Origin of the sequence: Geodermatophilus sp. CPCC 205761 (genome assembly GCF_051383655.1) — a bacterium.
Lineage (GTDB): Bacteria > Actinomycetota > Actinomycetes > Mycobacteriales > Geodermatophilaceae > Geodermatophilus.
Map to the genome: position 1 here is coordinate 1 of NZ_JALPKQ010000037.1, position 56768 is coordinate 56768.

The window sequence follows — 56768 nt, forward strand, 5'->3', positions numbered from 1 at the left end:
CCGGCTCGACCTGGCCTGACCCATCACCGAGTCAGGCACTTACACAGGCCAGCTGACACACCCGCCGAGGGCCGGCTGGACTGGCCGCGGGCCCGGGCGATCGCCGGCGAGCTGGGCTGGAAGGCCCGCGCCACCGATCCGGCGATCATCGCTCAGGTGAAGGCGGCGGTGCTGCCCCGGGCCGGGCGGCTGTCGATCCGCCGGCTGATCGCGGCCGTGCAGGCCGAGCTGGCCGCGCGGGACGCCGGGGCCGCCGACCGGCGCCGCCGGGACGCCGCCCGCGGCGCGAACGTGACCGTCCGGCCGGTCGGGGACGGCATGTCCGAGCTGGTCGCCAAGCTGCCGCACGCCCTGGCCAGCGCCGGCCGGCGGCACCCTGACCATCGCGATCACCGACGCCGGTGGGGCGCTGCGGGCCACCACCACCCGCCGCGAGCTCGAGCGGATCGCCCGCCGCGGCTGCCCCACCCACGGCCACACCGGCTGCCGCTGTCCGGTGCTGGACCGGCCGCCACCGGTGGACCGCTACACCCCGTCGGACGCGCAACGCCGCTGGATCGAGACCCGGGACCGCACCTGCCGCCGCCACCCCGGCTGTGCCAACGCCGCCGGCTGGGCCGACCTGGACCACGTGATCCCGCACGCCCGCGGCGGGGCGACGTCGTGCGCGAACCTGAGCTGCCTGTGCCGCCGCCACCACCGGCTCAAGACCCACGCGCCGGGCTGGAGCTACGCGATCACCCCCGACGGGGTGCTGTCGGTGACCACCCCAGCGGGGTCACCCGCACCACCCGACCACCCGGCCATCGACCGGAACCGAATCCGTCCCTCACCGGCAGCCGGGTCCTGACCGAACCCCCACCCGAGCCACCGCCGGCACCCGACCCCGCCGACGACCCACCACCCTTCTGCCGCCGCGGGTCGTCCGGAAACGGCAGTACGTCCGAGCGCACAGGTAGAGGCCGGGGGAGGCGGGGTAGGGGCCGGACATGACGGTGATCGGGTTCCACAACTCGCACGAGCAGGTGCACCCCGGCGAACTCCTGCGGGCCGTGCAGCACGCCGAGCAGGTGGGCTTCACGGCCGCCATGTGCTCCGACCACCTCACGCCGTGGAACCCGCGGCAGGGCCACTCCGGCTTCGCGTGGTCCTGGCTCGGCGCGGCGCTCGCCACGACGGGCCTGCCGTTCGGCGCGGTCAACGCCCCCGGCCAGCGCTACCACCCGGTGATCGTCGCCCAGGCGATCGCCACCCTCGGCGCCATGTTCCCCGGCCGGTTCTGGGTCGCCCTGGGCAGCGGCGAGGCGATGAACGAGCACGTCACCGGAGACAAGTGGCCGCGCAAGGAGCAGCGTGACGCCCGGCTGCGGGAGTGCGTCGACGTCATCCGGGCGCTGCTGGCGGGGGAGGAGGTCAGCCACGACGGGCTGGTCACCGTCGACCGCGCCCGCGTCTACACCCTGCCGGAGCAGCAGCCCGCCCTCATCGCCCCGGCGGTGAGCGTGGCCACCGCGCGCAGGGGCGCGGACTGGGCCGACGGCCTGGTCACGATCAACCAGCCGCACGACAAGCTGCGCGAGATGATCGCCGCCTACCGGGACGCCGGCGGCCAGGGCAAGCTCGTCCTCCAGGTCCACGTCAGCTGGGACCCCGACCCGGACCGCGCGCTGGCGCAGGCCCACGACCAGTGGCGCAGCAACGTCTTCCCCCCACCGCTGTGCTGGGACCTCGACAGCCCTGCGGCCTTCGAGCAGGCCAGCGCGCACGTGACCCCCGAGGCCGTCACCGGCGCCGTCCGCGTCTCCGCCGACCTCGGCCAGCACGCCGCCTGGATCGCCGAGTACGTCGAGCTCGGCTTCGACGACGTCTACCTGCACCAGGTCGGTGGCGACCAGATCGCCTTCCTCGACGCCTTCGGCGAGAAGGTCCTGCCGCGGCTCGACGTCACCACGCCCGGTCCGGCCGTGGCCGTCGACCCGCCGGGTCCCGCCGGGCCGCGCCGCCCGGCGCAGGAACCGCAGCCCGCCGGCATCGCCTGACCGGGCGGGGACGCCGCCGCATCCACCGGGGACGGGTGCGGCGAAGAAGAGATCGACACGGGAGACGGGGGGCGGCATGGACGAGGTGGACGACGTGGTCCGGCGGGTCAACGCTGGCGAGCCGATGTCGGCGCCGGACCTGCGCCGGGCGGCCGAGCTGCTCAACCGCCACACGGGGTGCGGCCGGCCGGATCTCGCCGCGGCCCGCGTGCGCGTGGCCGTCCTGCTGGAGCGGCTCGGCGAGTGAGCGCGCCCCGCCCAGGTCGCGACGGCGTGGACGTCGCCGTGCGCATGGTCACCGCGGACGACGCCCCCGCGCTGGCGCGCCTGCTGGCCGCCAACCGCGAGCACCTCGCCCCGTGGGATCCCGAGCGCCCTGCCGACTACGCCACCGAGGAGTACCAGCGCGCCGAGGCCGTCACGGCCCTCGACCGGTACCGGGAGGGCGCCGTCCTGCCCGGGGTGGTCCTGCTCGACGGGGAACCGGTCGGCCGCGTCACGGTGAACAACATCGTCCGTGGGCCGTTCCTCTCCGGCGTCCTCGGCTACTGGGTGGCCCGGCACGTCACCGGCCGCGGCGTGGCGAGCGCGGCTGTGGCGGCGATGGTGCGGCACGCGTTCGGCGAGGGCGGGCTGCACCGCCTCGAGGCCGGCACCCTCGTGCACAACCACGCCTCGCAGGCCGTGCTCCGGCACAACGGCTTCCAGCGGATCGGCCTCGCACCGCGCTACCTGCGCATCGCCGGGCGCTGGCAGGACCACGTCCTCTTCCAACTGGTGAACGACGCGGAGGTCGCACCGGCGGGCGATCTGCGGTAGGGACGGGGCACCCCAGGGAGAGGACCCCGCCATGCGCATCACCGACACGAGCGACCTCTGGTGGAAGACCGCCGTCGTCTACTGCCTGGACGTCGAGACCTACCTGGACTGGAACGGCGACGGCTGCGGCGACTTCGAGGGCCTGGCGCAGCGCATCGACCACCTCGCCGACCTCGGCGTCACGTGTGTGTGGCTCATGCCCTTCTACCCGACCGCCGAGCGCGACGACGGGTACGACATCACCGACTTCTACGGCGTCGACCCCCGGCTGGGCACCCACGGCGACCTGGTGGAGGTCATCCGGACGGCGCGCGACCGCGGCATGCGGGTGATCGCCGACCTGGTCGTCAACCACACCTCGATCCAGCACCCGTGGTTCCAGCGGGCCCGGCAGAGCCGGGACGACCCGTTCCACGACTTCTACGTCTGGCGGGACGACGAGCCGCCGGACACCTCCGACCAGGTGGTCTTCCCCGACCAGGAGGACAGCACCTGGACCTACAACGAGGCGACGGAGGAGTGGTACCAGCACCGCTTCTACAAGGAGCAGCCCGACCTGAACGTCAGCGAGCCGCGGGTCCGCGACGAGGTCGCCAAGATCATGGGCTTCTGGCTGCAGCTCGGGCTGTCGGGGTTCCGCGTCGACGCCGTCCCCTTCTTCCTCGAGGTGGAGCCGGACGACGCCGACGCCCTCCCCGACCCGCACCAGTACCTGCGCGCCCTGCGGCAGTTGCTGGGCCGGCGCACCGGTGACGGCATCCTGCTCGGCGAGGTGAACCTGCCGCACGAGCAGCAGCTGGAGTTCTTCGGCGGACCGGACGGCGACGAGCTGACGATGCTGTTCGACTTCATCGGCATGCAGGCTCTCTACCTGTCCCTCGCGCGGGCCGACGCCGAGCCGCTGCGCACCGCCCTCACCGAGCGCCCCGCCGTCTCACCGGACAGCCAGTGGGCCACCTTCGTCCGCAACCACGACGAGCTCACCCTCGACAAGCTGTCGGAGGACGAGCGCAAGGAGGTGTTCGCCGCCTTCGGCCCCGAGGAACGGATGCAGGTCTACGGCCGGGGGCTGCGCCGCCGGCTGCCGCCGATGCTGGACGGCGACCCGCGGCGGGTGCGGATGGTCTACAGCCTGCTGTTCTCCCTGCCGGGGACGCCGGTGCTCTTCTACGGCGAGGAGATCGGCATGGGCGAGGACCTCGACGCCGAGGGCCGGCTCGCCGTCCGGACGCCGATGCAGTGGACCGCCGAGGCCAACGGCGGCTTCTCCACCGCCGACCCCGACCGGCTGCCCGGCCCGGTGGTCGACGGCGGGTTCGCCCCGGAGTTCGTCAACGTCGCCGCCCAGCGGCACGACCCGGACTCGCTGCTGTCGTTCATGAAGCTGCTGATCCGCCGCTACCGGGAGTCCCCGGAGCTGGGCTGGGGGACGTACACGGTCCTCGACCAGCCGCACGCCGAGGTCCTGGCCCACCTCTGCAGCTGGGACGACGGCGCCCTGGTCGCCGTCCACAACCTCGGACCCGAGCCGCGGCAGGTGCCGGTCACCCTGGACGACTGCGGAGCCGAGCACCTGCTCGTGGACCTGCTGCAGGCCGGCCAGGAGGCCGTGGGGGAGGACGGCGGGGTGGAGCTGGCCCTCGAGGGCTACGGGCACCGCTGGCTGCGGGTGGTGGCCCCGGGCAGCCGCAGGCTGGTCTGATCGAGCAGCCCCCGGGCGGAGCACTCCTCCACCCGGACCTCGGCCGCGCCGACGACGGCCAGCGCGGCCACCAGGCCGGGGGGCGGGTCCAGCGGGTGCAGCGCCAGCCCCGCGTCGTCGTGGCCGGCCCAGCGCAGCACCCGCGGCGGCGCCCAGGGCGGTGAGACGACCAGCTGGTCCAGCGGCGTCGCCAGGCCCTCGCCGGTCGCCTTGACCAGGGCCTCCTTCCGGGTCCAGTAGGTGGTGAACGCCTCCGGGCGGGCCCGCAGCGGCTGGCGGGCCAGCTCCGCCTGCTCCTCCGGGGCGAGCGCCTGCCCGGCGATGCAGGTCAGCTCGTCCTCGTCGTAGAGCCCGACCTCCTCGACGTCGATCCCGACGAGGCCGTCCCGGCACACCGCGACGGCGACGCAGCCCGAGGAGTGGGAGACCGAGAAGTGCAGCTCCGGCGCCTCCGGCAGCCAGGGCCGGCCGTGCTGCCCGCCGCACCGTGCGCAGGTGCGGTCGATCCACAGCGCCGTGGGCGCGGCGGCGGCGTGCGCGCCCAGGACGAGGCGGACCACCGCGGTGGCCACCGTCGACCGGCGGCGGTCCGCGGCGCGCCGCAGCCTCGACCGCCGCAACCGGTCAGCGGGCGTCAGCAGGTCGTCGTGCTCCGGGCGGGCTTCCTCGGCCCGGGCCCACCACACCTGGGCGACGCCGGGCGCCAGCGGCGGGACCATCGCGTCCACGGGTCGGCACCGGTCATCCGTAACGGCGGAGCTCGGAGAAGAACCCGTCGACGGTTCGCAGGGAACCGCTGCGCAGGACCTCGTCGTAGACGAACTTGCCGACGGCGAGGTCGAGCACGCCGAGACCGAACGGCGAGAAGACGACCGTCCGGTCGGCCGGCACCGGCACCCGGCCGTCCATCACGTCGGCGAGGGTGCCGGCGAGGAAGTCCCGGTTGCCGGTGAGCTGTTCGGCCAGGTGCGGGGAGGTCTCGGCCTTGAGGCAGTGTTCCACGTCGTCGACGACGTTGGTGGCCGTCAGCAGCACCTCCGGCGCCAGGTCGCGCAGCGAGACGTGCAGGACGACCGGGGCGTGGTCGAACCAGGACACGTCGGTGACGTGCGGGCGGGCCGCGACCGTCGCGAACACCACCAGGTCGCTGCCGCGGACCAGCTGCTCGGGGTCGTCGTACACGGTGACCCGGCCGGGCGTGCCGGCGCGGTCGAGGTAGCCGCGGAAGCCGGCCGCGCTCTCGGGCGAGGTGTCGTACACGCCGATCTCGTCGAAGGACCAGCCGGTGCCGGCGAGGAACGTGTGCACGAAGCGGGCGATCAGCCCGACCCCGAAGAACCCGATCCGGGCCGGCCGGACACGCCCCCGGCTGAGCCAGTCCGCCGCCGACGCCGCCGAGGCGGCGGTGCGCGTGGCGCTGATGACCGAGGCCTCCAGGCACGCGAACGGATATCCGGTGTCGTGGTCGTTGAGCACCAGGACGGCGGAGGCGCGGGGGATCCCGGCCGACACGTTCTCCGGGAAGCTGGAGATCCACTTGATCCCGTCGACGCGGATCTCCCCGCCGATCGAGGCGGGCAGCGCGATGATCCGGGCGCTCGGGCGGTCGGGGAACCGCAGGAAGTACGAGGGCGGGTTCACCGAGGCCCCGGCGGCGTGCAGCCGGTAGGTGGCCTCCACCAGCTCCACCAGCTCCTTCTCGCGGCCCTCCAGCGCGGAGCTGACCTGCGCTCCGGGCACGACGGCGAACGCCGGCACGGTGGCGTGCGGGACGGTGGTCATCGGGGTGCTCCCTCCTCCGTCGGGGACCAGCCGAGCAGGCGCACCGGGTCGGCCAGCGCGACGACCACCTCGCGGGGGCCCTCGAAGGGCTCGCGGCTGTGCGCCGTCCGGACGTTGTCGACCAGCAGCAGGTCACCGGCCTGCCACGGCTCGCGGACGGTGGCGGACTCGTACACCGCGTTGATCTCCGCGACGACGTCCTCGCCGATGGGCTCCCCGTCGCCGTAGCGGGTGGTGAACGGCAGCCCGTCCTCGCCGTAGACGTCGACGAGGTACTCGCGCACCTCGGGGGCGAGGGTCCACTCGTTGAGGAACGCGATCTGGTTGAACCAGCACCGCACGCCGGTCACCGGGTGGCGGACGACGCCTCGCCGCCGCTGCCGGGTGCGCAGCGAGCCGTCCGGCTGCCAGTCGGTCTCGATGGCGTGCGCGCGGCAGTAGGCCTCCACCGCCTCGCGCTCGTCGGTGCCGAAGGCCTCGGCCAGCGAGGCGCCGATCTCGTCGTTGTAGCTGCGGACCAGCAGCCAGCCCTCCCGCTCGACGCGCTCGACCAGCCCGGCCGGCAGCGCGGCCAGCACCGTGGGGGCGTCCGCCAGCGCGGTCGCACCCCCGGTCGTGGGCGCGGACAGGCAGGTGAACGCCAGCAGGCCGGGGACCTCGAGGGCGTAGCTGAGCTCGTGGTGCATGCACATGGGCTGGTTGGCCGGCCACGGCGTCGAGGAGTAGAGGCCGCCGGTGAGCGGCTGCCGGGGCGCGAAGGCCTCCAGCTCCACCTGCACGCGGTCGGTCAGCCGCGCCAGCACGGCGGCGGTGCCGTCGGCGTCGCCCAGGCCGAGGCCGCGGACGAGGACGGCGCCGCGCTCGACGACGACCGCGCGCAGCGCCTCGCGGTGCGCGGACGCCCAGCCCGAGGCGTTCCCGCCGGCCTCGGCCCGCAGCACCGCGACCGCCCCCTCGCGCAGGTCCAGGTCGAGCAGGGACAGGGTCGACATGGCGGTTCCTCCGGGTCGGGCTCAGGGGGTGGGCAGCAGCTCGGCGAGCTCGGCCAGGACCGGCACGCGGACGACGTCCTTCAGGGTCACGGCGCGGTCCAACGCGATCGCCAGCTTCACCGCCGACAGGGACGTGCCGCCGAGGTCGAAGAAGGAGTCGTGCCGGCCGATCCGGTCGATCGGCACGCCGAGCACCTGGGCCCAGGCCGCGGCCAGCCGCTGCTCGGCCGGGGTGCGCGGAGCCGCGGGCCCGGCCGGTTCGGCCAGCTCCGCCAGCTCCCCGGCCAGCGCGGTCAGCGCCTTGCGGTCGGTCTTGCCGTTCGGGGTCAGCGGCAGGCTCGTCCGCCAGTGCAGGACCGACGGCACCATGTACGCCGGCAGGGACCGCGCCAGGTGCTCGCCGAGCTGGTCGGCATCCAGCGGGCGGGGGCCCGTGCAGAACGCCACGAGCCGACGGGTCTGGCCGCCTCCGCCCGCGACGACCACGGCGCCGTCCCGGACCCCGGGCGCCCGCAGCAGCGCGTTCTCGATCTCGCCGATCTCGATGCGGAAGCCGGCGATCTTGACCTGGTTGTCCCGGCGGCCGAGGAACTCCAGCTTCCCGTCCGGGCGCCAGCGGCCGTGGTCCCCGCTGCGGTACAGCCACTGCCCCTCGCGCAGCGGGTCGGGCAGGAACGCCGCACGGGTGCGGTCGGGGTCGTTGACGTAGCCGCGGCCCACGCACACCCCGGCGAAGACGATCTCGCCCGGGGCGCCCAGCGGCACCGGGGAGAGGTGCTCGTCGACGATCCGCACCTGCACGTTGGCGATCGGGGGGCCCAGCGGTACGCGGTCGCCGTCGGGCGCCCGGTGCATGACCTCGTGGTTGGTGTCGTCGGAGGTCTCGGTGAGCCCGTAGGCGTTGACCAGGGCGATGCCGGGCGCGGTGGCGAACCAGCGCTGCGCCAGCTCCCGCTTGAGCGCCTCCCCGGTGACCGAGACGCAGCGCAGGTCGGGGAGCTCGCGCGGGTGCGCCTCCAGGTAGGCGAGCACGACCTCGAGGTAGGACGGCACGACCTGCAGCACCGAGACCCGACCCTCGACGACCGTGTCGACGAACCGCTCGACGTCGAGGACCACGTCCTGCGGCACCAGCAGGGTGCGGCCGCCGACGAGGAGCGCGGACACCAGCTGCCACAGCGAGATGTCGAAGCACTGCGGCGCGGTCTGGGCGACCACCTGCCCCTCGCCGATCCCGAGGTCGTCGATCTTGGCGAACAGGTGGTTGAGCATCCCGGCGTGCTCGCACATGGCGCCCTTGGGCTGCCCGGTGGAGCCGGAGGTGAAGTAGACGTAGGCCAGCTGGTCCGGTGCGACCGCGATCCCGAGGTCGGTGTCCGCGTGCCCCTCCGCGCAGGCCGCGTCGACCCGCACCGACCGCACGCCGGGCAGCGACGCCAGCGCCTCGTCGAGGGCGGCGGTGCTGCCGGCCTCGGTCAGCACCAGCTCGCACCCGGCGCGGGTGAGGGTGGTGGCGATGCGGTCGGCGGGGAAGTGCGGCTCGATCGGCAGGTAGGCGCCCCCGGCCTTGGCGACGGCGAGGACGGCGGCCATCCAGTCCAGGTCGCGTTCGGTCACGACCGCGACCACGCCCTCCCGGCGCAGGCCCCGGGCCAGCAGGGCCCGGCCCAGCTGGTTGGCCCGCGCGTTCAGCTCGCGGTAGGTCCACCGCCGGTCCCCGAGCACGGCGGCGACGGCGTCGGGAGCCGCGGCCGCCCGGGCCTCGACCAGCTCGTGCCAGCGCCGGTCGGGCAGCTCGCGGGCGGGGCCGGCCAGCTCGTCGAGCTGGACGTCGAGCTCCTCGGCCGACAGCAGGCTCTGCCGCCCGTGCTCGGCGTCCGGGTCGGCGGCCAGCAGCTCCAGTGCGGTGCGGTGGTACCCCGCGATCCGGGCCGCGCAGCCGGCGTCGAGCGCGTCGGTCCGGACCCGCAGCCGCAGACCGCCGTCCACCGCCACCTGCAGCACGGCGTCGTCGACGGCACCCGCACCGGTCGGGTCGAAGACCGCCTCCGACGACGGCCCGGCGGTGCCGAGTTCCGCGAGCAGCGCGTCGACGGGGAAGTCCGCGTGCGCCAGCAGCTCCGACTCGGCCCGGTGCGCGTCGCGGACCAGCGCCCGCCAGCTGCCGGGGCCGGCGGACAGCCGGCAGGGCAGGGTCCGGCCGCCCGCGACGTACCGGGTGACGACGTCGGCCTCGCCGGACAGCGCGGCGAGCACCTTCGCGTGCACCGCCAGCAGCACCGTGCGCACCGGGACGCCCAGTTCGCCGGCCCGCCGGGCGACCGCCGCCTGCAGGTCGCCGGGCAGCGTCGCCCGGATCTCGGCGGAGCCCGGTACCGGAGCCGCCGTCCACCGGGGGAGCGCCGTCGAGCCGCCCTCGAGGAGCACGTCCCGCCAGTACGCGCGGCCGGTCTCCGTCGACAGCGTCATCGGTGCCTGCCCCTCTGCGTCGGGACGGCGGACGGCGATCGGCGGGGAGCCCGGTGGCGGTGCCGCGGGACCTGGACCGGGACCTGGACCGGGATCGGGGCCTCGCCGTCGCGCGGGGTGGGGAGCGCGGGCGTCGGGGCCGCCGCGAGCGCCGGGCGAGCGGTCTCCGGTCCCAGCTCCACGGCCGGGTTCCCGCCCCAGCGCGCCTCCGGCGGGACCTCCTCGCCCTTCATCAGGAAGGAGTCGGCCACGAGCTCCGCGCCGTCGCCGACCGTGGCGCCGTAGTGGACCCACGCGGAGATCCCGACCGTGACGCCGGCGCCGACGGTGATGCGGCCGGACTTGAAGGCGCCGTCCTCCTGCGAGTGGCACTGCAGCCACGCCCCACCGTTGAGCGTGGCGTCGTCCCCGATGGTGACCAGCGTGCGCTCCGGGATGTCGCAGCCGTCGTCGTACACCCGCCGGCCGATCCGGACGCCGAGCAGGCGCCACATCGGGCCCTTCAGCGGCGTGCCGTTGAGGATCTTGGGGCTCATCAGCAGCTTCCAGTAGCGCTCGTGCCACCAGAAGTACGGGTCGTAGATCGAGCAGAACTGCGGGGTCAGCGGGCGGAACCGCAGGTTGACCCACTCGACGAGGGTGCCGAAGGAGAGGTTGAACGCGACCGTCGCCAGCGATGCGCCCGCGACCGCCGTGGTGGCGAAGTCGTGGTGGAGCTCGGTGGCGGACAGCCCGATGAGCGTGATGCCGGTGAACTGCAGCCACCCGACCAGCAGGAACACGCCGATGGTGCGCAGGTTGTACCGGTTCTTGGCGGCCAGGTGGCGGCTCAGGTCGTTCGTGATCGGGTCGAACTCCGCGTCCCGGTCGACCGTCCGTGGGATCTCGAAGGCGGGGGAGCCCAGCAGCCCGACGTCCTGCCGGACCGGTCCCTCGATCGGGATGAGGACCTTCGTGGCCAGCATGACGTTGTCGCCGGTCCGCGCCCGTGAGGGGTAGACGATCCCGTTGCCGAGGAAGCTGCGGGCCCCGATCGTCGCGCGGGAGACGCGGAACGACGTGCTGGAGTAGTCGGCGTTCATGACCGACAGCCCGTCGGCGACCATCGTCCCGCTGCCCACGGACACCAGGTACGGGGTCTCGTGCCGGACGCCGGTGCCGAAGTTGGAGCCGGTCTGCACGACCCGGCCGAGGTCGTAACCCAGGCCCCGCAGGTAGTGGACGATGTAGGAGCTGTCCCCGAAGAGGGTCCCGAACACCTTGACGTTGGTCAGCCGGGCGATCGTCCGGTGGATCGAGTAGTGGAAGCCGTACAGGGGGTAGACCTTGTCCGGCCGCATGACAACGTGCAGCAGGCGGGGCACCGTGACCACGAAGAGCAGGGCGAACACGATCCCGCCGAAGAACAGCGCGGTGGAGACCTCCAGCGTGGTGACGTAGAACGACACCTCCGCGAAGGCGTGCGGACCCGCCTCCAGCAGGGCCGCGATGTCGGGGAAGACGACGGTGAGCAGCGCCACGGCACCCAGGCTCAGCGGCAGGGTGACGAGGACGACGTTCAGCAGCGACACGACGGAGTACACGATCCGGCGCAGGGCGCCGCACCGGGCCGGCTCCACCAGCCGGTAGTCCACGTCGGTCCGCTGCGCCGGGGAACCGTGCCACCGCTCGCCGTCGGGCACCGCCTGCCCGCGGTGCAGGGAGGAGCGGTGGCCGAGCTGGGCGCCGTCGCCCACGCCGGTGTCGATGTCGAGCACCGCGGCGTCGCCGATGACGGCGCCGGCCCCGATGGTGACCGTGCCGGTCTCGATGACGCCGGCCTGGGCCCGGTAGCAGGTGAAGACCACGTCCCGGCGGATCACCGTGCCGGCGCCGACGGTCAGCAGGTCGGGGGCGGCGGGGATCTGCTTGCTCATGATCACGACCCCGGGCCCGATCCGTGCGCCGAGCGCCCGCAGGTAGAGGGCGTGCAGCGGGGAGCCGACGAAGAACAGGACCAGCGGGTTGGCCCGCACCAGCGTCTTGACCGTCCAGAAGCGGACGTAGGCCAGGCTCCAGATGCGGATCTGCTGGGGCCTGGTGCGGCCGACGAGCACCCACTTGGCGAGGATCGGCAGGAGGCACATGCCGAGGAAGGTGCCGCCGGCGACCACGACCGACCGCAGGTAGTCGTCGAGCAGGCCCCCGCCCTCGGAGATCCAGTCGAAGCCCACCATGACCACGTACGAGGTCAGGAACGTGTACCCGAGGAAGACCAGGACCTGCAGCGCCCCGCAGAGCAGGTACTCCGTCGTGGTCGCCCGGCGCGCGACCGGCGCCGCGGAGGGGAGCGGCGCCGCTGCGGCCGGGACCTCCGCCGGGGTCGTCGGGACGAGCGCGCCGGCCAGCTCGCGGATGGTGGGGTGCTGGTAGACGTCCTTGATCGAGACCGAGGGCAGCCCGGCGTGCTTGCGGACCCGCGCGCAGAACTGGGCCATCACCAGCGAGTCGGCGCCGAGGTCGTCGAAGAAGTGGCTGTCGGCGGTCACCGGTCCGCCGACGACCTCGGCCAGCACGTCGGCGAGGGCCTGCTGGGTGGGCGACGGCGCGGGGGCCAGCGCCGCGGCGAGCAGCGCGACGGTGGGGTGCTGGTAGACGTCCTTGATCGAGACCGGGGGCAGCTCGGGGTCCTTGCGGATCCGCGCGCAGAACTGGGCCATCACCAGCGAGTCGGCGCCCAGGTCGTCGAAGAACTGGCTGTCGGGGGGCACCGGCGCGCCCTCCAGCACCCCGGACAGCACCCCGGCCAGCCGGTCGGCGAGCGACCGGTCGGCGGCCACCGGCCCGGCGGGCTCCGGGACGGCGGGCGCGGCAGCCGGGGCGAGCGCCGCGGCGAGCCGCCCGACGGTCGGGTACTGGTAGACGTCCTTGATCGAGACCGACGGCAGATCGGCCCGCTTGCGCACGCGGGCGCAGAAGCGGGTCATCAGCATCGAGTCGGCACCGAGGTCGGCGAAGAAGTCGCCGTCCGGTGGCACGTGCTCGACCTCCAGCACCTCGGCCAGCACCTCGGCCAGCCGGTCGGCGAGCGGCGGCGCCGCCGCCGCGGGACGTGCCCCCTGCGCGGGGACGGACTCCGTCAGGTCGGCGGGCTCGACCGTTCTCCCCAGCACGTGGACTCCTCGGGCGCGGCGCAGGTCAGGGGATGAGGGAGCCGTTGACGGCACCGTGCGCCCGGTCGTCCTCGGGGGGCCGCGGCTGGGGGACGGCGCGAGCCGGCACGGCGCCGCCGCCGTCGGCCAGCACGTCCTCGCCGTAGAGGTCCCGCAGCCAGTTGGTCTGGTAGATCGTGTCGAGGTACCGCTCGCCGAGGTCGGGCCCGATGGCGACCGCGGTGAGGTGCTCCCCGCTGTGCTCCGACAGCCAGCGCAGCGCGCCGCTGACCACCGTCCCGGTCGAGCCGCCGAACAGGAATCCGCGCCGGGCGAGGCGGTGGCAGGCCCGGATGGCGTCGGCCTCCTCGACCCACACCACGTCGTCGACGTAGGAGCGGTCGAGCAGTGGCGGGTGGACGCTCATGCCCAGGCCCGGGATCATCCGCCGGGCGGGCGGAGCGCCGAAGGAGACCGATCCCACGGCGTCGACCGCGACCACGCGGACGGGCCGGCGCCACTCGGCGAAGAACCGCGCGCAGCCCATCAGGGTGCCGGTCGTGCCGGCCCCCACGAAGAGGACGTCGAGCATCGGGAACTGCCGCGTGATGGCCGGTGCGGTCGTGCGGAAGTGCGCCTGCCAGTTGCCGTCGTTCGTGTACTGGTTCAGCCACACGTACCGGGAGTCCGAGTCGCACAGGGCGCGGACGTAGTCCAGCCGGGCGCCGAGGAAGCCGCCGACCGGGTGCGGCTCGGTGATCACGTGCACCTCGCTGCCCAGCGCCTCCATCAGCAGCCGGGTCGGCAGGTTGCACCGCTGGTCTGTGACGCACAGGAACCGGTAGCCCTTGCTGGCCGCGATCATGCTCAGCGCCACGCCCAGGTTCCCGGACGAGGACTCGACGAGGATCGAGTCGGGGCACAGCAGGCCGTTCCGCTCGGCGGCCTCGACCATCTCGGTCGCGGCCTTGACCTTGATCGACCCGGCGAAGTTGAAGCCCTCGCACTTCAGGAACAGCGACTGGTCGAAGATCGGCTGGAGATCGACGTACAGATCGTCCTCGTTGAAGTCCTGCGGAACGGAGATCACGGTCACGACGGTCTCCTCGTCTCGGAGGCGGGTACGTGGCGCCGTTCTCGATTCCCCCACGTACCGGAACGGCTCCGTTGCCGCTCGCCTCGCGCCGGTCCTGCCGGCGGGAGCAGCGTCCAATACGGGTGGGAATGGTCTCCATAGGACCTTCGGGCTAGTACCGCTGGTACCGGCCGTGTCGGCCGGGGCCGGTGGTCGACACGGCGACGTGTCGACACGTCCCGGGGCCCTCCCGGGCCGCGTCGGCAGCGCCGCATAGCGTGGGCCCGATGACCGAGGCCCCGCGCACCCCGAACCCGTCGACCGCCGAGCTGCCCGCCGTCCCCGCCGGGGCCACGGCGGCGCAGCCCGCGCCCGCCCAGCCCGCACCCGAGCAGCCCGCGCCCGCTCAGCCCGGGCCCGCACAGCCCGGGCCCGCGGCCACCGGGCCCATCCCCGTCGCCACCCCGCCGGCGCCGGCCCCCGACCGGCCGGCGCCGGCGGGTGACCGTGCGGAGCCGACCTCCGCCCCCCAGCCCACCGTCCCGGTGCCGCCGCGACCACGGGTGGGCCCGCGCCGGCCGGGCCCGCTGACCCGGATGGGGCCGTGGGCGCCGGCGTTCGGCGCGGTGCTGGGCCTGGTCGCCGGGCTGGTCAGCGTCTTCCTGCTGGCCGGGGTGGCCGAGGCGTTCGCCGAGCGGCTGGCGCTGGTCTTCCTCACCGTCGGCCTGGCCATGCTGGGCGCGGCCGGTGCCCTGCTCGCCGACGAGGTCCGGCTGGTCCGCCGGGGCGCCCGCGAGGCGGGCATCCGCCCGGCGTGGGTCGAGGCGACGGCCAACCTGATCAACGGCCTGACGCCGGCCCGGCTGCTCCTGCTGGCCGCCTCCTTCGTCCTCTTCCTCGCCGCCTTCGTCAGCTGACCGGCCGCCGCCGCGCCGCACCGCGGCTCAGGCGTAGGCCTGCACCGCCAGGGTCGCGGCCAGCCCGAGGCCGGCGACGGCGATCAGCCGGCGCAGGGCCGTCTGCGGAGCCCGGCGGACCACCCGCGGGCCGAGCCGGCCGCCGACGAACAGGCCGATGGCCAGCGGGATCGCCGCCGACCACGCGACCGGCGCGAGGACGATGAAGCCGACCGCCGCCACGGCGTTGGCCATGCCGAGCAGCACGTTCTTCAGCGCGTTCCCGGTGGGCAGGCCCTCGCCGGTCGAGAGCAGGTACATCGCCAGCATCATGACGCCGGCCGCGGCGCCGAAGTAGCCGCCGTAGACGGCGACCGCGAACGTGCCCAGCGGCAGCCACCAGGGGTCCTGGTGGGTGGGGTGGGTGCGGGCGCCCTCGGCGGCCAGCTCGCGGGGCGGCCGCTGGACCAGGAGGGCGATCGACGCCCCGGCGATCAGCCACGGCACGATCCGCTCGAACGCCTCCGACGGCGTCAGCAGCAGGAGGGCGGCGCCGGCGCCGCCGCCGAGCAGCGCGCCCGCGGACAGCCGGAGCAGCCGCCGGCCCTGGCCGCGCAGCTCCGGACGCGAGGCGCTGACCGAGCCGACGCTGTTGAGCACCAGCGAGACGGTGTTGGTGACGTTGGCCGTCACCGGCGGGATCCCGGTGGCCAGCAGCGCGGGGTAGCTGATCAGCGACGCGAGGCCGGCGATGCTGCCGGTGAGGCCCGCCCCGATGCCGGCGAGGAGGAGGAACGCGAACTCCGGTGGGCTCACCCGGCGTCGTCCTCGGCGACCTGTTCGGGCCAGAGCTCGGCCGGGGTCAGCCGGCCGGCCACCAGGTCGTCGGCGACGTCGTCCACGACCCGGCCGGAGGCGAGCGCCGCCGCCTGCATGACCGCGATGGCGTCGGGGCCGTCGAGGTCGAACTCGACGCCGACCAGCCCCATCGCCTGCCACACCCGGGCCCGCCGCCGGGCGTCCGGCCCGTCGAGCCAGCCGCTGCCGTCGTCGGGGAACTCCGGCCCGCTGACGGTGAGCGCGAGCTCGTGGGTGGTCCGCGCGGCGACGGTGGCGACGTCGGAGCGGTCCAGCCGGGGCAGCGCCGAGGGGTTGCGCACGTAGAGGTCGAGCACCAGGAGCGGGCCCAGCGGCGGTGGCAGCGGCACCGAGAGCACCGCCCGGTAGGGCGTGTCCGCGACGATCGAGCGCCACAGCTCGGGCCAGTTGCGGGCGATGTCGTCCTCGTCGAAGGCGATGGTCGAGCCGTCGTCGTGCGCCCGCAGGCAGGGGCCGTCGCCGAGGGTGAACTGCTGGCGCTCGGCGTGCGCGGTGACCTCGTCGCTGGCGCCGATCGGGGTCCGCAGCGCGCCGACGTGCAGGCTCAGCCCGGCGCCGTCGACCCCGAGGGCACCCGCGCAGGCGCGGGCCAGCCGGGCGGGCAGCAGCGCGGGTGCGGCCAGCTCGGGGGGCGCGGTCCGGAGGGCGTCGTCGAAGCGCTCGGCTGCCGTCACGGGTTCCAGCTTGCCGCCCGCCCGGCGCGGGTGGCGGACCGGGCCGGTCACCGGCTCAGCAGGACGGCGATGGCGACGCAGCCGAGGACGACGATCGCCGTCCGCAGGACCGCCGAGGGCAGCCGCCGGCCGAACCGCGCCCCGAGGTACCCGCCGAGCAGCGCCCCGGCGGCCACCAGCCCGGCCGCGGGCCAGTCGACCCGGTCGGTGGCGACGACCACGTAGGCCGCCGCGGCCACCGCGTTCACGGCCAGGGTCAGCACGTTCTTGAGCGCGTTGAGCCGCTGCAGCGACTCGTGCAGCAGCAGGCCGAAGATGCCGATCTGCAGCACGCCCTGGCTGGCGGCGAAGTAGCCGCCGTAGCTGCCCGTGGCGTAGGCGCCGGCGAACAGCGCGGCCAGCCGGCCGCGGCCGGGCGGCGATCCGTCGTCGTCGGCCCGGCGCCGGGCCAGCGCCCGCTGGAGCGGCGGCTGGACGGCGACCAGCACGACCGCCAGCCCGACCAGCACCGGGACCACCGCCTCGAACGCCGAGGCCGGCAGGTGCAGCAGGAGGAAGGCGCCGGTGAGCGCGCCCAGGACCGAGGCCGGCAGCAGCCGCAGCAGCAGGCCGCGCTGCCCGCGCAGCTCGCGCCGGTAGCCGATCGAGCCGGTGAGGTTGCCCGGCACCAGGCCGAGGGAGTTGGTGATCGTGGCGGTCACCGGCGGCAGCCCGACGGCCAGCAGCACCGGGAAGGTGACCAGGGTGCCGGAGCCGACGACGGCGTTGATGCCGCCGGCCGCCATCCCCGCGGCGGCGACGGCGAGCATCTCCCAGCCGGTCATCGCCTCGAGCCTGGCACGACACGCGGCGCCGCCGACGCCAACGGGGGTGTGACCCGCCTCATGCCCGGCGACGTCCTACGACCCGGGCGTACTACCCGGGCGACGGATCCCTCCTCAGTCCTTCCGGCCGGCGTCCACCAGGCGCAGCACGACGACGCCCTCCTCGTCGGAGGCGTCGAGGTCGACCTCCACGTCGAGGCCCCAGTCGTGGTCGCCGGCCGGGTCGTCGACGATCTGCCGGACCCGCCAGACGCCGGGTCCGCTCTTGTCCCAGATCAGCAGTGCGGGCCCGCGGGCGTCCGCGCCGGTGTTCACCTCCGCGTGCTCGGCGAAGTAGGCCTGCACCACCTCGCCCCAGCGGTCGGCGTCCCAGCCCGAGCCGGCGTCGAGCTCACCGAGGTCGTACCACCGGCGGCGCGCCCAGAGCTCGACCCGGCGGAACAGCGCGTTGCGCACCATCGCGGTGAACGCCCGCTCGTTGCCGGTGAGCGGCCGCGGCCGGACCGGCACCGCGACCGGCTCGTCCAGCGGCTGGTCGGAGCTGGTCAGCTGCTCCCACTCGTCGAGCAGGCTGGAGTCCACCTGCCGCACCAGCTCGCCCAGCCACTCCACGAGGTCGGTGACCTCCTCGGTGCGGGCGGCCGCCGGGACGCCGGAGCGCAGCGCCTTGAACGCGTCGGAGAGGTAGCGCAGCACCGCGCCCTCCGCGCGGGTCAGCCCGTAGGTGTTGACGAACTCGCGGAAGGTGAACGCCCGCTCCCACATCTCCCGGACGACGGACTTCGGCGAGAGGTGCGCGTCGGCGGCCCACGGGTTGCTGCGCACGTACACCTCGAAGGCGTGCTCGAGCAGTTCCTCGAGCGGCTTGGGGTAGGTGACGTCGTCGAGCAGCTCGATCCGCTCGTCGTACTCGACGCCCTCGGCCTTCATCTGCGCCACGGCCTCACCGCGCGCCTTGTTCAGCTGCGCGGCCAGGATCTGCCGCGGGTCGTCGAGCGTGGCCTCGATGACGCTGACGACGTCCAGCGGATAGGTGTCGCCGGCCGGGTCCAGCAGCTCGATGGCGGCCAGCGCGAAGGTCGACAGGGGCTGGTTGAGCGCGAAGTCCGGCGGCAGGTCGACCGTCAGCCGGTACCGGCGGCCGTCGGCGTCCGGGTGCTCGAGCCGCTCCAGGACGCCGGCCTGCAGCAGCGAGCGGGCGATGCCGACGGCCTCGCGGATGTGCCGCAGCTGGCGCTTGCGCGGCTCGTGGTTGTCGGTGAGCAGCCGCCTCATGGCGACGAACGGGTCGCCCGGGCGGTCGACGACGTCGAGGACCATCGCCGTCGACACCCGCATGTTGCTGGTGAGCGGCTCGGGGTCGGCCTCCACCAGCCGCTTCATGGTGGCCTCCGACCACGGCACCATGCCCTCGGGCACCTTGCGCCGGACCAGCTTGCGGCGCTTCTTCGGGTCGTCGGCGACCTTGGCGAACTGCTTGAGGTTCTCCACCTCGTGCTCGGGCGCCTGGACGACGACGGTGCCGGCGGTGTCGTAGCCCGCCCGCCCCGCCCGGCCGGCGATCTGGTGGAACTCGCGGGCGTTGAGCAGCCGGGTACGGGTGCCGTCGTACTTGGACAGCGCGGAGAAGACGACGGTCCGGATCGGCACGTTGATGCCGACGCCGAGGGTGTCGGTCCCGCAGATGACCTTGAGCAGGCCGGCCTGGGCCAGCTGCTCCACCAGCCGCCGGTACTTGGGCAGCATCCCGGCGTGGTGGACGCCGATCCCGTGGCGGACCAGCCGCGACAGCGTCGTCCCGAAGGCGGACGTGAACCGGAAGCCGCCGATCGTCTCGGCGATCGCCGCCTTCTCCTCCTTGGTGCACACGTTGACGCTCATCAGCGCCTGCGCCCGCTCCAGCGCCGAGGCCTGGGTGAAGTGGACGACGTAGACCGGCGCCTGCCGGGTGTCCAGGAGCTCCTGGATCGTCTCGTGCATCGGCGTGGTCGCGTAGTAGTGGTGCAGCGGCACCGGCCGCTCGGCGTTGGCCACCAGCGCGGTCGGCCGCCCGGTCCGGCGGGTGAGGTCCTCGCGCAGCGCGGTGACGTCGCCGAGCGTGGCGCTCATCAGCAGGAACTGCGCCCTGGGCAGCTCCAGCAGCGGCACCTGCCAGGCCCAGCCGCGGTCGGGGTCGCCGTAGAAGTGGAACTCGTCCATGACCACGAGGCCGACGTCGGCGTCCGCACCCTCGCGCAGCGCGGTGTTGGCCAGCACCTCGGCGGTGCAGGCGATGATCGGCGCCCCGGCGTTGACGCTCGCGTCGCCGGTGAGCATGCCGACGTTGGCCGCTCCGAACACCCCGCAGAGGGCGAAGAACTTCTCGCTGACCAGCGCCTTGATCGGCGCGGTGTACCAGCTGCGCCGTCCCGCGGCGAGCGCCGCGTACTGCGCCCCGGTGGCGACCAGCGACTTGCCGGAGCCGGTCGGTGTGGCCAGGACGACGTTCGCGCCGCTGACCAGCTCGATCAGCGCCTCCTCCTGCGCCGGGTACAGCGGCGTGCCGCCGGCCTCGGCCCAGGCGGCGAACTGGGTGAACAGGTCGTCGGGGTCGGCGCCCAGCGCGCGCAGGGCGGTGAGGTCGGCGGAGTCGTCGAGGAGGGGCGGGGCGGTCGCGGTCATCGTGGGGGACAGCGTGCCCGATCGCGGAGACCTTCCCGGGCGCCACCCCGGGCGGACGGCACCGGACGGCGGCGCCTGGCGATGCGCCGGCAGCTCCCGGTCGCGCTCCCCGCGCGGGCGTCGGTCCCGCGGGCTGCCCGAGGTCGGGTTCCGCGCGGCGTGCGCCGGGTAGGCGGCGGGGAGGACGCCGGGCCGACGGGGCCCCGGCGCACGCTGATCCGCCGGAGGAGCGCCATGTCGTCACCTCGACCCGAGTCCCAGCCCGCCCAGCAGCAGGACGTCCCCGGCACGCTCGGGGAGATGACCCCCAGGCCCGACCACGGCGAGGAGAGCTACCGCGGGTCGGGCCGGCTGGCCGGCAAGGCGGCGGTGATCACCGGCGGCGACAGCGGCATCGGCCGGGCGGTCGCCATCGCCTTCGCCCGCGAGGGCGCCGACGTGCTCATCTCCTACCTGAACGAGCACGAGGACGCGCAGGACACGGCGACGTACGTGGAGCAGGCCGGCCGGAAGTGCGTGCTCGTCGCCGGCGACCTCGCCGACCGGGCGCACGCCAAGACCATCGTGCCCACGGCGGTGGAGGCGTTCGGGAAGATCGACGTCCTGGTCAACAACGCCGCGTTCCAGATGAGCCACGAGTCGATCGAGGAGATCTCCGACGAGGAGTGGGACCACACCCTCGCGCTCAACCTCTCGGCGATGTTCACCCTGTGCAAGGACGCCGTCCCGCACATGCAGCCGGGGGCCTCGATCATCAACTCGTCGTCGGTGAACTCCGACCAGCCCAGCCCGCACCTGATCGCCTACGCCATGACCAAGGCCGGCATCGCCAACTTCACCGCCTCGCTGGCCCAGATGCTCGCGGAGAAGGGCATCCGGGCCAACAGCGTCGCCCCGGGCCCGGTCTGGACGCCGCTGATCCCGGCGACCATGCCCGAGGAGAAGGTGGAGAGCTTCGGGGAGCAGGTGCCGATCGGCCGCGCCGCCCAGCCCGCCGAGCTGGCCCCGGTCTACGTGATGCTGGCCGGCGACGAGGCCTCCTACGTCTCCGGCGCCCGGGTCGCGGTCACCGGCGGCAAGCCGATCCTCTGACGAGGACCCCGGTGCCCCCCTCCGCTCGCAGGCTCGCGCGGGACCCTGCACCGGGGCGCTCCATCACGTCGCCAGGGCGGAGGCGAGCCGGGCGATGTCGGCGGGGCGGACGCGGCAGCAGCCGCCGACCAGCCGCGCGCCGGCGGCCACCCAGCCCGGCACCGCGGCGGCGTCGATCCCGGGCGAGCCGGTCCAGCGGCGGGCCGCGGCGTCCCAGGCCTCGCCGCTGTTGGGGTAGGCCACCAGCGGCTTGCCGGCCGCGGCCGCGGCGGCCAGCGTGGGCCCGACGGCGGACGGCGCGGTGCAGTTGACCCCGACGGCGACCACCTCGTCGACGCCGGCCACCAGCGCGTACACGTCGGCGGCCGGCTCGCCCCGCCGGGTGCGCGGCACGCCGTCGGCGTCGAGCACCGTGGTCAGCGACAGCCAGATGGGCACCCCGAGGCGCACCGCTTCGGCGACCAGGGCGCCCGCCTCGGCGGCCGCGGGCACGGTCTCGCAGGCCAACACGTCGGCCCCGGCCTCGGCGAGCAGCCGCATCCGCGGCCGGTGGAAGGCGCGCAACGCGGCCACGTCCAGCTCGGCCACGTAGGCGCCGGTGTACTCCGACCCGTCGGCCAGCACCGCGCCGTACGGGCCGACCGACCCCGCGACCCAGCCCCCGCCCTGCCCCTCCCGGGCCAGGGCGACCGACGACGCGATCAGTCGCCGCGCCCGGCGCGCGTCCACCCCGGCGGCCTCGAACCCCTCGACGGAGGCCTGGTAGCTGGCCGTCGTCGCGACCTGCGCCCCGGCCGCGGCGAAGGCGGCGTGCGCCGCGACCACCGCTGCCGGGTCGTCGCGCAGCAGCCGGGCCGACCACAGCGCCGAGGACAGGTCGTGGCCCTGCGCCTCCAGCTGGGTGGCCAGCCCGCCGTCGAGCACGACCGGGCCGGCGGCCAGGGCGGCGGCCAGGGGGAGGGACTCCGTCGCCGTCATGACCGCGGCGGGGGTGCCGACCGCGGAACGGCGGCGCGGCTGAGCGCCACCGCGACCATCACGGGCAGCACCCCGAACACGGTGACCGCGTAGAGCCCGCCGCTCAGCGCGGTGAGCACCCCCGTCGTCCCGTCGCTGAGCGACCAGCCGAGTCCGATCAGCGGCAGCGTGACCACTGCGGTGCCCAGGACGGCGGACAGCTGCGCCGGCCAGCCGAGCCGGCGCGTCGCCAGGCCCGCACCCAGCGCCGCGGCGAAGGTCAGCAGTCCGTCGACGTCGGGCACGCCGGTCGCCCCGGTGTCGCCGAGGGCGCCGACCAGCAGGTCGTGCCAGCCGAGCAGCACTGCGGCGACGGCGGTCAGCACCACCCAGACGCCCGCGGCCGTGCGGGACCCGAGCCGGTCGGGGCGCACCAGGCCGGTGGCCGCGCCCAGGCACACGAGGGCCGCGCCGGTCACCAGGGCGAGCAGCGAGTGCGCGACGTGGGCGACGTGCCACCCCGAGGCCGTGCGGCTCGGCAGCGGCCACCCCCGGGCCGCCGAGACGCAGGCGGCGACGGTGAGGAGGGCCGCCGCGAGGACGAGGGGGGAGCGGACCCGGGAGGCCGGGTCGGCCGCGGTCATGCGCGGCAGCGTGGCACGCGGACGGCGTTCCGCGCGCCCCGGGCCCGTCGCCCGGGACACGGGATCAGCGCGGCGGCACCCGAACCGGTCGCGGACCGCACGCCGCGGCGGCGGCGGGCGGCACGCTGCGCCAGGATGATCACGTGCCTGCCGCGGACGACGCCGCCGGCGACCTCGCGGTCACCGGTTCCGTCGTCGTGCCCGCCGCCGCGCTCGGCTGGCGGTTCTCCCGGTCCTCGGGTCCCGGCGGGCAGGGCGTCAACACCGCCGACTCCCGGGTCGAGCTGTCGGTCGCCCCGCTGGAACTGCCGGGACTGACCGCGACGCAGCGGCAGCGGCTGGCCGAGCGGCTCGGCGGCCGGCTGGTGGACGGCGTCCTGACGGTGGCCGCGAGCGAGCACCGCCAGCAACTGCGCAACCGGCAGGCGGCCCGCGAGCGGCTGGCCGCCGTCCTGCGCGCCGCGCTCGCCGCGCCGCCTCCGGCCCGCCGCCGGACGAGGCCGACGAAGGGCTCCCAGGAACGGCGGATCCAGGCCAAGAAGGAGCGCGGGCAGCTCAAGAAGCAGCGCCGCTCCTGGGACTGACCGCCGCCCGCCGGCGCTCGAGGAACGCCCGCTCGGTGGCGTTGCCGGCGAGCTCGATCGCCTCGCCGTAGGCGGCCGCAGCTGCCTCCGGCCGGCCCAGCCGCCGCAGCAGGTCGGCCCGGACGGCCGCCCGCAGGTGGTGACGGGGGAGGTCGAGCTCCTCGACCAGCGCCAGCGCCGCCGCCGGGCCCTCGACCTCGCCCACCGCGACCGCCCGGTTGAGCGCGACCACGGGGCTCGGCGCCAGCACCAGCAACTGGTCGTAGAGGGCCAGCACCTGCCGCCAGTCGGTGTCCGCGGCGGTCGGGGCGTCGCTGTGGACCGCCTGGATCGCCGCCTGCACCTGGTAGGGCCCGGGTGCGCCCCGGCGCAGGCAGCGGCGGACCAGGTCCTGTCCCTCGGCCACGAGTGCGGTGTCCCACCGGCGGCGGTCCTGCTCGGCCAGCGGCACCAGCTCGCCCTCGGGGGTGGTCCGGGCCGGGCGCCGGGACTCGACCAGCAGCATCAGCGCCAGCAGCCCCAGCACCTCCGGCTCGTCGGGCATCAGCTCGGCCAGCTCCCGGCCCAGCCGGACGGCCTCGGCGCAGAGGTCGGGGCGCACCAGCCGGTCGCCGGTCGAGGCCGTGTGCCCCTCGGTGAAGACCAGGTAGACGACGGCCAGGACGCCGCCCAGCCGGTCGGGCAGGTCGGCCTCGGCCGGCACCCGGTAGGGGATCCGGGCGGCCCGGATCTTGGTCTTGGCCCGGACCAGCCGCTGCGCCATCGTCGCCTCGGGCACGAGGAAGGCGTGCGCGATCTCCGCGGTGGTCAGCCCGCCGACCAGCCGCAGGGTCAGCGCCACCCGGGCGGCCGGGGCCAGGGCGGGGTGGCAGCAGGTGAAGAGCATCCGCAGCCGGTCGTCGCGCACGGCGCCCTCCTCGGGCGGCGGGTCGGGGTCGTGCAGCAGGGCCGCGGCGCGGTGGCGGACGTCGCGGGAGGACTCGCGCCGCAGCCGGTCGATGGCCCGGTTGCGCGCGGTGGTGACGATCCAGCCGGCCGGGCTCGGCGGCACGCCCTCGGCCGGCCACCGCGCGACCGCGGTGGTGAACGCGTCCTGCACCGCCTCCTCGGCGGCGTCGATGTCGCCGAGGAGGCGGGTGAGGACGGCGACCGCGCGGCCGGAGCTCTCGCGGAAGACCTGCTCGACCGCCGTGAGCGGCGTCCCGGCGGTCTCCGGCTCCCCGGTCACGACGCGGCGGCCGGCCCGGGGCTGTCCTGGAAGGGTCGGACCTCGATCGGCAGCGGCGCCAGGACCCGCGCCAGCCTGCGCCCCCACTCCAGGGCCGCGTCGAGGTCGGCGGCCTCGATCACGGTGAACCCGCCGACGTGCTCCTTGGCCTCCACGTACGGGCCGTCGGTCATCAGCACGTCGTCCCCGGTGGTGCGCAGCACCGTCGCGGTCTCCGGCGGGTGCAGCCCGCCCGCGAAGACCCACGCGCCGGCGTCCTGCATCTCCCGGTTGAGCACCGCGAGGTCCCGCATGACCGGCTCCAGGAACTCGGGCGGGGGCACCTCGCCGTCGGGCTGGTAGATCGTGAGCAGGTACTGCGGCATGACGCCCTCCTCGGGTCGGCGGCCGGCCCCTCGCCGGCCGCTCACCCCCTGTACGAACGGGGGAGCCCCGGATCGACACCCGCCTCCCGGTCAGGTCGCCGGGGGGCGGACGACCAGCCAGATCCGCAGCGCCCCGTCGGCCGTCTGCAGCTCGCGGTCGACGTCGAAGCCGGACTTCCGCAGGAACCGCACGCCGGCCCAGGTCCAGACCGCGGCCGCGGCCGGCGTCCCCTCGGCGTCGCAGCGCTCGAGCACCGGCGCCAGCAGCGCGCCGCCGTAGCCGCGGCGCCGGCTGCTGGGCCGGGTGCCCAGGTGGGCCAGCCACCAGTGCGGCCCGGCCGGGCGGGCGGCGTCGAGCAGCTCGCGGGTGCGCGCCACCCGGTCGGCGCACGGACCGGTGATGTGCGGGAGCTCGCGGGCCAGCGCGGCGCGGACGTCGGCGGGCACCGGCCGGGTGCCGGCCGCGCCGGCCGGGGCTTCCCAGGCGGCCACGGCGGTGACGTCCTCGGTGACCCAGCCGGTGCCGGCCGAGACGGCGCGGTGGCCGGCGTCGAGCTCGTGCAGCCGGGTGAGCCGCTGCACCCGCCCGTCCTCCGGCAGCGCCCACCGGGCCCACCGCGAGTCGGCGAGGGCGACGGTGAGCGTGGCGGCGATCCGCGGCACGTCGCGCTGCTCGGCGGGGCGGACCGACGGGGCCCCGATCTGCACGGTCGTCCCCGGTCCGGTCACCCGCTCATCCCACCACCCGGCCCGCCCCGGGCGGCCGACGGGACCGCGCCGGCCGCCCGGGAGCGGGTCAGCCGAGCGCCGCCTTGACCTCCTTCGCGAGGTCCTCGATCAGCCCGCTGTAGCGGTCGCACATGCCACCCAGCCAGAACAGCCCGTGGATCTGCCCGTCGTAGCGGCGGACGGTGGCCGTCCCGCCGGCCTTCTGCAGCAGCTCGGCGTACCGCTCGCCCTCGTCGCGCAGCGGGTCGAACTCCATGGTGGCGACGAATGCGGGCGGCAGGCCGGAGAGGTCCTCGGCGCGGGCGGGGGAGGCGTAGGGCTCGCTGCGCCGGGCCTCGTCGGGGACATAGTGGTCGCGGAACCAGCGCATCGTGTCGGCGGTCAGCAGGTAGCCCTCGCCGTTGTCCCGGTAGGAGTCGGTCTCCATCGACGCCAGGTCGGTGACCGGGTAGATCAGCGCCTGCAGCGCGATCGCCGGGCCGCCCCTGTCCCGGGCCATCAGCGCGACGACGGCGGCCAGGTTGCCGCCGGCGCTGTCGCCCGCGACGACCAGGCCGGCGGGCTCGGTGCCCAGTTCGTCGATGTGCTCGGCGACCCACGCGGTCACCGCGTAGCAGTCGTCGGCGGCCGCCGGGTAGGCCGACTCCGGCGCCAGCCGGTATTGCGCGGAGACGACCACGCAGCCGGTGGCGTCGGCCAGCGCCCGGCAGGGGGCGTCGACCACCTCGATGTTGCCGATCACCCAGCCGCCGCCGTGGAAGTAGACGATTGCGCCCCGCGGGGAGCCGTTCGGCCGGTAGATGCGGACGGGCAGCGACCCGGCGGGCCCGGGCACGGTGCGGTCGCCCACCGCGGCGACCTGCACGAGGTCGCCCTGCATCTCGCGGAACGAGTTCGCCATGTCCCGTGCCTGGGACACCGACAGCTGCGAGATGTCCGGGGCGCCCTGCGCCTCCATGGCGGCGAGCAGGGCCTGGACCTGGGGGTCGACGGGCATGGTCTCTCCTGACCTCGGTGTCGGGCGTCCCGTCACCCACGGACGGGACACGGCTTTGTAACGCAGGTCACGCACCGGAGGCCAGACCGCACACGCCGCCGCCGGAGGGTGTGAGGGCCCCGGAACCCAGGCTTGACGCCGGTGCCGCCGACGAGAAACGGGGGTCGCCGACGCTCGTCCCGTGACCGCGACCGCTCTCCCCGGAGTCCTGGCAGGAGTGGGCCCGCGCACCCGCACCACGCAGACGCACTGCCCCTACTGCTCGCTGCAGTGCGGGATCACGATGACCGCCGGCGACCGCCCAGCCACCCTCCAGCCGGCCGACTTCCCGACCAACCGCGGCGGCCTGTGCTCCAAGGGCTGGTCGGCGACCGAGCTGCTCGACCACCCGGAGCGACTGACCCGCCCGCTGGTCCGCGCCGTGCCCGGCGACCGCACCAGCCCGCTCGTGGAGTCGACCTGGGACGAGGCGCTCGGCCGCGTGGTGGCCGCGATCGAGCGGACCCAGGCGACGCACGGCCGCGACGCCGTCGGCTGCTTCGGCGGGGGTGGGCTGACCAACGAGCAGGCCTACCAGTTCGGCAAGTTCGCCCGGGTCGCGCTGCGCACCTCCGCCATCGACTACAACGGCCGGTTCTGCATGTCGTCGGCGGCGGGCGCGGCGCTCCGCGCGTTCGGCCTGGACCGCGGGATGCCGTTCCCGCTGGCCGACATCGCCGCCGCCGACGTCGTCGTGCTGGTCGGCTCCAACCCCGCCGACACGATGCCGCCGGCGATGCAGTACTTCGACGAGGGGCGGGCCCGCGGGGCGCAGCACGTCGTCGTCGACCCCCGGCGGACGGCGACCGCCCGCAACGCCGCCCTGCACCTGCAGGCGCTCCCCGGCACCGACCTGGCCCTGGCCAACGGGTTGCTGCACATCGCGATCGCCGAGGGCCTGGTCGATGAGGCCTACGTGGCCGCGCGCACCACCGGGTTCGACGACGTCCGCGCCGGGGTGGCCGCGTACTGGCCGGACCGCGTGGAGCGGCTGACCGGTGTCCCGGTCAAGGACCAACGGCGCACCGTCTTCGCCCTGGCCCGCGCCGAGCGGGCGATCGTGCTCACCGCCCGCGGCGCCGAGCAGCACCGCAGCGGCACCGACACCGCCCAGGCGTGGATCAACCTGGCGCTGGCCCTCGGTCTGCCCGGCCGGGAGGGCAGCGGCTGGGCCACGGTCACCGGCCAGGGCAACGGGCAGGGCGGCCGGGAGCACGGGCAGAAGGCCGACCAGCTGCCCGGGTACCGGAAGATCACCGACCCCGCGGCCCGCGCCCACGTGGCGGCGGTCTGGGGCATCGACCCCGACGACATCCCCGCACCCGGGCGCAGCGCCTTCGAGCTGCTCGACGCGCTCGGCACCGAGGGCGGGGTGCGGACGATGCTGGTGCTCGCCTCCAACGTCGCGGTCTCCGCCCCTGACGCCCGCCGGGTCGTCAGCCGGCTGCGCGACCTGGACTTCCTCGCCGTCAGCGACTTCTTCCTCTCCGAGACCGCCGAGCTCGCCGACGTCGTCCTGCCCAGCGCCATGTGGGCCGAGGAGGACGGCACCATGACCAACCTCGAGGGGCGGGTCATCCGCCGTCGTCGCGCCCTCGACCCGCCCGCCGGCGTCCGCGACGACCTGCAGCTGCTCGCCGAGCTGGCGGCGCGGCTGGGTGCGGGCGACAAGTTCTCCGCCGACCCGGAGACGGTCTTCGCCGAGCTCGGCCGGGCCAGCGCCGGGGGAGCGGCCGACTACTCCGGCATCAGCTACCGCCGGATCGACGAGGAGCAAGGCGTCTTCTGGCCCTGCCCGGCGCCGGCCGGCGACGGCCCCCGGCACCCCGGCACCCCGCGGCTGTTCGCCGAGCGGTTCGCCACCCCCGACGGCCGCGCGCGGTTCCTGCGGGTGGAGCACGTCGAGGCGCACGAGCGCCCCGACGCCGAGTACCCGTACGTGCTCACCACCGGCCGGGTGCTCGCGCAGTACCAGTCGGGCACCCAGACCCGCCGCTCCCGGAGCCTGAACCTGATCGCGCCGCTGCCGCGCGCCGAGCTGCACCGCGACCTGGCCCGCCGGCTCGGCATCGGCCCGGACGACGTCGTCGAGCTGGCCACCCGCCGCGGCCGCGCCCGCTTCTCGGCGCACCTGACCGACGACATCCGGCCCGACGTCGTCTTCGCGCCCTTCCACTGGGGCGGTGCGTCGTCGGCCAACGCGCTCACCGACCCGGCACTCGACCCGGTCAGCCGGATGCCCGCCTTCAAGGTCTGCGCGGTCGCGGTCACCCGCGTCGCCGGGCCCGTCGAGAGCCTGCCCGCCCCCGACGCCGCCACCCAGCCCGAGACCCGCCCCCACGAGCTGTCCCCGACGCCGGAACCACGGCAACCGTCCCGAAGGAGGACCCCCCGCGTGAAGAGCACCCCACGCTTCCTGCAAGGCGTCTACCCGATCACCGGCGAGGGCCTGGCCAAGCCCGGCCCGGTCGACCCCGCGCTGCGCTACACCGTGCCCAACGGCGCCAGCGCGCAGGCGCTGTACTTCCGCGGGGGCAACTCCACCGACCAGTTGGTCTACGCGCTCCTCCTGCGCGACGGGGTCCCGATGCGGTGGTTCCCGATCGGCGCCAAGGGCGACGTGCACGTCCCGCTCCGGGTGGTCGAGGACCTGCCCGGCGGCACGCTGGTCGAGCTGCACGCCGCCGCGCCGGTCGGCGTCACCGGCGAGCTCGTGGTCGACCTCGGGCTGGTGGAGGTCTGATGACGGCCGTCCTCGGCGGTCGCCCGGAGGGGCTGACCTCGTTCCGGTTCGACGTCGACGAGTTCGACGACCGCGCCTCGCTGGTCGTCGTCGGCAACGGCATGGCCGGCGCCCGCTTCGTGGAGGAGGTGCTCGAGCGGGGCGGCGGCGAGCAGTTCCGGATCACCGTCTTCGGCGACGAGCCGCACGGCAACTACAACCGGATCATGCTGTCGCCTGTGCTGGCCGGCGAGGAGCACGAGGACGACATCGTCCTCAACAGCCACGACTGGTACGCCGACAACGGCGTCACCCTGCGGGCGGGCGTCCGCGCCGAGCGGATCGACACCGCCGCCAAGGTCGTCCACGCCGCCGACGGCACGCTCACGCCCTACGACCACCTCGTGCTGGCCACCGGGAGCTACTCGTTCATCCCGCCGATGAAGGGTGTCCGGGCCGAGGACGGCGAGCTGCTGCCCGGCGTCTACGGGTTCCGCACCATCGACGAGACCCGCGCGATGCTCGACGCCGTCGGCCGGTGCCGGAAGGCCGTGGTCATGGGCGGCGGCCTTCTGGGGCTGGAGGCCGCCCGCGCCCTGCAGGGCCACGGGCTGCAGGTCGACCTCGTGCACGCGATGCCGTACCTGATGAACATGCAGCTCGACGCCGAGGCCGGCGCCATCCTCAAGAAGAGCGTGGAGTCACTCGGGATCAGCGTCCACCTCGACGTCTTCGCCACCGAGGTGTTCGGCGCCGGCCACGTCGAGGGGGTGGGGCTCGCCGACGGACGGCGGATCGACGCCGACCTGCTCGTCGTGGCCGCCGGCGTGCGGCCGAGCACCGACATCGGCGTCCGCTCCGGTCTGGAGGTGGAGCGCGGCATCGTCGTCGACGACCAGCTGCGCACCGACGACCCGGACGTGTACGCGATCGGCGAGTGCGCCCAGCACCGCGGCGAGGTCTACGGCCTCGTGGCCCCGGCCTGGGAGCACGCGAAGGTGCTGGCCGACGTCCTCACCGGCACCGACCCCGACGCCGAGTACCACGGCAGCCGGACGGCGACGAAGCTCAAGGTGGCCGGCGTCGACGTCGCGGTCATGGGCATCAACACCCCCGAGCGGGACGACGACGAGTTCCTGGTGATCTCCGAGCCCAAGCGCGGGGTGCACCTGTCGGTGGTCATCCGCGACGACAAGCTGGTCGGCGCCACGCTGCTCGGGGACACCCGCAAGGTCGCGTTCCTCACCCAGGCCTTCGACCGCGGGGCGCCGCTGCCCGAGGAGCGGATCCGGCTGCTGGTCGACCTCTCCGACGGGGCCGAGGAGGTCGGCGTCGCCGAGATGCCGGCCACCACCCAGGTGTGCAACTGCAACGGCGTCACGAAGGGCGCGATCTGCGACGTCGTCGCCGACGGGTGCACCGCGCTCGGCGGGGTCATGGACCGCACCCGCGCCGGCAAGGGCTGCGGCTCCTGCAAGTCGCTGGTCAAGCAGATCGTGGAGTGGGCCGCCGACGGCGACCTGACCGAGGACCCGTCGGCGTCCTGGTACGTCCCGGGCATCCCGCTGGCCAAGCCCGAGCTCATCGCCGCCATCCGGGAGCAGGACCTCCGCAGCGTCTCGGCCGTCTTCGCCGCGCTCGCCCCCGGCGGCAAGGACGACGCGAAGTCGAAGATGGGCCTGACCTCGCTGCTGAAGATGCTGTGGGGGCACGACTTCGTGCCCGAGAAGGACGGCGAGTTCATCAACGACCGGGTGCACGCCAACATCCAGCGCGACGGCACGTTCTCCGTCGTCCCGCAGATGAAGGGCGGCGTCACCACCCCGGCCCAGCTGCGCCGGATCGCCGACGTCGCCGAGAAGTACGAGGTGCCGATGGTCAAGGTGACCGGCGGCCAGCGGATCGACCTGCTCGGCGTCCGCAAGGAGGACCTGCCGGCGATGTGGTCGGACCTCGGCATGCCGTCGGGGTACGCCTACGGCAAGAGCATGCGCACGGTGAAGACCTGCGTGGGCAGCGACTTCTGCCGGTTCGGCCTCGGTGACTCCACCCAGCTCGGCATCGACCTGGAGAGCCGGTTCCAGGGCATCGAGAGCCCGGCGAAGATGAAGCTCGCCGTCGTCGGCTGCCCCCGCAACTGCGCCGAGGCCTACGTCAAGGACGTCGGCGTCGTGGCGGTCGGCAACGGGAAGTGGGAGGTCTACGTCGGCGGCGCCGCCGGGGCCACCGTCCGCAAGGGCGACCTGCTGGCCACCGTGGACTCCCCGGAGGCGGTGGTGACCCTCGCCGGCCGGTTCATGCAGTACTACCGGGAGAACGCCAACTGGCTCGAGCGCACCTACGACTTCGTGCCCCGCATCGGGCTGGAGAAGATCAAGCAGGTGCTGCTGGAGGACAGCGAGGGCATCGTCGCCGAGCTGGACGCGAACATGCAGCGGTCGATCGACGCCTACACCGACCCGTGGGGCCAGGACGCCGCCGAGCCGGCCACGCCCGGCCAGTTCCGCCCGTCCCTCCCGCTGATCCCGCTGCCGAAGGTGCCGGTCCGATGAGCCTCACCGACATGCGCACGACGACCGAGCACGCCGTGGGCCGCGTCGAGGAGGTGCCGCCGGGGGAGGGCCGGGCGTTCGTCGCCGGGGAGGTGCAGGTCGCCGTGTTCCGGCTGCGCGACGGCTCGCTGCACGCCACCCAGGCGGCTTGCCCGCACGCCGGCGGACCGCTCGCCGACGGGCAGACCGACGTCGACGTGCTGGTCTGCCCGCTGCACCTGTACGCCTACCGGTGGTCCGACGGCGCCGCGACGTCCGGCGCCGCCGCGGTGCGGGTGTACTCGGTCCGCGAGGTCGACGGGCTCCTGGTCGTCGAGGTGTAGCGGCGACCGCTCGTGATCATGGGGTCGTCGCCGCCCTCCGCGGAGTGTCCGCCTGTGTCGGCGTCGACAACCCATGATCACGCGGGGGACGGTCGTCAGGCGGGCCGCGCCTCGAGCACGTGCACCCCGGCGCCGGTCGGGACGTCGCGCGTGAGGCGCAGCCCCGCCGCGTCGAGCAGGGCGGCGTACTCGGCCGCGGTCCGCTCCCGGCCGTGCAGCAGGACCAGCATGTGCAGGTCCATGCGCACCGCGGCCGGGTCGTCGACGGCGCGCCCGGGCAGCACGGCCTCGACGACGAGCAGCACCGAGTCCGGTCGCATCGCCGCGCGGCAGGTCCGCAGCACGCGCCGCGCGTCGTCGTCGTCCCAGTCGTGCAGCACGCGGGACAGGACGTAGGCGTCGGCTCCGCCGGGCACCGCGGTGAAGAAGTCGCCACCGACCGCGGGCAGGTCGGAGTCCGCCACCACGCCGGGCTGGTCGAACAGCACGACGTCGGCGGCCGGGATCCGCTCGCGGATGGCGCGCAGCAGGGTCCCGCTGCCGCCGCCGACGTCGACGACCGACGCGAACGGGGTCACGTCGTAGGCGGCGACCACCGCGCCGGCCTCCCGCGCGGACCGGTCGGCCATCGACGCCCGGAAGGCCGCCAGCCGCTCGGGTGCGGCGGCCAGGTGCTCGAAGAACGACCGGCCGTGGACGGCGTCGAAGGGCGTGCCGCCGTCCCGGACGGCGGCGAGCAGCCCGACGGCCGCCTCGTAGTACAGCTCGGCACGCGCGGTCACCGCCCCGCGCAGCGAGTCCGGCGTCCCGCTGCGCAGCCACGCGCCGGTCTCCGTCAGGGCGAACCGGCCGTCGGGGAGCTCGTCGAGCACCTCCTCGGCGGCCAGCCCGCGCAGGACCCGGTGCAGCGGCCCGGGCACGGCCCCGACCTCGCCGGCGAGCTCGTCGGCGCTGCGGGGGCCGGCGGCCAGGGCGTCCGGCACGCCCAGGGCGACGCAGACGTGCAGCAGCTGGGTGACCAGGTAGCCGTCGGCGAGCCGGGCCAGCCGGGCGGCTGCGGAGCCGGGCACAGCCGCATGCTGGCACGGCGCCCGGAGGTGGACAACGTGCCCGGGTCAGCGCCCCGCGGGCCGGGCCCGCACGTGCATGCGTTCCCCTTGTGGGCCGAACAGGGTGAGCACCTCGGCCGGCTCCGGGAACGGGTTGGAGAAGGAGTGCGGCACGCGGGTGTCGAACTCGACCACCTCGCCCGCGGAGAGCACGAAGTCCCGACGGCCGAGCAGCAGCCGCAGTCGCCCGGAGAGCACGTACATCCACTCGAACCCCTCGTGCGTCTTCTGTTCCACGTCCCCGACCCGCGACTTCGGCGGGAACGTCTGCTTGTAGGCCTGCAGCCCGCCGCTCTGCCGGGTCAGCGGCACCATGGTCACGCCGTCGTGTTCGAACGGGCTCTGGTGCACGCGGGGGTCGCCGGCGGCCGGGGCGTCGACCAGCTCGTCGAGCCCCACCTGGAACGCCCGCGCCAGGGGGAGCAGCAGTTCCAGCGTCGGCTTGCGCTGCCCGGCCTCCAGCCGAGAGAGGGTGCTCACCGAGATGCCGGTGGCGCTCGAGACCGCGGCCAGCGTCATGCCGTGCTCCGTGCGCAGCGACCGCAGCCGCGGACCGACCGAGTCGAGGACGTCGTCGAGGGGGAGGTCCGCCGTCTTTGCCATGTCAGCAAGGCTAGTTGTCGGAGCAGCTACGGGCGGTGCACCGTGGTGGCATGAGTGGATACGACGTCGTGGTGATCGGTGGTGGCGCCGCAGGGCTGAGCGGAGCCGTGGCCCTGGCGCGGTCGCGGCGCACGGTGCTGGTCGTCGACGCGGGGCAACCGCGGAACGCGCCGGCGTCCGGCGTGCACAACTACCTGGGCCGGGAGGGCGCTCGCCCCGCCGACCTGCTCGCCGACGGACGGGCTGAACTGGTCGGCTACGGAGGGGTGGTCGTCGACGGCGTGGTCACCGCCGCGCGGCGGGAGGACGACGGGACGTTCCGCGTGGCCCTCGACGGCGATCGGGAGGTGTCGGCACGTCGGCTGCTGGTCACGACCGGCCTCGTCGACGAGTTGCCCGAGCTACCCGGGCTGGCCGAGCGGTGGGGGCGCGACGTGCTGCACTGTCCGTTCTGCCACGGCTGGGAGGTGCGCGACCAGGCCGTCGGCATCCTGGCAACCGGTCCGAACGCGGTGCACCAGGCGCTGCTGTTCCGGCAGCTCAGTGAGGACGTCGTCTTCTTCCGGCACACCGGGCCCGGGCTCGCACCGGAGCAGGCCGAGCAGTTGGCTGCCCGGGGCGTCCGGATGGTCGACGGTGAGGTGACCGGGATCGAGGTGACCGACGACCGGCTCACCGGCGTCCGGCTCGTCACCGGTGAGGTGGTTCCGCGCTCGGCGTTGGTCGTGGCACCGCGCTTCACCGCACGCGCCGGCGTGCTGGAGTCCCTGGGCGCCTCGGCGGTGGACCAGGAGATGGGCGGCTCCGTCGTCGGCAGCGCCGTGCCGGCGGACCCCACCGGAGCGACCTCCGTGCCGGGCGTGTGGGTGGCGGGCAACGTCTCCGATCTCAGCGCGCAGGTCGTGGTCGCCGCCGCCGCCGGGATGCGGGCCGGCGCCATGATCAACGCGGATCTCGTGGCCGAGGACGCCCGCTCGGCCGTCGCGGCGCACCGGAGCGTGGCGGCATGAGGGCGTCCGACCGCGAGTCGTACGATGAGCTCTACCGCTCGGCTCCGGCGCTGTGGAGCGGCCGCCCGAACCGCCAGCTCGTCGTCGAGGCGAGCGAGCTGCGGCCCGGCGCGGCGATGGACGCCGGCTCCGGGGAGGGCGGCGACGCCCAGTGGCTCGCCGAGCGGGGCTGGCGGGTCACCGCGGTCGACTTCTCGACCGTCGCGCTGGAGCGCGCCGCTGCGCTGGCCGCCGCCCGTGGCCTCGGCAACCGGATCGAGTGGCTGCACGCCGATCTGGGCGCCTGGACGCCGCCCGAGGCGGGGTTCGACCTGGTCACGGCGCACTACCTGCACTCGAGCGGAGCCGAGCGCTCGGCGCTGTTCCGGCGGCTCGCCGCCGCCGTCGCGCCGGGCGGGACCCTCCTCGTCGTCGGCCACCTGCTCGACGAGGGCGCCGGCCACGGCCATGGCGAGCACGGGGACGATGGCGAGCGCGGCCAGGGACACCTGCACCAGCACGACCCCGACGCGTTCTACACCGCCGAGGACGTCGCGGCGGTCCTCGACCCCGCGGAGTGGACCGACGTCGTCACCGAGACCCGCGACCGCGACCCGGAGGCCGCCGAGCGGACCGGCAACGCGGTGCCGGACACCGTGCTCGTGGCGCGACGGAGGTCAGGAGGGCGCTAGCCGAGGTCGGCCAGCGCGGCGGCGACCTCGTCGTCCCGCACGAAGCCCAGGGCCAGCAGCCGGTGCACCAGCACGCCCCGGCGGGTCAGCCGCAGGTCGGCCGGGCGCAGCCGGGGCAGCGCCGCGCCGCCGGGCCGAGGCTGGGCCGGGGGCGGGTCGACCAGGCCGGCGCGCTGCAGGTCGGCCACGTCCTCCCGGGCGCCCCAGGCCGTCCACGCCCGCGGGTCGTCGGCCAGCGGGGTCATCGGCAGCGGCAGCCGGTCGCTTCGGCCGACGCCGGCCAGCAGGGTCAGTTGCCGCCAGGACTGCCCGGCGGCCAGCCGCAGCGCGCGGTCCACCAGCGCGACGTCGAGGTCGGGCGAGGCGGCCACCTCGGCCAGCAGGTAGCCCAGGTGCCGCACCCGGCGCTCCTCGACCGACCGGCAGGCCGCGGCGACGACCGCCTCGGCCACCTCGTCGGCCGGGGACCGCCCGCCGGCCCGCGGGGTGAAGAAGTCGTCGTCGCGCAGCCGCCGGCCGCCCTGCGCCAGCGACGCGCCGTGCTCGACGGCGAAGGCCAGGGCGGCGCCGGCGCGGGCGCGCTCGCGCGGCAGTGCCAGCGCCGCGGCCCCCTCGGCCGCCGTCCGGAGGGTGCCGGCCAGCCGGTCGTCCAGGCGGACCGCCGTCGCCGGCCCCGAGCCGGGGAAGACCACCGCGGCCGCGGCCCGGCTCATCGAGCCGGCGACCACCGCGCCGGCCTCCAGCAGGGCACGGCCGGTGGCGGGGGAGTCCTCGGTGGCGGTCACGCGGTGATCTTCGCCGGTCCGGTGCCGCCCGTGCACCCGGTGGACGGCGCCCTCACCACAGCGGGTCAGCGACGGTGAGCACAACGGAACACGAGTTCATCCCGGCAGCAACGGCCGGGGAACGACCGGCAGCCACCGTCGGTGCCATGGCCGCCCCCACCCCCACCGCTCCGCCGACGACCGCGCCGGTCGCCGCCCCGGCCCGCTCGTCGGGCCGCTGGATCGACGACTGGCGCCCGGAGGACCCCGCCTTCTGGGAGTCCACCGGCAAGCCGGTCGCTCGCCGCAACCTGTTCTTCTCCGTCTTCTCCGAGCACATCGGCTTCTCCATCTGGAGCCTGTGGTCGGTGCTCGTGCTGTTCCTGCCCGAGGCGGTGTACGGCATCGACCCGGCCGGGAAGTTCCTGCTGACCACGCTGCCGACCGCTCTGGGCGCCTTCGTCCGGCTGCCGTACACCTTCGCCGTCGCCCGGTTCGGCGGGCGCAACTGGACCATCGTCAGCGCCTCGCTGCTGCTCGTGCCGACGATCGCGACCGCCGTCGTCCTGGAGCCCGGCGTCTCCTACACGACGCTGCTGGTGGTCAGCTGCCTGGCCGGTGTGGGCGGCGGCAACTTCGCCAGCTCGATGGCCAACATCAACGCCTTCTACCCCGACCGGCTCAAGGGCTGGGCGCTCGGCCTCAACGCCGGCGGCGGGAACCTCGGCGTCCCGGTGATCCAGCTCGTCGGCCTGCTCGTGCTGGCCACCGTCGGCGCCCAGTACCCGCGGCTGGTGCTGCTCGTCTACATCCCGTTGATCGTGGCCGCCGCCATCGGTGCGGCGCTGCTCATGGACAACCTGACGACGGCGCGCAACCAGCCCCGCGCGATGCGGGAGGCGACCCGCGAGCCGCACACCTGGATCATGTCGTTCCTCTACATCGGCTCCTTCGGCTCGTTCATCGGTTTCGGGTTCGCCTTCGGCCAGGTGCTGCAGAACCAGTTCACCGCCGACTTCGCCACCCCGCTGGCCGCGGCCGCCCTCACCTGGCTGGGCCCGCTGCTGGGCTCGCTGATCCGCCCGCTCGGCGGCTCGCTGGCCGACCGCTTCGGCGGCGCCCGCATCACCTTCTGGAACTTCGTCGCCATGGCCCTCGGCGCCGCGACCGTGTGGACGGCGAGCCAGCTGGAGTCGCTGCCGCTGTTCGTCGTCGGCTTCGTCACGCTGTTCGTGCTCAGCGGCATCGGCAACGGCTCGACCTACAAGATGATCCCGGCGATCTTCCGGACCCAGGCGCAGCAGCAGGTGGCCGACGGCGGGGACGGCGCGGCCGCCGACCGGCACGCGCTGCGGATGTCGGGTGCGCTGATCGGGATCGCCGGCGCGGTCGGTGCCTTCGGCGGCGTGCTGGTCAACCTGGCCTTCCGCCAGTCGTTCCTGACCACCGGCACCGGCGACTCCGCCTACCTGGTGTTCATCGCCTTCTACGTCGCGTGCCTGGTCGTCACCTGGGTGGTCTACCTGCGCCCGCGGGCCCCGATGGCCGGCGTCTGAGCCGCCGTGATCATGGGGTTGTTGCCGGCCCGCGCGGCGTGTCCTCGCGTGTCGCCGGCAACAACCCCATGATCAACGGGGGAGCGCGGGCGCGGCAGCGGGCTCAGAGCTTGAGCCGGTAGCCGCGCTTCACGACGGTCTCGACCAGCGGCGCACACAGCGCGGCACGCAGCCGGGTCACGGCCATCTCCACCGCGTGCCCGTCGCCGCCGCCGGGCAGCCCCCGCACCAGCTCCGGGCGGGACACCACCGCACCCGGCCGCGCGGCCAGCGCCCGCAGCACCGCCATCGGACCGGGCGCGAGCTCCACCAGCCGGCCGTCCACGACCACCGCGTGGCCGCGCACCTGGACGTCGTGCTCCCCGACCCGCAGGACCGGGTCGCGCTCCGGCAGCCGGGCGACCACCTCCCGCGCCAGCGCGCCCAGCCGCGAGCGCTCCGGCTGCACCGACGGGATCCCCACCGACTCCAGCGGCCCGGCGGTCACCGGACCCACCGCCACCGCGAGGACGCCGCCGCTCAGCGCGGCCACCAGGTCCTCCCGCTGCCCCAGCTCCTCGGCGACGGTCAGCAGGCTGGCCGCGGCCGGCGCGCTGGTGAAGGTCACCGCGTCGATCCCGCCGGCGACGATCGCGCCCACCAGCCGGCGCACCGGGCCGACGTCCTCGGGCAGCACCCAGCGGTAGACCGGCACGGTCAGCACGTCCGCGCCCGCGGCCCGCAGCGCGTCGACGAACTCCGGCAGCGGGTCGCCGTGCAGCTGGACGGCGATCCGCCGACCGGCCAGCGGACCCTCCGCGCCCGACAGCAGGTGCTCGAGCACCTCCGCCGACGACTCGGACGCCGGCGACCAGGCGTCGATCAGCCCGCCGCCGCGGATCGCCCCGCGGGCCTTGGGACCACGGGCCAGCACCCGGGTGCCGGTCAGGTGCGCGACGAGGGGGAGGTCCCAGGCGTCGGCGGCCTCCAGCCAGCCGCGGAACCCGACGCCGGTGGTGGCGACGACGAGGTCGACCGGCCGCTCGAGGACCTGGCGGGTCGCGGCCACCAGCTCGGTGTCGTCGGCGAGCGGGACGATCCGGATCGCCGGTGCGTACACCACCCGGGCGCCACGGCGGGCCAGCAGCGCGCCGAGCTCCTCGCGACGGCGGGCAGCAGTGACCGCGACGGTGTAGCCGGCCAGCGGCAACAGCTCGCCGTCGGCCTCGGGCGCGGTCTCACTCACGGGCATCCCCCTGGTCGTACGTCTGCACGGCCGGTCCGCGTGCCGGCCGGCGCCCCCCATGGTGCGTCGTCCTCGTTGCGGGCATGTGTCGTCCCAGGTACGGCGGCGCGTGGGGGCCGTTCAGCCCGGTCCGGCGGTGCCGTCGAGGCGGATGTCGGCACGTTCCCGGGTGCACTCCGCGGCGAACGCGGTCGCCTCGGTGCCCTGCCAGCTTCGCCACTCCGGCGCGAACGCGGCGCCGTCCCGGGCCAGGCCGCGGGCCAGCCGCACGTCGGCCGGCGCCTCCACCCAGATCCGCAGCACCGCCCACGGGTCGACCGCGCGCGGGCAGCTGCCGCAGCCCTCGACGACGAGCACCCCGCCGGGCGGGACGGTCGTCGGCTCGGCCTCGAAGCGGCCGGCGGCCCAGTCGTAGCGGTGGTAGGCGCCGGGGGAGTCCCCGGCCAGCGGGCGCAGCACGCCCGCGGCGAGGCGGGCGAAGGCGCCGGTGAGCGACCAGTCGGCGTACAGGTCGTCCATGTGGACGACGGTGCCGCCGAGCTCGGCCGCCAGCCGGCCGGCCAGCGTGGTCTTGCCCGACCCGGCCGGCCCGTCCACGCAGACCAGCCGGGTCCGCCCGAGCCGGGGGCCGGCGGCCCGCACCCGCGCGGCGATCGCCGGGACGGCGCTCAGCGGGCCGACGCGGTCCACGTCGGCACCGCACCGCCGGACCCGACGACGAGGCCCCGGCTGGCCAGCAGCCGCAGGTGGGCGTCGGTCTCGGTGACCGCGAAGATCCGCATCCGCCGGGCGTACTGGTCCCACGGCCGCGACCAGGTGAGGAGGCCGGCCAGCTGCCACGGCGTGCTGTGCGGGTGGTCCCGGACGGCGGCCAGCAGCTCGGCCAGCCGGTGCTCGTGGTGCTCGCGCAGCTGGAGGGTCCGGTCGGCCAGCCCGCGGAAGCGCCACTCGTGCGCGGGCAGCACCTCGGCGACCTCCCGTTCCCCGACGGCCTCCAGCGAGCGCAGGTAGTCCCGCAGCGGGTCGGCCAGGCCGCCCGACGTCGAGGACACGTTGGGGCTGATCCGGGGCAGCACGTGGTCGCCGGAGAAGAACAGCCCGGTGCGCTCCTCGGCGAAGCAGAGGTGACCGGGTGTGTGCCCCGGTGTGTGGACCGCGCGCAGCGACCACCCCGGCAGGTCGGCCAGGTCGCCGTCCTCCAGCAGCCGGTCGGGGCGCGCGGCGGTGGAGTACCTCGACATGGCCTCGGGCGTGCCGACGTCGGACCGCGCCTCCTCCCGATCGGCGCCGAGGGACACCAGGAACGCCACCTCGTTGGCCACGAGCTCCGCGGCGTCGCCCTGGGTCAGGTGCTCCACGGCCGCGGCGTCGGCGGGGTGCAGCGCGACCCAGGCGCCGGAGGCCGCCCGCACCCGCGCGGCCTGGCCGATGTGGTCGAAGTGCATGTGGCTGACCAGCACGCCCCGGACGTCGGTGACCGCGCCGCCGATGGCGGCCAGCCCGGCGCACAGCGCCGTCCAGCCCTCCTCGCTGTCCCAGCCGGTGTCGAGCATCCCGAGCCCGCCGCCGGCCAGGGCGAAGACGTAGCTGGTGACGTAGCGGAGCGGGTTGTCCGGGATGGGGACGGGGATCGACCACAGCCCCGGGCCGACCTCCTCGACCGGCGGCAACGTCCGGTCCTGCCAGGCCTGGTGCTGCGCGGTGCCGGTGACCTCCACGTCGAGGCACTCTGCCAGCCCGCCCGGCGGGCGCGGCCTGGGACCATGGGCGCGTGCCGTCGCCCGCCCCGCCCGCCGTCTCCGCCGTCCCGCGTCGCTGGCGGCTGGCCTGCGCCGTCGCGGCCGCCGTCGTCGTCGCCGTCCTGGCCTACGTCGGGCTGACGCTGCCGGCGTCGGACTCCGGCGTCGTCTTCTACACGACCGCCGACCGGTGGGCGGTGGTCGGCCTCGGCGTGGTCCTGGGCGCGGGCCTGCTCGCCCTGGGCCGGCCCCGGGTCGACGCAGACGCCGACGGCATCCGCGTGCGCAACGTCCTGGGGGAGCGCACCCTGCCCTGGACCGCGGTCCGCGCGGTCCGCTTCGACGAGCGGTTCCGGTGGGCGACGCTGCGGCTCACCAACGACGACGAGTTCGCCGTGCTGGCGATCCAGGCGGCCGACGGCGAGCGTGCGGCGGTCGCGGTCGAGGGGCTGCGGGCCCTGCACGCGGCCGCCCTCGCCGTGCAGCCGGCCCCGCCGCCGCTGCTGCACGACCCCTGGGAATGACCCGGCCCGCCGCATCGCTGTAGCATGGGCGTGCCTCCCCGCTACACCGAGGCGCGCGAACCACCCAGCGGCCCCGCCCCGGGCCGCTGACCAAGAGGAGCCCGCTCCCACCTGGCGTCGTCAAGACGCCCAGGTTCCCGGATCGCGGCAGACCGGCTGGTCTGCCGCGGCGCGCGCGAGCCCGACGGCTCGCGCACCCCGGCGAGTGGGCCCCGTGAGCAGACGCTCACGGGGCCTTCGTTCTCTCCGGAATCCGGTCGGGTGCAGCTCCTCCCGTGCAACAGCAGAGGAGAGGCCATCACCGAGCCCCGCATCAACGACCGTATCCGCGTCCCCGAGGTCCGCCTGGTCGGCCCGGAGGGCGAGCAGGTCGGCATCGTGCCGATCGGCGAGGCGCTGCGCCTGGCCCAGGACTCCGAACTCGACCTCGTCGAGGTCGCGCCCATGGCCCGGCCGCCGGTTGCGAAGCTCATGGACTACGGGAAGTTCAAGTACGAGTCCGCCCAGAAGGCCCGCGAGGCCCGGCGGAACCAGGCGCTCACCGTCATCAAGGAGATGCGGCTGCGCCTGAAGATCGACCCGCACGACTACGAGACCAAGAAGGGCCACGTCGAGCGCTTCCTGCGGAGCGGCGACAAGGTCAAGATCACCGTGATGTTCCGCGGCCGGGAGCAGTCCCGTCCGGAGATGGGCTACCGGCTGCTGCAGCGGCTGGCCGCCGACGTCGCCGAGCTCGGCGTCGTCGAGTCCAACCCCAAGCAGGACGGCCGCAACATGGTCATGGTGATCGCCCCGCACCGGAACCAGGCGGCCACCGACACCGCGCGCCGCACGGCGAAGGCGGAGAAGCAGGCAGCCGAGGAGCAGGCCCCGCAGGCCTGAACCGGGCGCCACCGCAGGACCGCACCACCGAGACGGCCGGCGCCGTCGCGGCAGCTGAGCGCTGCCGCGCGGCGCCGACACACACGAGCGAGGACCGAGGACATGCCGAAGCAGAAGACCCACAAGGGCACCGTGAAGCGGATCCGCGTCACGGGCACCGGGAAGCTCATGCGTGAGCAGGCCAACAACCAGCACAAGTTCGAGCACAAGTCCTCGCGTCGCAAGCGCCGGCTGGACTCCGACCAGCTCATCTCGCCGGCCGACACCAGGAACATCAAGAAGCTGCTGGGCCTCTGAGCGCCCCCCTAACGAGAAGACAGGAGCACTCACGTGGCACGCGTGAAGCGGGCGGTCAACGCCCAGAAGAAGCGCCGGACGACCCTCGAGGCCGCCAGTGGCTACCGGGGCCAGCGGTCCCGGCTCTACCGCAAGGCCAAGGAGCAGATCCTCCACTCGGCCACCTACCAGTACCGCGACCGCAAGGTGCGCAAGGGTGACTTCCGCAAGCTGTGGATCACCCGCATCAACGCCGCGGCGCGCCAGAACGACATGACCTACAACCGGTTCATGCAGGGCCTCAAGCTGGCCGGCATCGAGCTCGACCGCCGCGTGCTGGCCGAGCTGGCCGTCAACGAGCCGGCCGCCTTCGCCGCCCTGGTGGAGACCGCGCGCGCCGCGGTCGCCGCCGCCCCGGCCGGCGGCCAGGCCGCCTGAGCAGGCACCGCACCACCCCGACGCCGCCGGTGCCGGTCCCGCGTGGACCGGCACCGGCGGCGTCGGCGTCTGGAGAGGGACGGCGATGAGCGAGCCGCTCACCGAGCGGTCGGCGCGGATCGTGGCCGCGCGCAAGCTGACCAGGCGCAGCGGCCGCGACGCCGCAGGCCTCTTCCTCGCCGAGGGCCGGCAGGCCGTCGCCGAGGCGCTGGCCGACCCCACCGGGGTCCGGGAGGTGTTCGCCACCGAGGCCGCCGCCGCCGCGCACGCCGATCTGCTGGCCGCCACTCCCGTGCCGGTGCGGCCGGTCACCGAGAAGGCGGCCGCCTCCCTCTCGGAGACGGTGACCCCGCAGGGCCTGGTCGCGGTCTGCGCGCTGCGCGACGTGCCCGCCGACGCCCTGGTGACGGCGCCGCCGCGGCTGGCGGTGGCGCTGGCCGAGCTCGCCGACCCGGGCAACGCCGGCACCGTGCTCCGCACCGCCGACGCCTGCGGCGCCGGGGCGGTCGTCTTCGGCGCCGGCTCGGCAGACCCCTACGGCGGGAAGGCGGTGCGCTCCAGCGCGGGCAGCCTCTTCCACGTCGACGTCGTCCGCGGGGCGCCGCTGCCGGACCTGCTGCCGCGGCTGCAGGCCGCCGGCGCCACGGTCCTGGCCGCCGACGGCGGGGGTGCGGCCGCTCTCGACGAGGTGGCCGCCGACGGCCGGCTGGCCGGGCCGGTGGTGTGGCTGTTCGGCAACGAGGCCCGCGGCGTGCCGGCCGGGCTGGCCGGACTGGCCGACGCGCGGGTGCGCATCCCGATGCGCGGACGGGCCGAGAGCCTCAACCTGGCCGCCGCGGCGGCCATCTGCCTGTACACGACCCAGCTCGCCCAGCGCTGAGGCCGGGCCCGGGTCAGGCGGGGACGCGGGCCCGGTCGCGTTCCCGCGCCAGTGCCCGCTCGGCCTCCACCCGGGCGGTGACGTCGACCTGCACACCGATGTACTGCGCGACCGCGCCGTCCGGGCCGGGAACCGGCGTCAGGTGCAGCTCGTTCCACCACGGCGTCCGCTCGGGACCGCGGTGGTTGAGCAGCGTCACCCGGCACTCCTCGCCGGCCGCCACCGCGTGCCGGACCGCGGCGGCCGCGACCGGGTCGGTGTCCGGTCCCTGCAGGAACCGGCAGTTGCGGCCCAGGAGCTCCGCGCGCGGCAGGCCGGCGAGCCGTTCGAAAGCCGGGTTGACGTACACCAGCGGCTGGTCGGGCAGCCGCAGGTCCACCACGCAGACCCCGCTGGGGAGGGCGGCCACCGCGTGCTGCCAGACGGGATCGGCGACCGGCGGGCCGGCCTGGGCGGCCGGCCCGGCGGCGCTGCGCCGGGCCGGGACGGGGAGCCCGGCCTCCACCGGGGCCGGCGGCCGCGGCGCGACCCGGGCGAGCAGCGCCGCCGCGGCCCGGACGACGGTCTCGCGGTCATAGGTCAGCGCGTACTCGAACCGGCGCTCGTGGTCGGGGCCGCCGTCGCCGAGGTCCCGGGCGAGCAGGGCGGCGGCGAAGTGCGGGCCGAGGACGGCGACGTCCCACTCGCCGCGGACCGGGTCGCCGACCGCGAGCGCGGCGCCGCGGAGGCCAGGGAGCGGTTCGACCGGCAGGCCCTCGCCCAGCGCGCAGACGAAGCCGGTGCGCTCCACCAGGTCCCGGTAGCGCGCGACGGTGGACGGCGTGAAGTGGCGGGCCTCCTGGAAGGTCGCGGCGACGACCGAGGCCGGCCCCAGCCGCAGCGCCTCCCGCTCCAGCTGCTTGGACAGCTCGATCAGCAGCGCCTTGGGGGCCGAGCGCAGCGCGGCGCCGGTCGGCAGGCACCCGAAGGGGGAGCGGTCGGCGTCGTCGGTGAGCGTGTCCGGACGCTGCGACGGCAGCGTCAGCGCGGCGGTCTCGGCGCCGGCCACCGGACCGGGTCCGGGGCGGCCGAACAGCCACCCCTGCCCCAGCGTGGCGCCCAGCGCGCGGGCCGTCTGCAGGTGCCCGGCGTGCTCGATGCCCTCGGCGAGCACGACCGCACCGGTCCGCTCGGCGTGCGCGTTCACCGCGTTCATGATCTCGGCGATCGCCGGCCCGGGCCGCTCCTGCACCAGCCGCAGGTCGAGCTTGACGACGTCGGGGCGCAGCAGCGGCATGAACGCCAGCGACAGCGCCTCCGCGCCGACGTCGTCCACCGCCACCCCCCATCCGACCGCGCGCACCCGCTCGACGGTGCGCAGCAGCTCGGCCGGGCGGGTGGCCAGCGCCCGCTCGGTGATCTCCAGGACGACCCGCAGGCCACCGGGGGCGGCCGAGGCGATGGCGAGCAGGTCGGCCAGCGGGGCGCGGTCGAGCACCTCGGGCTCGACGTTGACGAACAGGGTCATCGGGGCCCGCAGGCCCTGCTGCACCGCGCCGCGCAGGGCGGCGCCGCGGCAGGCGGCGTCCAGGTCGGCGAGCCGGCCGGCGGCGCGGGCGGCGGCGAAGAGGGCGTCGGGTCGCTCCAGCGGCCCCTCCGGGCCGCGCGCGAGCGCCTCGTAGGCCACGACGCGCCCGGTGTCGAGCTCGACGATCGGCTGGAAGACGCTGCGCACCGTCCCGGTGCGCAGGACGTCGTCGATCGAGGGAACGGAGGTCGCCACGGCCGGTACATCGGCAGCTCCGGCCGCGGAGGTGAGCCGGGCCGTTCGTCCTCGCCCGGACGGGGGAGGTCAGGCCGGCAGCGTGATGAGCACGACGGCGGCGCCCGCGGCGGCCAGCCCGGCCACCTGGGTGCCGGCCAGGCGCTCCCGCAGCACGACCTGCGCGAGGACGACGGTGCTCACCGGGTAGAGCGAGGCCAGCACCCCGGTGATCGCCAGCTGCCCCTGCTGGGCCGCCAGCAGGAAGAGGGCGTTGGCCACCATGTCGCCGAGGCCGGCGACCAGCACGATCGGCAGCACGGTCCGGGGGATGCGCAACGACTGCCGTGACACCAGGGCCAGGACGACGACCAGCGTCACCGACACCACCCGCGCGCCGACCAGCGGGCTGAGCTCGGAGGCCTCGCGGGTGCGGTCGAGCAGCACGAAGAACAGCCCGAACCCGGCGCCGGCGGCCAGCGCCGGCACCACGCTGGCCGGCCGGGCGGTGCGCAGCGAGCCCAGCCCGTCCTCCGCGGCCACGAGGACGACGGCGACCAGCGCCAGCCCGATGCCGACCACCGCCCACCACGCCATCCGCTCGCCGAGCCCCAGGCCGACCACGACCGGGAGCGCGGCGGCCGACACCGCCGTCACGGGAGCGACGACGCTCATCACGCCCTCGGCGAGCGCCCGGTAGAAGAGCACCAGCCCGGCCGCCCCGGCCACGCCCGCGGCGGCGCCCCAGAGCAGGTCGGCCGCGACCGGGTCGCCGCCGAGCCAGGGCAGCAGGACCAGCAGCGCGGCCAGCCCGGCGGCCTGGGAGAGGGCCACCACCGCGAACGCCGTCGCCCGGCGGGTGGCCAGGCCGCCGCAGAAGTCGGCCATGCCGTAGACCACCGCGCTGGCCAGCGCCAGCAGGACCGCCACGCCCACCCCCGAGCCGGCACGCCCGGCGCGTGCCCCTCCTCCGTGTCTAGCACCCGGGCTCCGGCCGGTACCGCGGCGCCGGGCGGGTTGGCCGACGTGCGCCGGTGGATGGCGGGATCCCGGCGGCCGCGGGCCGGAACCCGGGCGCGGCCGCCGCTGCCGGGCGGGCAGAATGGCCTCCCGTGTCTGGCGCCAACGACCCCTACGACCCCAAACAGGTCGCCGCCCTCTCGGCCGAGGCGCTCGGCGCCGCCGTCGCCGACGCGCTGGCGGCCTTCGCCGCGGCGGCTGACCTCGAGGCGCTGGCCGCGGTCCGCCCGGCGCACCTCGGTGACCGCGCGCCGGTGCTGCTGGCTCGCCGCGAGCTGGGCGCGCTGCCGCCGGCCGCGCGGTCGGACGCCGGCAAGCGGGTCAACGCCGCGCGGGTCGCCGTCACCGAGGCCCACGCGGCCCGCCTGGCCGAACTGGAGGCCGAGCGCGACGCCCGGGTGCTCGCCGAGGAGCGGGTCGACGTCACCCTGCCCTGGGACCGCATCCCCCGCGGCGCCCGGCACCCGCTGACCACGCTCACCGACCGGATCGCCGACATCTTCGTGGGCATGGGCTACGAGGTCGCCGACGGCCCGGAGCTCGAGGCGGAGTGGCTCAACTTCGACGCGCTCAACATCGGCCGCGACCACCCGGCGCGCACGATGATGGACACCTTCTTCGTCGCCCCCGAGGGCTCCGGCCTGGTGCTGCGCACGCACACCAGCCCGGTGCAGGCCCGGACGATGCTCTCCCGCACGCCGCCGATCTACGTCGTCGCGCCCGGCCGGGTGTACCGGACCGACGAGCTGGACGCGACGCACACCCCGGTCTTCCACCAGGTCGAGGGCCTGGCCGTCGACCGCGGGCTGACGATGGCGCACCTGCGGGGCACGCTGGACCACCTGGCCCGGCTGCTGTTCGGCGCCGAGGCGATCACCCGCTGGCGGCCGTCGTACTTCCCGTTCACCGAGCCCTCGGCGGAGTTCGACGTCTGGTTCCCGGAGCACCGCGACGGCCCGCGCTGGGTCGAGTGGGGCGGCTGCGGCATGGTCAACCCGCGGGTGCTGGTGGCCTGCGGCATCGACCCCGAGGAGTTCAGCGGCTTCGCCTTCGGCCTGGGCATCGAGCGGGCGGTGCAGTTCCGCTCCGGCGTCCCCGACATGCGCGACATGGTCGAGGGAGACGTCCGGTTCACGACCGCGTTCGGAGTGGAGCAGTGAGGGTCCCCATCGGCTGGCTGGCCGAGCACGTCGACCTCCCCGGGGGCGTCACCGTCGAGGACCTGGACACCGCCTTCGTGCGGCTCGGGCTGGAGGTGGAGGAGATCCACCGGGCCGCGGAGGTGACCGGCCCGCTCGTCGTCGGCCGGGTGCTGGAGATCCAGGAGCTGACCGGGTTCAAGAAGCCGATCCGGTTCTGCCGGGTCGACACCGGTGAGGGCGAGCCGCGCGGGATCGTCTGCGGCGCCACCAACTTCGTCGTCGGCGACGCCGTCGTGGTCGCGCTGCCCGGCGCGGTGCTGCCCGGCGGCTTCGAGATCGCCTCGCGGACCACCTACGACCGCCTCTCGGACGGGATGATCTGCTCGGTCCGCGAGCTGGGCATCGGCGAGGACCACACCGGGATCCTGGTGCTGGGCGACGACGCCCCCGCACCCGGCACCCCGGCCGGCCCGGTCGTCGGGCTGGACGACGTGGTGATCGAGCTGGCCGTCACCCCCGACCGCGGCTACTGCCTGTCGATGCGCGGCATCGCCCGTGAGGTGGGCACCGGCCTGGGCGTGGACTGGCGCGACCCGGGGGCGGCCACCCCGCCGGCGTGGTCGGGCGAGCCGGCGTGGACGGTCACCGTCGAGGACCCCGCCCGCTGCGACCGCTTCTCCATGATCGCGCTGGAGGGCCTGGACCCGACCGCGCCGACCCCGTGGTGGATGCGCCGCCGGCTGGCGCAGTCCGCCGTCCGCAGCATCTCGCTGGCCGTCGACGTCACCAACTACGTGATGCTCGAGCTCGGCCAGCCGATGCACGCCTTCGACCGGGACCGGGTGACCGGGCCGATCGTCGTCCGGCGGGCCCGGACGGGGGAGCGGCTCACCACCCTCGACGGCGCCGACCGCCGGCTGGATCCCGACGACCTGCTGATCACCGACGACACCGGCCCGATCGGCCTGGCCGCGGTCATGGGCGGCGCGTCCACCGAGATCGGCGACGGGACGCGGAACGTGCTGCTCGAGGCCGCGCACTGGGAGCCGACCGGGGTGGCCCGGACCGCCCGCCGGCACCGGCTGCCCAGCGAGGCGGCCAAGCGCTTCGAGCGCGGCGTCGACCCGGAGATGACGATGGTCGCGCTGGCTCGCGCGGCCGCGCTGCTCGGCGAGTACGGCGGCGCGCGCGTCGTCGGCACGCCGGTGGACGTCGACACCCGCGGCCCGCGCCCCGGCATCCCGCTGGACGCCGCCCAGCCGGGGCGGGTCGCCGGCGTCCCCTACGCGCCGGCCCAGGTGGTCGAGCTGCTGGCCAAGGTCGGCTGCACGGTCGACGGCGAGGGCGGCCCGCTGACGGTCACCCCGCCGTCCTGGCGACCGGACCTCACCGACCCCGCCGACCTGGTCGAGGAGGTCGTCCGGCTCGCCGGCTACGACGACGTCCCCTCGGTGCTGCCGACGACGCCGCCCGGGCGCGGGCTCACCGAGAACCAGCGCCGCCGCCGGGCGATCGGCCGGAGCCTCGCCGAGGCCGGCTACGTCGAGGCGCCGTCCTACCCCTTCGTCGGGACGCAGGCCCTCGACGCGCTCGGCCTGGCCGGCGACGACCCGCGGCGTGCGGTGGTCCTCGTCCGCAACCCGCTGTCGGAGGAGGAGCCGGCGCTGCGCACCACGCTGCTGCCCGGCCTGCTGGCCTCCCTGGCCCGCAACCTCTCCCGCGGCCGGCGCGACCTCGCGCTCTTCGAGCACGGGTCGGTCTTCCCCGGTGCCGAACGGAGTCCCGCCCCGCTGCCCGGCGTCGACCGGCGCCCGGACGACGAGACGCTGGCCGCGCTGCTCGGCGCCGTGCCGGAGCAGCCCTGGCACGTCGCCGTGGCGCTGGCCGGCAACCGGGAGCCGCGGGGCTGGTGGGGGCCGGGCCGTCCCGCGGTCTGGGCCGACGCGGTGCAGGCCGCCCGCCAGGTCGCCGCAGCCGCCGGTGTCGAGCTGACCGTCCGGGCGGGCGAGCGGGCGCCCTGGCACCCCGGGCGCTGCGCCGAGCTGCTGGCGGGTGACCGGGTCGTCGGTCACGCCGGTGAGCTGCACCCGCGGGTGTGCACCGCGCTGGACCTGCCGGCCCGCACCTCGGTGATGGAGCTGGACCTCGACGCGCTGCCGGCCCCGTCGGTGCCGGTCGGCCCGGCCGTCTCCACCTTCCCGCCGGTGCTGCTGGACCTCGCGCTCGTGGTCCGCGACGAGGTGCCGGCCGCCGAGGTGGATGCCGCGCTCCGGGCGGGCGCGGGCGAGCTGCTGGAGTCGCTGCGGCTGTTCGACGTCTACACCGGGCCGCCGGTGCCGGCCGGGTTCCGCTCGCTGGCCTACGCGCTGACCCTGCGGGCACCGGACCGCACACTCACCAGCGAGGAGGCGACCGCGGTCCGCGACGCGGCGGTCGCCGCGGCCGCCGAGCGGGCGGGTGCCGAGCTCCGTGGCTGAGCTGTCCGGCACCGTCGCGCTCGTCACGGGCGCGTCGACCGGCATCGGCCGGCACCTGGTGCACGGCCTGGCCGCCCGCGGCGCGATGGTCGTCGGGGTGGCCCGCGGCGCCGACCGGCTGGCCGCGGCGATGGACGACGTCGCCGCGGCCACCGGCGCGCGCACCCTCGCCCTGGCCGCCGATGTCACCGAACGGGCTGCGGTGGAGGCCGCCGTCGCGCAGGCCACCGCGGCGTTCGGCCGGGTCGACCTGCTGGTCAACAACGCCGGCCTGATCGACGCGTCCGAGGTGCCGTTGTGGGAGGCCGACCCCGAGCAGTGGTGGCGGGTCGTCGAGAGCCACATCCGCGGGGCCTTTCTGACCTGCCGGGCGGTTGTCCCCGGCATGGTCACGCGCGGCGGGGGACGGGTGGTGAACCTCGCCAGCGGTACGGGGCTGCGCGCCAAGCCGGTCTACTCGGCGTACTCGGTGGCGAAGAGCGGCCTCATGCGGATCACCGAGGCGCTGGCAGAATCACTGACCGGTACGGGTGTCACGGTCTTCGATCTCGCGCCGGGGGTCGTGGACACCGACATGACCCGTTCCATGCCGATGTGGGCGGGCAGGACGGACTGGACCGACCCCGAACTGGTGGTGAGCTGGGTCGTCGCGATCGCCGAGGGGCGCCTCGACCAGTGGTCGGGACGGTTCATCCACACGGTCGCTGACGACCTCGAGGCCCTCGCGGGCGTGCGCACGCTCGACGCGGACGCCCGCCGCCTCCGCCTCTCGCCGTGGGGCGACGGAGACACCTTCCGCCGCTGAGCGCTCCGCGACCCCGGGTGTCCGGTCGGCTTCCGCGGAAATCGTCGGGGTGGCGGCGGCGGTTTCCGCGGAAAGCGCCGGGGGTGGGGAACCCGGCTGAACAATCATGCATGGTCGTGTATGGTCATGCAGCATGACGGCAGGGCAGACGTGGACGGTCGGGGTCACCGGCGCCACCGGGTACGCGGGGGGTGAGGTGTGCCGGCTGCTGGCCGGGCACCCGAGCCTCCGGCTGGCCGGGGTGCACGCCAACTCGAGCGCCGGCCGACGCCTGGGTGAGCTGCAGCCGCACCTGCTGCCCTTCGCCGACATGGAGGTCAAGGCGAGCGGCGCGGCCGACCTGGCCGGCTACGACGTCGTCGTCCTGGCCCTGCCGCACGGGGAGAGCGCCGCGATCGCCGCGCAGCTCCCGGCCGACACCCTGGTCATCGACTGCGGCGCCGACCACCGGCTCAACGACCCCGCGGCCTGGGCCCGGTGGTACGGCGGCGAGCACGCCGGCTCCTGGCCGTACGGCCTGCCCGAGCTGCCCGGCCAGCGCGAACAGCTGGCCGGTGCCCGGCGGATCGCCGTCCCGGGCTGCTACCCGACCTCGGTCACGCTGGCCCTCGCGCCGGCGCTGGCCGCCGGGCTGGTCGAGCCCGACGTCGTCGTGGTAGCGGCCAGCGGCACCTCCGGCGCGGGGAAGTCCGCGAAGCCGCACCTGCTGGGCAGCGAGGTGATGGGCTCGGTCAGCGCCTACGGCGTGGGCGGGGTCCACCGGCACACGCCCGAGATGGTGCAGAACCTCTCCCGGGCCGCCGGGGCACCGGTGACCGTCAGCTTCACCCCGACGCTGGTGCCGATGAGCCGGGGCATCCTCGCCACCTGCTCTGCGCCGCTGACCTCCGGGACGGACGGCGCCGCCGCGCGGGCCGCCTTCGAGAAGGCCTACGCCGACGAGCCGTTCGTGCACCTGCTCCCCGAGGGGCAATGGCCGACGACGGCCCAGGTCCTCGGCGCGAACACCGTCGCCCTGCAGGTCGCGGTCGACCCGGACGCCGGCCGGCTGGTCGTCATCGCGGCCGTCGACAACCTCACCAAGGGCACCGGGGGAGCGGCGGTCCAGTGCGCCAACCTCGCCCTCGGCCTGCCCGAGACCACCGGCCTGCCCGTGGTGGGGGTCGCGCCGTGAGCACCACCGCCCCGAAGGGCTTCCGGGCCGCGGGCGTCGCCGCCGGTCTCAAGAGCACCGGCGCGAACGACGTCGCGCTGGTCGTCAACGACGGTCCGGACGACGTCGCCGCGGCCGTCTTCACCACCAACCGCTTCCCGGCCGCTCCGGTGCTGTGGAGCCGGCAGGTCCTCGGCGGCGGCCGGGTCAGGGCGGTCGTGCTCAACTCCGGCGGGGCCAACGCCTGCACCGGGCCCGAGGGCTTCCAGGACACCCACGCCACCGCCGAGCACGTCGCCGCCGAGCTCGGCATCGGCGCGATCGACGTCGCGGTCGCCTCCACCGGGCTGATCGGCGTCCGGCTGCCGATGGAGAAGCTGACCGCCGGGGTCACCGCCGCGGCCGGGGCGCTGGCCGAGGACGGTGGCCAGGACGCCGCGCTGGCGATCATGACCACCGACAGCGTTCCCAAGACGACCGTGCAGGCCCGCGACGGCTGGACCGTCGGGGGCATGGCGAAGGGTGCGGGCATGCTCGCGCCGAGCCTGGCCACGATGCTCGTCGTCCTCACCACGGACGCGGTGGTCGACGCGGGCACCCTGCAGACGGCGCTCAAGGAGGCGACCGGCGTCAGCTTCGAGCGGGTCGACTCCGACGGCTGCCTGTCCACCAACGACACGGTCATCGTCATGGCGTCCGGGGCCAGTGGGGTGTCGCCGAGCGCCGAGGAGATCACCGAGGCGCTCACCGCGGCGGCCACCGACCTGGCCATGCAGTTGCTGGCCGACGCCGAGGGCTCGACGAAGGACATCGCGATCACCGTCCGCAACGCCGCCACCGTCGAGGACGCGCTGACCGCCGGCCGGGCCTGCGCCCGCAACAACCTGCTCAAGACGGCGTTGTTCGGCAACGACCCCAACTGGGGCCGGGTGCTGGCCGCGATCGGCACCACCGACGCCGCCTTCGAGTCCGACCGGGTCGACGTGACCATCAACGGCGTCACCGTCTGCCGCGGCGGCGCGATCGGCGACCCCCGGGAGGGCGTGGACCTCTCCGGCCGCGCCATCACCATCGACGTCGACCTGAGGGCCGGCACGGAACAGGCGACGATCTGGACCAACGACCTGTCCATCGCCTACGTCCACGAGAACTCGGCGTACTCCACATGAGCCAGAGCGAGCCGGAACCCCACGTGACCACCGCGCACGACCCGAACGCCCAGGACCCCACGCCGCCCGACGTCCGCGTCGACGAGCTCCGGCCGCCCCGGAAGGTCGGCACCCGCCGGGTCATGCGCACCGACGACCCCGAGGGCGACCGGCTGAAGGTCGCCGTCCTCACCGGCGCGCTGCCGTGGCTCAAGGAGTTCCACGGCAACGTCGTCGTCGTGAAGTACGGCGGGCACGCGATGGTCGACGAGGAGTGCCGCCGGGCCTTCGCCGAGGACATGGTGTTCCTGCGGACGTGCGGCATCCACCCGGTCGTCGTGCACGGCGGCGGGCCGCAGATCACCGAGATGCTCGCCCGGCTCGGCGTCGAGAGCGAGTTCCGCGGCGGCCTGCGGGTCACCACGCCGGAGACGATCGACGTCGTCCGGATGGTGCTGACCGGCCAGGTCACCCCCGAGGTCGTCGGGCTGATCAACCAGCACGGCCCACTGGCCGTCGGCCTGTCCGGGGAGGACGGCGGCCTGTTCACCGCGGCCCGCACCCACGCCCTGGTCGACGGCCGGCCGGTCGACGTCGGTCTGGTCGGCGACGTCGTCGCCGTCGACCCGACCCCGGTCAGCGCGCTGCTGGCCTCCGGGCACATCCCGGTGGTCGCCACCGTCGCGCCGGACGCCGACGGCGTGGTGCACAACGTCAACGCCGACACCGCGGCGGCGGCACTGGCCGTCGCGCTGGGAGCGGTGAAGCTCGTCGTCCTCACCGACGTCGAGGGCCTCTTCGCCGACTGGCCCGACCGCGACTCGCTGGTGCAGCAGATCGACGCCGCCGAGCTGGCCGAGATCCTGCCGACGCTGGACGCGGGGATGCTGCCGAAGATGGCCGCCTGCCTGCGGGCGGTCAACGGCGGGGTGAACCGGGCGACCGTCGTCGACGGCCGCTCGCCGCACGCCCTGCTGCTGGAGATGTTCACCACCGAGGGCACCGGGACGATGGTCGTCCCGGCCGAGAACGGGAAGGAGCCGGCATGACCCGCACGGAGGAGCTGGCCACCCGCTGGTCGGCCGTCATGATGAGCAACTACAAGACCCCGCCGGTGGCGCTGGCCCGCGGTGCGGGGGCGACCGTCTGGGACGTCGACGGCCGTGAGTACACCGACCTGCTCGGCGGGATCGCCACCACGATCCTCGGCCACGCCCACCCCAAGGTGGTCGAGGCGATCACCCGGCAGGCGCAGACCCTCGGGCACGTCTCCAACCTGGCGATGCACGAGCCCGGCGTGCTGCTCGCCGAGCGGCTGCTCGAGCTCGCCGGCCGGCCCGGGCGGGTGTTCTTCTGCAACTCCGGGGCCGAGGCCAACGAGGCGGCCTTCAAGATCAGCCGGCTGACCGGGCGGCCTGAGGTGGTCACCGCGGTGGGCTCGTTCCACGGCCGGACCATGGGGGCGCTCGCGCTCACCGGTCAGCCGGGGAAGGCCGACGCCTTCGCCCCGCTGCCCGGCGGGGTCCGGTTCGTGGCCTACGGGGACGCCGGCGAGCTGGCCGGCACGGTCTCCGAGCAGACGGCGATGGTGCTGCTCGAGCCGATGCTCGGCGAGGGCGGCGTGCTGCCCGCGCCCGCCGGCTACCTGGCCGACGCCGCGCAGACCGCCTCGGCGGCCGGGGCGCTGTTCGCCGTCGACGAGGTGCAGACCGGCACCGGCCGCACCGGGCACTGGTTCGCCCACCAGGCCGACGGCCTGCAGCCCGACCTGATCACGGTGGCCAAGGCGCTCGGCGGCGGGCTGCCGATCGGCGCCACCCTGGCCTTCGGCGCGGCCGCCGACCTCATGACGGCGGGCTCGCACGGGTCGACCTTCGGCGGCAACCCGATCGCCGCCGCGGCCGCCCTCGCCGTCCTGGACACGATCCGCGACGAGGGGCTGCTGGAGCGGGCCAAGGAGCTCGAGCACCGGTTCACCGCCGGCATCGAGGGTCTGGGCGCCCCGGGGATCAGCGGCGTGCGGGGGAAGGGCGCGCTGCTGGGCGTCGTCCTCACCGCGCCGGTGGCCGGTGCCCTGGAGGCGCAGCTGCGGGAGGCCGGCTTCCTCACCAACGCCGTCGCCCCCGACGTGCTGCGGCTGGCGCCGTCCCTGGTGCTGACCGACGCCCAGGTCGACGCCTTCGTCGCCGCCCTGCCGGCGGCCGTCGAGGCTGCGACGGCCGGCCAGTGACCCGGCACCTCCTCCGCGACGACGACCTCACCCCGGCCGAGCAGGCCGAGGTGCTGGCGCTGGCCGCCGATCTCAAGCGGACCCGGCACACCCCGCAGGCGCCGACCCCCCTGGCCGCGCCGAACGGTGTGCCCCGGGCGGTCGCGGTGCTCTTCGACAAGCCGTCCACCCGCACACGGGTGTCCTTCTCGATCGGCATCGCCGAGCTCGGCGGCTACCCGCTGGTGATCGACGCGGCGTCCAGCCAGCTCGGTCGCGGCGAGCCGATCGAGGACACCACCCGCGTGCTCGACCGGCAGGCCGCCGCGATCGTCTGGCGGACCTTCGGCCAGGAGCGGATCGAGGCGATGGCCGCGGTCAGCCGGGTGCCGGTGGTCAACGCGCTGACCGACGAGTTCCACCCGTGCCAGATCCTGGCCGACCTGCAGACGGTGCTCGAGCGCCGCGGCCGGCTGGCCGGGCTGACCTTCACCTACCTCGGCGACGGCGCGAACAACATGGCGCACTCCTACCTGCTCGGGGGCGCCACGGCGGGCATGCACGTGCGGATCGGCTCGCCGGAGTCCTTCCAGCCCGATCCCGGCATCCTGAAGCGGGCGGCGGAGATCGCGGCGGAGACCGGCGGCTCGGTGCGGTGGACCACCGACGCCGCGGCCGCCGCCGACGGCGCCGACGTGCTGGCCACCGACACCTGGGTCTCGATGGGCCAGGAGGGGGAGTACGAGGCGCGGATCGCCCCGTTCCTGCCCTACGCGGTGGACGACGCCGCGCTGGCCCGGGCCGCGGATGACGCCGTCGTGCTGCACTGCCTGCCGGCCTACCGCGGCAAGGAGATCTCGGCGGGCGTGATCGACGGGCCGCAGAGCGCGGTCTGGGACGAGGCGGAGAACCGGCTGCACGCCCAGAAGGCGCTGCTGGCCTGGCTGCTGTCCCGATGACCGGCGCGCCGACCCGCTCCGCCCGCCAGGCCCGCATCCGGCGGCTGATCGAGGCCCAGCCGGTGACCTCGCAGAGCCAGCTGGCGGCGCTGCTGGCCGAGTCGGGCATCGAGGTCACCCAGGCGACGCTGTCGCGGGACCTCGAGGAGCTGGGTGCGGTCAAGATGCGCGGCTCGGACGGCGCTCCGGCGTCCTACGTGCTGCCGCCGGAGAACGCCCCGCTGCGCCCGGCGCAGGCCGCACCGGCCCGGCTGATCCGGCT

General features: G+C 75.3%; 53 protein-coding genes (1 of these 53 running past the window's edge). 28 read left to right on the forward strand and 25 right to left on the reverse strand.

Annotated features, from left to right (window positions below; genetic code table 11):
- Window positions 1-152 precede the first annotated feature (152 nt).
- Window positions 153-320, reverse strand: coding sequence for a hypothetical protein (locus tag MY526_RS19700; protein WP_436704882.1), 168 nt, complete (start codon window positions 318-320; stop codon window positions 153-155).
- Between the two features lie 197 nt (window positions 321-517).
- Here MY526_RS19700 and MY526_RS19705 point away from each other — a divergent pair, with 197 nt between their 5' ends.
- The 5 genes from MY526_RS19705 (at window position 518) to MY526_RS19725 (ending at window position 4560) form a co-directional block, all read left to right on the forward strand.
- Complete coding sequence (locus MY526_RS19705; RefSeq protein ID WP_436704883.1) at window positions 518-850, forward strand: HNH endonuclease signature motif containing protein; 333 nt, start codon at window positions 518-520, stop codon at window positions 848-850.
- A 139-nt stretch (window positions 851-989) separates the two neighbouring features.
- A complete protein-coding gene (locus MY526_RS19710) occupies window positions 990-2039 on the forward strand; it encodes a TIGR03885 family FMN-dependent LLM class oxidoreductase (protein ID WP_436695783.1) in 1050 nt (349 codons plus the stop codon).
- A 76-nt stretch (window positions 2040-2115) separates the two neighbouring features.
- Complete coding sequence (locus tag MY526_RS19715; protein ID WP_436695784.1) at window positions 2116-2286, forward strand: hypothetical protein; 171 nt, start codon at window positions 2116-2118, stop codon at window positions 2284-2286.
- Window positions 2287-2312: 26 nt separating this feature from the next.
- Entirely contained in the window at window positions 2313-2858 is a 546-nt protein-coding gene (locus tag MY526_RS19720; protein ID WP_436695785.1) for a GNAT family N-acetyltransferase, read from the forward strand.
- A gap of 31 nt (window positions 2859-2889) precedes the next feature.
- On the forward strand, window positions 2890-4560 hold the full coding sequence (locus MY526_RS19725; protein WP_436695786.1) for an alpha-amylase family protein: 1671 nt from the start codon (window positions 2890-2892) through the stop codon (window positions 4558-4560).
- On the opposite strand, the gene MY526_RS19730 is transcribed toward MY526_RS19725, so the two are convergent.
- From MY526_RS19730 to sbnA, 6 genes are read right to left on the reverse strand one after another with little or no spacing between them, the layout of a single operon-like run.
- Window positions 4506-5279, reverse strand: a complete 774-nt coding sequence (locus tag MY526_RS19730) for a 4'-phosphopantetheinyl transferase family protein (protein ID WP_436695792.1) — start codon at window positions 5277-5279, stop codon at window positions 4506-4508. The two genes, MY526_RS19725 and MY526_RS19730, sit on opposite strands and share 55 nt — an antisense overlap.
- A gap of 22 nt (window positions 5280-5301) precedes the next feature.
- Entirely contained in the window at window positions 5302-6342 is a 1041-nt protein-coding gene (sbnB, locus tag MY526_RS19735; protein ID WP_436695787.1) for a 2,3-diaminopropionate biosynthesis protein SbnB, read from the reverse strand.
- Window positions 6339-7334 (reverse strand): TauD/TfdA family dioxygenase, encoded by a 996-nt coding sequence (locus tag MY526_RS19740; RefSeq protein ID WP_436704884.1) that lies wholly within the window; start codon window positions 7332-7334, stop codon window positions 6339-6341. The genes sbnB and MY526_RS19740 overlap by 4 nt, the downstream gene beginning before the upstream one ends.
- 21 nt (window positions 7335-7355) lie before the next feature.
- Complete coding sequence (locus tag MY526_RS19745) at window positions 7356-9803, reverse strand: non-ribosomal peptide synthetase (RefSeq protein ID WP_436695789.1); 2448 nt, start codon at window positions 9801-9803, stop codon at window positions 7356-7358.
- A complete protein-coding gene (locus MY526_RS19750; RefSeq protein ID WP_436704885.1) occupies window positions 9800-12955 on the reverse strand; it encodes a Pls/PosA family non-ribosomal peptide synthetase in 3156 nt (1051 codons plus the stop codon). The genes MY526_RS19745 and MY526_RS19750 overlap by 4 nt, the downstream gene beginning before the upstream one ends.
- A 25-nt stretch (window positions 12956-12980) precedes the next feature.
- Window positions 12981-14030 carry a 2,3-diaminopropionate biosynthesis protein SbnA gene (gene sbnA / locus MY526_RS19755; protein WP_436695791.1) on the reverse strand — a complete coding sequence of 350 codons (1050 nt, stop codon included), beginning with the start codon at window positions 14028-14030 and terminating at the stop codon, window positions 12981-12983.
- A 266-nt stretch (window positions 14031-14296) separates the two neighbouring features.
- Between sbnA and MY526_RS19760 the strand changes: the two genes are divergently transcribed.
- On the forward strand, window positions 14297-14926 hold the full coding sequence (locus tag MY526_RS19760; protein WP_436704886.1) for a hypothetical protein: 630 nt from the start codon (window positions 14297-14299) through the stop codon (window positions 14924-14926).
- A gap of 27 nt (window positions 14927-14953) precedes the next feature.
- On the opposite strand, the gene MY526_RS19765 is transcribed toward MY526_RS19760, so the two are convergent.
- The 4 genes from MY526_RS19765 to MY526_RS19780 all read right to left on the reverse strand — a co-directional run bounded on the left by MY526_RS19765 (window position 14954) and on the right by MY526_RS19780 (window position 19943).
- Complete coding sequence (locus MY526_RS19765) at window positions 14954-15721, reverse strand: sulfite exporter TauE/SafE family protein (RefSeq protein WP_436694573.1); 768 nt, start codon at window positions 15719-15721, stop codon at window positions 14954-14956.
- Entirely contained in the window at window positions 15718-16458 is a 741-nt protein-coding gene (locus MY526_RS19770; protein ID WP_436694574.1) for a hypothetical protein, read from the reverse strand. Before MY526_RS19770 ends, MY526_RS19765 begins: the two co-directional genes overlap by 4 nt.
- 47 nt (window positions 16459-16505) lie before the next feature.
- Window positions 16506-17282: a sulfite exporter TauE/SafE family protein gene (locus MY526_RS19775; RefSeq protein ID WP_436704887.1), complete on the reverse strand. Its 777-nt coding sequence runs from the start codon at window positions 17280-17282 to the stop codon at window positions 16506-16508.
- Between the two features lie 114 nt (window positions 17283-17396).
- Entirely contained in the window at window positions 17397-19943 is a 2547-nt protein-coding gene (locus MY526_RS19780) for a DEAD/DEAH box helicase (protein ID WP_436704888.1), read from the reverse strand.
- Window positions 19944-20177: 234 nt separating this feature from the next.
- Here MY526_RS19780 and MY526_RS19785 point away from each other — a divergent pair, with 234 nt between their 5' ends.
- Entirely contained in the window at window positions 20178-21035 is an 858-nt protein-coding gene (locus tag MY526_RS19785) for an SDR family oxidoreductase (RefSeq protein WP_436694577.1), read from the forward strand.
- A gap of 63 nt (window positions 21036-21098) precedes the next feature.
- On the opposite strand, the gene mmuM is transcribed toward MY526_RS19785, so the two are convergent.
- Both mmuM and MY526_RS19795 read right to left on the reverse strand, forming a co-directional pair.
- The gene (gene mmuM / locus MY526_RS19790) at window positions 21099-22013 is read right to left on the reverse strand and encodes a homocysteine S-methyltransferase (protein WP_436694578.1); all 915 of its coding nucleotides are present in this window, start codon (window positions 22011-22013) and stop codon (window positions 21099-21101) included.
- Window positions 22010-22636, reverse strand: a complete 627-nt coding sequence (locus MY526_RS19795; protein ID WP_436704889.1) for a hypothetical protein — start codon at window positions 22634-22636, stop codon at window positions 22010-22012. Before MY526_RS19795 ends, mmuM begins: the two co-directional genes overlap by 4 nt.
- Before the next feature lie 143 nt (window positions 22637-22779).
- Between MY526_RS19795 and arfB the strand changes: the two genes are divergently transcribed.
- On the forward strand, window positions 22780-23220 hold the full coding sequence (gene arfB / locus MY526_RS19800) for an alternative ribosome rescue aminoacyl-tRNA hydrolase ArfB (RefSeq protein ID WP_436694580.1): 441 nt from the start codon (window positions 22780-22782) through the stop codon (window positions 23218-23220).
- On the opposite strand, the gene MY526_RS19805 is transcribed toward arfB, so the two are convergent.
- From MY526_RS19805 to MY526_RS19820, 4 genes are all read right to left on the reverse strand, one after another.
- Window positions 23192-24448: an RNA polymerase sigma factor gene (locus MY526_RS19805; protein ID WP_436704890.1), complete on the reverse strand. Its 1257-nt coding sequence runs from the start codon at window positions 24446-24448 to the stop codon at window positions 23192-23194. The genes arfB and MY526_RS19805 overlap by 29 nt on opposite strands.
- Window positions 24445-24813, reverse strand: coding sequence for a YciI family protein (locus MY526_RS19810; protein WP_436694582.1), 369 nt, complete (start codon window positions 24811-24813; stop codon window positions 24445-24447). The genes MY526_RS19805 and MY526_RS19810 overlap by 4 nt, the downstream gene beginning before the upstream one ends.
- Window positions 24814-24903: 90 nt before the next feature.
- On the reverse strand, window positions 24904-25542 hold the full coding sequence (locus tag MY526_RS19815) for a GNAT family N-acetyltransferase (RefSeq protein WP_436704891.1): 639 nt from the start codon (window positions 25540-25542) through the stop codon (window positions 24904-24906).
- A gap of 67 nt (window positions 25543-25609) precedes the next feature.
- Window positions 25610-26539, reverse strand: coding sequence for an alpha/beta hydrolase (locus tag MY526_RS19820; protein WP_436704892.1), 930 nt, complete (start codon window positions 26537-26539; stop codon window positions 25610-25612).
- 181 nt (window positions 26540-26720) lie between these two features.
- On the opposite strand from MY526_RS19820, the gene MY526_RS19825 reads away from it, so the two are divergent.
- Genes MY526_RS19825 through MY526_RS19835 form a run of 3 tightly spaced genes read left to right on the forward strand, consistent with a single transcriptional unit; the run spans window position 26721 to window position 32175 of the window.
- Window positions 26721-29321 carry a molybdopterin oxidoreductase family protein gene (locus MY526_RS19825; protein ID WP_436704893.1) on the forward strand — a complete coding sequence of 867 codons (2601 nt, stop codon included), beginning with the start codon at window positions 26721-26723 and terminating at the stop codon, window positions 29319-29321.
- Window positions 29321-31852: a nitrite reductase large subunit NirB gene (gene nirB / locus MY526_RS19830; RefSeq protein WP_436694586.1), complete on the forward strand. Its 2532-nt coding sequence runs from the start codon at window positions 29321-29323 to the stop codon at window positions 31850-31852. The genes MY526_RS19825 and nirB overlap by 1 nt, the downstream gene beginning before the upstream one ends.
- Window positions 31849-32175: a Rieske (2Fe-2S) protein gene (locus MY526_RS19835; RefSeq protein ID WP_436704894.1), complete on the forward strand. Its 327-nt coding sequence runs from the start codon at window positions 31849-31851 to the stop codon at window positions 32173-32175. The genes nirB and MY526_RS19835 overlap by 4 nt, the downstream gene beginning before the upstream one ends.
- Before the next feature lie 95 nt (window positions 32176-32270).
- Here the strand turns inward: MY526_RS19835 and MY526_RS19840 are convergent, their stop codons facing one another.
- Entirely contained in the window at window positions 32271-33245 is a 975-nt protein-coding gene (locus tag MY526_RS19840; RefSeq protein WP_436704895.1) for a methyltransferase, read from the reverse strand.
- 45 nt (window positions 33246-33290) lie between these two features.
- Window positions 33291-33887 (reverse strand): helix-turn-helix domain-containing protein, encoded by a 597-nt coding sequence (locus MY526_RS19845; RefSeq protein ID WP_436694589.1) that lies wholly within the window; start codon window positions 33885-33887, stop codon window positions 33291-33293.
- Window positions 33888-33937: 50 nt separating this feature from the next.
- Between MY526_RS19845 and MY526_RS19850 the strand changes: the two genes are divergently transcribed.
- Together MY526_RS19850 and MY526_RS19855 are read left to right on the forward strand one after the other, a co-directional pair.
- The gene (locus MY526_RS19850; RefSeq protein WP_436694590.1) at window positions 33938-34897 is read left to right on the forward strand and encodes an NAD(P)/FAD-dependent oxidoreductase; all 960 of its coding nucleotides are present in this window, start codon (window positions 33938-33940) and stop codon (window positions 34895-34897) included.
- Window positions 34894-35568, forward strand: coding sequence for a class I SAM-dependent methyltransferase (locus MY526_RS19855; protein WP_436694591.1), 675 nt, complete (start codon window positions 34894-34896; stop codon window positions 35566-35568). The genes MY526_RS19850 and MY526_RS19855 overlap by 4 nt, the downstream gene beginning before the upstream one ends.
- Here MY526_RS19855 and MY526_RS19860 read toward each other — a convergent pair.
- On the reverse strand, window positions 35565-36353 hold the full coding sequence (locus MY526_RS19860) for a hypothetical protein (protein ID WP_436704896.1): 789 nt from the start codon (window positions 36351-36353) through the stop codon (window positions 35565-35567). The two genes, MY526_RS19855 and MY526_RS19860, sit on opposite strands and share 4 nt — an antisense overlap.
- 146 nt (window positions 36354-36499) lie before the next feature.
- On the opposite strand from MY526_RS19860, the gene MY526_RS19865 reads away from it, so the two are divergent.
- A complete protein-coding gene (locus MY526_RS19865; protein ID WP_436694593.1) occupies window positions 36500-37888 on the forward strand; it encodes a nitrate/nitrite transporter in 1389 nt (462 codons plus the stop codon).
- Window positions 37889-37991: 103 nt separating this feature from the next.
- On the opposite strand, the gene MY526_RS19870 is transcribed toward MY526_RS19865, so the two are convergent.
- The 3 genes from MY526_RS19870 to MY526_RS19880 all read right to left on the reverse strand — a co-directional run bounded on the left by MY526_RS19870 (window position 37992) and on the right by MY526_RS19880 (window position 40831).
- Window positions 37992-39113 (reverse strand): uroporphyrinogen-III synthase, encoded by a 1122-nt coding sequence (locus MY526_RS19870; RefSeq protein WP_436694594.1) that lies wholly within the window; start codon window positions 39111-39113, stop codon window positions 37992-37994.
- Between the two features lie 120 nt (window positions 39114-39233).
- Entirely contained in the window at window positions 39234-39803 is a 570-nt protein-coding gene (locus MY526_RS19875) for a uridine kinase family protein (protein WP_436694595.1), read from the reverse strand.
- A complete protein-coding gene (locus MY526_RS19880; protein WP_436694596.1) occupies window positions 39782-40831 on the reverse strand; it encodes an MBL fold metallo-hydrolase in 1050 nt (349 codons plus the stop codon). The genes MY526_RS19875 and MY526_RS19880 overlap by 22 nt, the downstream gene beginning before the upstream one ends.
- A 53-nt stretch (window positions 40832-40884) precedes the next feature.
- Between MY526_RS19880 and MY526_RS19885 the strand changes: the two genes are divergently transcribed.
- The 5 genes from MY526_RS19885 (at window position 40885) to MY526_RS19905 (ending at window position 43852) form a co-directional block, all read left to right on the forward strand.
- Window positions 40885-41376, forward strand: a complete 492-nt coding sequence (locus MY526_RS19885; protein WP_436704897.1) for a PH domain-containing protein — start codon at window positions 40885-40887, stop codon at window positions 41374-41376.
- Window positions 41377-41637: 261 nt separating this feature from the next.
- Window positions 41638-42258 carry a translation initiation factor IF-3 gene (gene infC, locus MY526_RS19890; protein WP_436694598.1) on the forward strand — a complete coding sequence of 207 codons (621 nt, stop codon included), beginning with the start codon at window positions 41638-41640 and terminating at the stop codon, window positions 42256-42258.
- Window positions 42259-42360: 102 nt separating this feature from the next.
- Window positions 42361-42555 carry a 50S ribosomal protein L35 gene (gene rpmI, locus MY526_RS19895; protein ID WP_436694599.1) on the forward strand — a complete coding sequence of 65 codons (195 nt, stop codon included), beginning with the start codon at window positions 42361-42363 and terminating at the stop codon, window positions 42553-42555.
- A 33-nt stretch (window positions 42556-42588) separates the two neighbouring features.
- A complete protein-coding gene (gene rplT / locus MY526_RS19900) occupies window positions 42589-42972 on the forward strand; it encodes a 50S ribosomal protein L20 (protein ID WP_091156068.1) in 384 nt (127 codons plus the stop codon).
- 85 nt (window positions 42973-43057) lie between these two features.
- Window positions 43058-43852, forward strand: coding sequence for a TrmH family RNA methyltransferase (locus MY526_RS19905; protein WP_436704898.1), 795 nt, complete (start codon window positions 43058-43060; stop codon window positions 43850-43852).
- Window positions 43853-43865: 13 nt separating this feature from the next.
- On the opposite strand, the gene MY526_RS19910 is transcribed toward MY526_RS19905, so the two are convergent.
- Complete coding sequence (locus MY526_RS19910; protein WP_436704899.1) at window positions 43866-45614, reverse strand: EAL domain-containing protein; 1749 nt, start codon at window positions 45612-45614, stop codon at window positions 43866-43868.
- 69 nt (window positions 45615-45683) lie between these two features.
- Window positions 45684-46523 carry an EamA family transporter gene (locus MY526_RS19915; protein WP_436694602.1) on the reverse strand — a complete coding sequence of 280 codons (840 nt, stop codon included), beginning with the start codon at window positions 46521-46523 and terminating at the stop codon, window positions 45684-45686.
- A gap of 182 nt (window positions 46524-46705) precedes the next feature.
- On the opposite strand from MY526_RS19915, the gene pheS reads away from it, so the two are divergent.
- From pheS to MY526_RS19960, 9 genes are all read left to right on the forward strand, one after another.
- Entirely contained in the window at window positions 46706-47773 is a 1068-nt protein-coding gene (gene pheS, locus MY526_RS19920; RefSeq protein ID WP_436704900.1) for a phenylalanine--tRNA ligase subunit alpha, read from the forward strand.
- Entirely contained in the window at window positions 47770-50232 is a 2463-nt protein-coding gene (pheT, locus tag MY526_RS19925; protein ID WP_436694604.1) for a phenylalanine--tRNA ligase subunit beta, read from the forward strand. Before pheS ends, pheT begins: the two co-directional genes overlap by 4 nt.
- A complete protein-coding gene (locus tag MY526_RS19930) occupies window positions 50225-51037 on the forward strand; it encodes an SDR family NAD(P)-dependent oxidoreductase (RefSeq protein ID WP_436704901.1) in 813 nt (270 codons plus the stop codon). Before pheT ends, MY526_RS19930 begins: the two co-directional genes overlap by 8 nt.
- 133 nt (window positions 51038-51170) lie before the next feature.
- Window positions 51171-52211: an N-acetyl-gamma-glutamyl-phosphate reductase gene (gene argC / locus MY526_RS19935; RefSeq protein ID WP_436694606.1), complete on the forward strand. Its 1041-nt coding sequence runs from the start codon at window positions 51171-51173 to the stop codon at window positions 52209-52211.
- On the forward strand, window positions 52208-53359 hold the full coding sequence (argJ, locus tag MY526_RS19940; RefSeq protein WP_436704902.1) for a bifunctional glutamate N-acetyltransferase/amino-acid acetyltransferase ArgJ: 1152 nt from the start codon (window positions 52208-52210) through the stop codon (window positions 53357-53359). The genes argC and argJ overlap by 4 nt, the downstream gene beginning before the upstream one ends.
- Window positions 53356-54387, forward strand: coding sequence for an acetylglutamate kinase (gene argB / locus MY526_RS19945; RefSeq protein ID WP_436704903.1), 1032 nt, complete (start codon window positions 53356-53358; stop codon window positions 54385-54387). The genes argJ and argB overlap by 4 nt, the downstream gene beginning before the upstream one ends.
- Window positions 54384-55568, forward strand: coding sequence for an acetylornithine transaminase (locus tag MY526_RS19950; RefSeq protein WP_436704904.1), 1185 nt, complete (start codon window positions 54384-54386; stop codon window positions 55566-55568). Before argB ends, MY526_RS19950 begins: the two co-directional genes overlap by 4 nt.
- Entirely contained in the window at window positions 55565-56506 is a 942-nt protein-coding gene (argF, locus tag MY526_RS19955) for an ornithine carbamoyltransferase (protein WP_436694610.1), read from the forward strand. The genes MY526_RS19950 and argF overlap by 4 nt, the downstream gene beginning before the upstream one ends.
- A protein-coding gene (locus MY526_RS19960) for an arginine repressor (protein ID WP_436694611.1) crosses the window boundary here: on the forward strand, window positions 56503-56768 show its 5' portion. Its footprint extends 265 nt past the window's final position; 266 of the gene's 531 nt are visible here — the first part of the coding sequence; it begins with the start codon at window positions 56503-56505; its stop codon lies beyond the right edge, outside the window. Before argF ends, MY526_RS19960 begins: the two co-directional genes overlap by 4 nt.

Coding starts and splice junctions, on each gene's coding strand:
- MY526_RS19700 (WP_436704882.1), bottom strand. CDS start 320: ATGCCGTCCCCGACCGGCCGGACGGTCACGTTCGCGCCGCGGGCGGCG.
- MY526_RS19710 (WP_436695783.1), top strand. CDS start 990: ATGACGGTGATCGGGTTCCACAACTCGCACGAGCAGGTGCACCCCGGC.
- MY526_RS19715 (WP_436695784.1), top strand. CDS start 2,116: ATGGACGAGGTGGACGACGTGGTCCGGCGGGTCAACGCTGGCGAGCCG.
- MY526_RS19725 (WP_436695786.1), top strand. CDS start 2,890: ATGCGCATCACCGACACGAGCGACCTCTGGTGGAAGACCGCCGTCGTC.
- MY526_RS19730 (WP_436695792.1), bottom strand. CDS start 5,279: ATGGTCCCGCCGCTGGCGCCCGGCGTCGCCCAGGTGTGGTGGGCCCGG.
- sbnB (WP_436695787.1), bottom strand. CDS start 6,342: ATGACCACCGTCCCGCACGCCACCGTGCCGGCGTTCGCCGTCGTGCCC.
- MY526_RS19740 (WP_436704884.1), bottom strand. CDS start 7,334: ATGTCGACCCTGTCCCTGCTCGACCTGGACCTGCGCGAGGGGGCGGTC.
- MY526_RS19745 (WP_436695789.1), bottom strand. CDS start 9,803: ATGACGCTGTCGACGGAGACCGGCCGCGCGTACTGGCGGGACGTGCTC.
- MY526_RS19760 (WP_436704886.1), top strand. CDS start 14,297: ATGACCGAGGCCCCGCGCACCCCGAACCCGTCGACCGCCGAGCTGCCC.
- MY526_RS19775 (WP_436704887.1), bottom strand. CDS start 17,282: ATGACCGGCTGGGAGATGCTCGCCGTCGCCGCCGCGGGGATGGCGGCC.
- MY526_RS19780 (WP_436704888.1), bottom strand. CDS start 19,943: ATGACCGCGACCGCCCCGCCCCTCCTCGACGACTCCGCCGACCTCACC.
- MY526_RS19785 (WP_436694577.1), top strand. CDS start 20,178: ATGTCGTCACCTCGACCCGAGTCCCAGCCCGCCCAGCAGCAGGACGTC.
- mmuM (WP_436694578.1), bottom strand. CDS start 22,013: ATGACGGCGACGGAGTCCCTCCCCCTGGCCGCCGCCCTGGCCGCCGGC.
- MY526_RS19795 (WP_436704889.1), bottom strand. CDS start 22,636: ATGACCGCGGCCGACCCGGCCTCCCGGGTCCGCTCCCCCCTCGTCCTC.
- MY526_RS19810 (WP_436694582.1), bottom strand. CDS start 24,813: ATGCCGCAGTACCTGCTCACGATCTACCAGCCCGACGGCGAGGTGCCC.
- MY526_RS19820 (WP_436704892.1), bottom strand. CDS start 26,539: ATGCCCGTCGACCCCCAGGTCCAGGCCCTGCTCGCCGCCATGGAGGCG.
- nirB (WP_436694586.1), top strand. CDS start 29,321: ATGACGGCCGTCCTCGGCGGTCGCCCGGAGGGGCTGACCTCGTTCCGG.
- MY526_RS19835 (WP_436704894.1), top strand. CDS start 31,849: ATGAGCCTCACCGACATGCGCACGACGACCGAGCACGCCGTGGGCCGC.
- MY526_RS19845 (WP_436694589.1), bottom strand. CDS start 33,887: ATGGCAAAGACGGCGGACCTCCCCCTCGACGACGTCCTCGACTCGGTC.
- MY526_RS19850 (WP_436694590.1), top strand. CDS start 33,938: ATGAGTGGATACGACGTCGTGGTGATCGGTGGTGGCGCCGCAGGGCTG.
- MY526_RS19855 (WP_436694591.1), top strand. CDS start 34,894: ATGAGGGCGTCCGACCGCGAGTCGTACGATGAGCTCTACCGCTCGGCT.
- MY526_RS19865 (WP_436694593.1), top strand. CDS start 36,500: ATGGCCGCCCCCACCCCCACCGCTCCGCCGACGACCGCGCCGGTCGCC.
- rpmI (WP_436694599.1), top strand. CDS start 42,361: ATGCCGAAGCAGAAGACCCACAAGGGCACCGTGAAGCGGATCCGCGTC.
- MY526_RS19905 (WP_436704898.1), top strand. CDS start 43,058: ATGAGCGAGCCGCTCACCGAGCGGTCGGCGCGGATCGTGGCCGCGCGC.
- argC (WP_436694606.1), top strand. CDS start 51,171: ATGACGGCAGGGCAGACGTGGACGGTCGGGGTCACCGGCGCCACCGGG.
- argB (WP_436704903.1), top strand. CDS start 53,356: ATGAGCCAGAGCGAGCCGGAACCCCACGTGACCACCGCGCACGACCCG.
- MY526_RS19950 (WP_436704904.1), top strand. CDS start 54,384: ATGACCCGCACGGAGGAGCTGGCCACCCGCTGGTCGGCCGTCATGATG.